Here is a 56,039-nt window from a genome sequence, read left to right on the forward strand (position 1 = left end):
CTAGGGGACTCGAACCCCTGTTACCGCCGTGAAAGGGCGGTGTCCTAGGCCACTAGACGAAGGGGACAAACCTTCTTGATGACCGGTTACCCGGTCGATTCACGGTCATTGCTGGATGACCCTGAACCTTCAAATTGGTGGAGCTAAGCGGGATCGAACCGCTGACCTCCTGCATGCCATGCAGGCGCTCTCCCAGCTGAGCTATAGCCCCGAATTTAACGCCCTGCGNTGGCGTCCCCTAGGGGACTCGAACCCCTGTTACCGCCGTGAAAGGGCGGTGTCCTAGGCCACTAGACGAAGGGGACAAACCTTCTTGATGACCGGTTACCCGGTCGACTCACGGTCATTGCTGGATGACCCTGAACCTTCAAATTTGGTGGAGCTAAGCGGGATCGAACCGCTGACCTCCTGCATGCCATGCAGGCGCTCTCCCAGCTGAGCTATAGCCCCACATCAGTGGACGGGGCGCATGTTAAGAGTGTTTCGGAACTCTGTCAAATTTATTTTTGAACAAAATCAAAAAAAATTTCCCATATAACAACCACTTACCGCCCTCACCCAGAAGAAACACTGGATTGATGACCGCCGGAACCCCGTTTTTACGGGGCCCGGCCGCCATTACTGGCGCATCAACCGATGGTGCCCAACAGCTTTTCCCATTCCTTGTTTTCTTTCTTCGACACGCCGCCCAGCAGGTCAAGCGCCTGGCGCAGGCGGAAACGGGTCAGGTCCGGCCCGAGGATTTCCATCGCATCGAGCACTGACACCGAACTGGCCTGCCCGGTGATCGCGGCAAACATCAACGGCATGGCATCACGCAGCTTCAGTTGCAGATGGTCGACCACCGCCTGGATGGTGGCGGTGATGGCATCCTTGTGCCACTGACGCAGCGACTCCAGCTTCCACAACAGCAACTGCATCAATTGGCGCACCTGCTCGGGCGACAGTTTCTTGTGCTCGAACAAGGCAGGATCAGGATTGACGCCCCCGGCGAAGAAGAAACCGGCCAGCGGTGCGACCTGGCTGAACGTCTCGACCCGACCCTGCACGTGCGGGGCGATCTGCATCAGGTACTGCGGGTTGAACGCCCATTTCTGCAAGCGGCTGGCAAATTCCTCGACCGGCAGCTCACGCAACCACTGGCCATTGAGCCAGGACAGCTTCTCGACATCGAAGATCGGTCCGCCCAGGGAAATGCGCGACAAGTCGAAGTGCTCGACCATTTCCTGCAAGGTGAACTTCTCACGCTCGTCAGGCATCGACCAGCCCATGCGGCCCAGGTAGTTGAGCATGGCCTCGGGCATGAAGCCCATGCGCTCGTAGAAGGTCACCGAGGTCGGGTTCTTGCGCTTGGACAGCTTGCTCTTGTCGGGGTTACGCAGCAGCGGCATGTAGCACAGCTGCGGCTTGTCCCAGCCGAAGTACTCGTAGAGCAGGATCAGCTTGGGCGCCGAAGGCAACCACTCTTCGCCACGCAGCACGTGGGTGATGCCCATCAGGTGGTCATCGACCACGTTGGCAAGGAAGTAGGTAGGCAGGCCATCGGCCTTCATCAGCACCTGCATGTCCATGCGGTCCCATGGAATTTCCACGTCGCCACGCAGCAGGTCAGGCACCACGCAAACGCCTTCGCTGGGGACCTTCATGCGGATCACATGCGGTTCGCCCGCAGCCAGGCGACGCTGCACCTCTTCAGGCGGCAGCAACAGCGCACGGCCGTCATAACGCGGGGTTTCACCCCGCGCCTGCTGTTCGGCACGCATCTGGTCCAGCTCTTCGGCAGTGCAGAAGCACGGGAAGGCATGGCCCATTTCCACCAGCTGATCGGCGTATTTACGGTAGATGTCGCCCCGTTCGCTCTGTCGGTACGGACCGTGCGGGCCACCGACATCCGGGCCTTCGTTCCACTCGATGCCCAGCCAGCGCAGCGCATCGAAGATCTGCTGTTCGGACTCGCGGGTCGAGCGCAACTGGTCGGTGTCTTCGATCCGCAGGATGAACTCGCCGCCGTGCTGTTTGGCAAAGCAGTAGTTGAACAAGGCGATGTAGGCGGTGCCAACATGAGGATCGCCGGTGGGCGAAGGCGCGATGCGGGTACGAACGGTGGTCATGGATAATCCCGGATAGGTCGATCAAACGACGAATCTTAGCAGGCCAGACGGCAGCTGCGTAGGACCGGCTTCAGCCGGGAAGCAGACGCTGCCAGTCCCGTGTCGCACCCTTGGCAGCCCAGGCGCCGGGCCGTCCAGCCACCCTCAAACCTTCAACAACCGCTCACGCAGCTTGGTGATCTCGTCGCGCATCTGGGCCGCGGCCTCGAACTCCAGGTCGCGGGCCAGCTCGTACATCTTCTCTTCCAGTTGACGAATGCGCTTGGTGATCTCGCTGGGCGAACGCAGTTCGTTCTCGGCCCGGGCCAGTTCCTCGGCCGCCTTGGCCGCGCCCTTGCGTTTCTTGCTGCGCGCCCCCGGCACGGTGGCCCCTTCAAGAATGTCGGCCACGTCGCGCGATACACCCTTGGGCGTAATGCCGTTTGCCAGGTTGAAGGCAATCTGTTTCTCGCGGCGCCGTTCGGTCTCGCCAATGGCCCGCTCCATCGAACCGGTCATCTGATCGGCATAAAGAATGGCCCGGCCATTGAGGTTGCGCGCCGCCCGGCCGATGGTCTGGATCAGCGAGCGCTCGGAGCGCAGAAAGCCTTCCTTGTCGGCGTCCAGAATGGCCACCAGGGCCACTTCAGGCATGTCCAGGCCCTCACGCAGCAGGTTGATGCCCACCAGCACATCGAATGCCCCCAGGCGCAGGTCGCGGATGATTTCGACCCGCTCCACTGTGTCGATGTCCGAGTGCAGGTAACGCACGCGCGCGCCATGGTCGCCCAGGTAGTCGGTGAGGTCCTCGGCCATGCGCTTGGTCAGCGTGGTGACCAGCACCCGCTCGTCGACCGCCACGCACTTCTTGATTTCCGAGAGCAGGTCGTCGACCTGGGTCAGCGCCGGGCGGATCTCCACCAGCGGGTCGACCAGCCCGGTCGGCCGCACCACCTGTTCGATCACCCGCCCGGCATGCTCGGCCTCGTAGTTGCCAGGGGTGGCCGAAACAAAGATGGTCTGCGGGCTGATGGCCTCCCACTCGTCGAAGCGCATCGGCCGGTTATCCAGCGCCGAGGGTAGGCGAAAGCCGTATTCGACCAGGGTTTCCTTGCGCGAGCGGTCGCCTTTGTACATGGCACCGACCTGCGACACGCTGACGTGGGACTCATCGATCACCAGCAACGCGTCGGCCGGCAGGTAATCGAACAGGGTCGGCGGCGGCGCACCGCTAGGCCGGCCGGACAGGTAGCGCGAGTAGTTCTCGATGCCGTTGCAGTAGCCCAGCTCCAGCATCATTTCCAGATCGAAGCGGGTGCGCTGTTCCAGGCGCTGGGCCTCAAGCAGCTTGTTGGCACCGCGCAAGTATTCCAGCCGCTCCTGCAGCTCGACCTTGATGCCCTCGATGGCCTCCAGCAGCGTTTCACGCGGGGTGACGTAGTGGCTCTTGGGGTAGAAGGTGAAGCGCGGCAGCTTGCTGATCACCTCGCCGGTCAGCGGGTCGAAGGCCGACAGGCTCTCGACCTCGTCATCGAACAACTCGATGCGGATCGCCTCAAGGTCCGACTCGGCCGGATAGACGTCGATCACATCGCCACGCACCCGGAAAGTGGCGCGGGCAAAATCCATGTCGTTGCGGGTGTATTGCAAGTCTGCCAGACGGCGCAGCAAGGCACGCTGGTCGAGTTTGTCGCCACGGTCGATGTGCAGGACCATGCGCAAATAGGTTTCAGGGCTGCCCAGGCCGTAGATGCACGACACCGTGGTGACGATGATGGCGTCCTTGCGTTCCAGCAGGGCCTTGGTGGCCGACAGGCGCATCTGCTCGATATGGTCGTTGATCGAGGCATCCTTTTCGATAAAGGTGTCCGACGACGGCACGTAGGCTTCAGGCTGGTAGTAGTCGTAGTAAGAGACGAAATATTCCACGGCGTTATTGGGGAAAAACGCCTTGAACTCCCCATACAGTTGCGCCGCCAGGGTCTTGTTCGGCGCCAGCACCAGCGTCGGGCGCTGCACCTGGGCGATGACGTTGGCGATGCTGAACGTCTTGCCCGAGCCGGTCACGCCCAACAGGGTCTGGTGGGCCAGCCCGGCCTCGATGCCTTCGACCATCTGCCGGATGGCTTCAGGCTGGTCGCCAGCGGGTTGAAAACGCGTAACGAGCTGAAACTCGGACATAGCCTGCCTCTTGAGGTAAAAAGCGCCAGGGGCTGCGACCCTGCGCAGCGCCCGCAAGACGCCTGGTCTATTCAAATGGAGCCGGGCGCGTGTCTTTTCAAGACAGCGCCAGAACCCGCTATTACAGCATTGAGGCCTGGCACCCGGCATCGTTCGGCAAGAATTTTGAAATATCCTGAAAAAACCCTGACCACCCAGTCGCCGTGCCGCACACACCTCACTATACTGACTCCCCGTTTATGCACAGCTTTGGGGCATTCGGACCGGGCGTGCATTTCCCACTCTCCCCTACTCAGAGCCGCCGCAAACAATGAGCCTGTTCTCCGCTGTCGAAATGGCCCCACGCGATCCTATCCTGGGCCTCAACGAAGCCTTCAACGCCGACACCCGCACCGACAAGGTCAACCTGGGCGTGGGCGTCTACTGTGACGAAGACGGGCGCATTCCCCTGCTGCGCGCCGTGGCCGAAGCCGAGAAGATTCGTGTCGCACAGCACGCCCCGCGCGGCTACCTGCCGATCGATGGCATCGCCGCTTATGACCTGGCCGTGCAGAAACTGCTGCTGGGCGCCGACTCGCCACTGATCGCGTCCGGCCGGGTGCTGACCACCCAGGCCGTGGGCGGCACCGGCGCGCTGAAGATCGGTGCCGACTTCCTCAAGCAGCTGCTGCCCGGTGCTGTCGTGGCCATTAGCGATCCGAGCTGGGAAAACCACCGTGCGCTGTTCGAGACCGCCGGCTTCCCGGTCCAGACCTACCGCTACTACGATGCCGCCAGCCATGATGTAGACCGCGCCGGCATGCTCGAAGACCTGCAGAACCTGCCCCAGGGCTCGATCATCGTCCTGCACGCCTGCTGCCATAACCCGACCGGCGTCGACCTGAGCCTGGACGACTGGAAAAAAGTCCTGGAAGTGGTCACCGCCAAGGGCCACGTGCCCTTCCTGGACATGGCCTACCAGGGCTTCGGCAAGGGCATCGACGAAGATGCCGCCGCCGTGCGCCTGTTCGCCGATTCGGGCCTGACCTTCTTTGCCTCCAGTTCGTTCTCCAAATCGCTGTCGCTGTATGGCGAGCGTGTCGGCGCGCTGTCGATCATCACGGCGTCCAAGGAGGAAACCGGTCGCGTGCTGTCGCAGGTCAAGCGCGTGATCCGCACCAACTACTCCAACCCGCCTACCCACGGCGCGATCATTTCCGCCGCCGTGCTCAATGACCCGGCGCTGCGTGCGATGTGGGAAGAGGAACTGGGCGAGATGCGCGTGCGCATCCACGGCATGCGCAAGGCCATGGTCGAGCGCCTGGCCAACAACCCGGCCGGCCAGGACTTCAGCTTCGTCAGCCGCCAGCAGGGCATGTTCTCGTACTCGGGCCTGACTGCTGCCCAGGCCCAGCGCCTGCGCAACGAGTTCGGCATCTATGCACTGGACACCGGCCGGATCTGCGTGGCAGCCCTGAACCAGAAGAACATCGACCCAGTGTGCCAGGCCATCATGCAGGTGCTGTAACGCTCAAATAGCTGCAATCGCCCGCCAACATGCGCCGTGTTGGCGGGCTTTCTTTCCCCAGGCCAGACACTTCGCTCACGCCGCAGCACCCTTCCTGACACTTCCGAAATATTTTTTTACATATTTATCGCAGCCAACGTTGCGGGTATTTCATTCTCGTTCGTCTTTATCTAGATACGACGGCTACGTCTGCTGCAGTCACGCCGTATGCAAATACATGGAGTGCGCCTTCGGGCCGCTCCACTCCGTGAATCGAGACCTCACTCCAATGTCGAAGAAATCCCGCTCAAAACTCTGGTTCCTGGTCCATAGCTGGCTGGCCTTGCCTATCTGGTTCTTTGTCCTGATTGTCTGCGTGACCGGCACCCTGGCGGTGGTCAGCAAGGAAATCATGTGGCTGGCCAACCCTGAGATGCGCGCCAACCCGCCTTCGAACGATGCGCAGCGCCTGAGCTTCGAACAGGTGCGCAACACCATCAGGCAAAACGAACCGGACCTGCACATTGGCTCGATTATCCAGCCCGATGGCGAGTATTTCGCGCTCAATGCCCGCGTGACCTATCCGGACGGGCGGGCCGTGGTCGTGTACGTGAACCCGTTTACGGGAATTATCCAGGGGACGACGCCCTCGTTCGACTTCCGCTTTTTCACTCGCGCCCTGCATGGCTGGTGGCTGGTGCCCTTTACCAGCGGCTATTCATGGGGCTGGTACCTGGTGTCGTTTCTCGGCATACCGATGCTGGTGTCACTGATTACGGGACTGGTGGTCTACAAGAAGTTCTGGAAAGGGTTCTTCAAGCCCACCCTGCGCTTCAATCAGGGCTCGCGTATTTTCTGGGGCGACTTCCACCGCTTGAGTGGTATCTGGTCGATCTGGTTCATCCTGGTGATTTCGATTACCGGCACCTGGTTTCTGATTCAGGCCATTCTGGGCGATAACCAGATCAGCCTGTCCAGTCGGGCGCCAGCCGCCTCGATCCTCCCGCACAACGCCGTGCCGCTGACCGCCGATGGCAACCCGGCTCCTACCATCAGCCTGGACCGGGCGGTGCAGATTGCCCAGGAGCGCATTCCGGGCCTGGAGGCCAGCTTCATCAGCCCGCCGTCCAATGCCTACAGCAATATGAATATCGGTGGCCGCAGCTGGTACCCGTTGATGTTCCAGACCGCTGAAATCAATCCTTACACTGGGGAGATCGCTTCGACTCACTTGCTGTCGGACCGCAACAAGATCGAGTTCGTCACCGAATCCATGCGCCCGCTGCACACCGGCGACTTCGGCGGCATCTGGATCAAGCTGATCTGGGCCTTTTTCGGTCTGGTGCTGAGCATGATGGTTCTCAGTGGCCTGCTGATCTGGACCAAACGCACCGCCCAGGCCACCCTCAACGCCCTCAAGCGCGAAGCCAAGGCCGCCCGGCCCAAGGCCAGCCCTGCATCACAAGCAGGCCACCGCCCCGCCATGGCCAGCGAAACCGCGGAGAATGCCCTGTGAGCAAGGCTGCGACTGTCCAAACCTCCTCGCCCTTGAGCCGCCTCTGGTATAAGTGGCGCTTTCATATCAACGTGCTGTTGCTGTTGATTCCGTTGGGCTTCATGCCCAGGTACTTTGCCGATACGGCCCTGTTTCGCGGCGAAAGCGGCCTGGGCCAGCGGGAAGTCGGCACGATACAAGTCGGCCCGTGGAACATGCGCCTGGCCGAGTTGCGTGAAGAAGCGCCGCGTCTGGATGGCAATCTCGGCTACATGAAAGTCTTCAATGCTTCGCTGTGCACCGAGTGCATTGACCGGATCAAGGCCACCTACCTGCGCATCGGCAAGCCGCGCAGCCTGCGCACCGCCGGGGTGATTTTCTTCGGCCCCGGCTACCGCATGGGCGCGTTCATGCAAATCCCGCCGGACACCGCCCCCGACGCCGACCTGTGGATCACCATGGAAGGCTGGGATGGCACCGTCCATCAGACCTCGATCCCCCTGTCGCAAGCCTCGCCTGCCACCGTCGCCTGGCTGAAGAAGCAAGGAGTGAAAAAATGATCAGCACTTACCTACGTCGATTTGCCACGCTGTGCCTGCTGGGCCTGAGCGGCACCGCTCTGGCACACAACCCGATCTGCGAATGCCAGCAGGTCGACAGCGAAACCATCCGCTGCACCGGTGGTTTTTCCGACGGCAGCGGGGCCGCCGGCGTGACCCTGGATGTCATTGGCTATGACGAAACCATTCTGGTGCCCGGCAAACTGGGCGACGATTCGACCCTGACCTTCAAGAAGCCGGCCGCCGAATTCTATGTACTGTTCGATGCCGGTCCCGGCCACGTCGTGGAAATCGACCAGGCGGACATCGCCTCCCGATGAGTACCTCGACCCGCCAGATCGTCCGCCCGGCCGGTGCCGGGCATGAAACCCTCTATGTCCTGCTGCTGTGCCTGCTGATCCTCGTGGTCGCCGCTGGCGTAGTCGGGCTGCGTGGTGAAAGTCATGAACCCGAGGCCATTGCCAGCCATCAACTCGATGCCAGGCGCGACCTCACCGCTGCCGAGCAAGGGATCTATGCCGACCTGCGCGTAACCCTGGATGAAATCCGCCTGCTGGCCCAGGAACAGGCCTCCCCGGTAACCGTGCAACAACTGGCCGAGGACGGCTTTGCGCCATTCGCCCAGGACGCCAGCTCCGTCGCCCGTGGCGCCCACGCCTGGCGGTTGCAAGGGCAGTCCTACCTGGGGCTGAGCCAGGCACCCGAGGTGTCGGGCTCGTTCTTGCTGCGCGGCCATTCCGGCGCCGAGCCGCATGATGATGAGCCGGCGGACATCTGGCTCAACCGCACCGCCTCCGCTGCGGCACCCGCCGAGCTGAGCGACCAGGCCCTGATTGCGGCCGGCTGGAAACAGGTCGTTGCCCAATTCGATGCCGGGGTGACCCGCCAGCATCAGCACTGAACCCACGCATTCATCGCACAGAAGATCGCCTGACCATGCCCATTTCATTCAAACGCCGCCCCATGCTGCGCGTGCTGCTGGCCGGTCTGTTCGCCGCCCTGCTCACCCCCGTGGCCAGCGCCGACGCGGCCAAGCGCCTGCGCATCGGCATTACCCTGCACCCTTACTACAGCTACGTGAGCAATATCGTCGGCGACAAGGCCGAGGTGGTGCCGTTGATTCCGGCAGGCTTCAACCCGCACGCCTACGAACCACGCGCCGAGGACATCAAGCGCATCGGCTCGCTGGACGTGATCGTGCTCAACGGCGTCGGTCATGACGACTTTGCCGACCGGATGATCCAGGCCAGCGAAAAACCGGATGTGCCGGTGATCGAGGCCAACGCCGACGTGCCATTGCTGGCCGCTACCGGCATTGCCGCACGCGGCGCCGGCAAGGTGGTCAACCCGCACACCTTCCTGTCGATCAGCGCCTCCATCGCCCAGGTCAATAATATTGCCCGCGAGTTGGGCAAGCTTGATCCGGACAACGCCAAGGCCTACACCGCCAACGCCCGCGCCTATGGCAAGCGCTTGCGGCAGATGCGTGCCGATGCCCTGGCCAAGCTGACCCAGGCGCCCAATGCCGAGCTGCGGGTGGCCACCGTGCACGCGGCCTACGATTACCTGCTGCGTGAATTCGGCCTGGAAGTGACCGCTGTGGTCGAGCCGGCCCACGGCATCGAGCCCAGCCCGAGCCAGTTGAAAAAGACCATCGACCAGTTGCGTGAACTGGATGTGAAAGTGATCTTTTCGGAAATGGACTTTCCTTCCAGCTATGTCGACACCATCCAGCGCGAGTCGGGTGTGAAGCTGTACCCGCTGTCGCACATTTCCTACGGCGAATACACCGCCGACAAGTATGAAAAAGACATGAAGGGCAACCTCGACACCGTGGTCCGTGCCATTCAGGAGAGCGGCGCATGACCGCTGCCGAACACATCCAGGTCACTCGCCAGGGGCCGGGCATCGAATTTGCCGAAGTCAGTCTGACGCTGGGCCGCACCACGATCCTGGACCGCATCAGCTTCGATGTTCACGCCGGCAGCGTGCATGCGCTGGTCGGCCCCAACGGTGGCGGCAAGAGCTCGCTGATCAAGACCCTGCTCGGCCAGATGCCGCACCAGGGCCAGCTCAGTCTGCTGTGGCCGGGCGCCCAGGGCGTGATCGGCTACGTGCCGCAGGCACTGGAATTCGATCGTGGCCTGCCGATGACCGTCGAGGACTTCATGGCTGCCATGTGCCAGCGCCGCCCGGCGTTCCTGGGGCTGTCGCGGCACTATGCCAGGCCCATTGGCGAGGCGCTGGAGCGGGTCGGCATGCAGGACAAGCGCAAACGACGCATGGGCGCGCTGTCGGGCGGCGAGCGCCAGCGCGTGCTGCTGGCGCAGGGCCTGATTCCGGCACCGCACCTGCTGGTGCTTGATGAGCCGATGTCGGCCCTCGACGAACCCGGCATCCAGGTGTTCGAGCGGCTGCTGGTCGACTGGCGCCAGAGCGGCATCACCGTGCTGTGGATCGAGCACGACCTGGAAGCGGTCAAGCGCCTGGCCGACCGGGTGACCGGGCTGAACCGCCGGGTGCTGTTCGATGAGCCCGCGCAGACGGCCCTGACGCCTGAACGGCTGTTGACGCTGTTTTCAGCCCATCCACGCAGTGCCGGGAGTGCCCAGTGATGTCTTACGAAAGCTTTCGGCTGTTCATTCAGGACCTGGCCAATTCAGGCTACCTGCCCGAGTCGCTGGCCTATGGGTTTGTGCTCAACGCACTGCTGGCCGGCCTGCTGATCGGCCCTGTGCTGGGCGGCCTGGGCACGCTGGTGGTGGTCAAGCGCTTTGCGTTCTTCTCCGAGGCAGTCGGCCATGCCGCCCTGACCGGCGTGGCCATCGGCATTCTGCTGGGCGAGCCCTACACGGGTCCGTATGGCAGCCTGTTCGGCTATTGCCTGCTGTTCGGCATCGTGCTCAATTACTTGCGCAATCGCACCGGCCTGACTCCGGACACCCTGATCGGCGTGTTCCTGTCGGTGTCGCTGGCGCTGGGGGCCAGCCTGCTGCTGGTGCTGGCCGGCAAGATCAACGTGCACATCCTGGAAAACGTGCTGTTTGGCTCGGTGCTGACGGTCAATAGCAACGACCTGTTGGTGCTGGCCATTGTCGGCGCGCTGGTCATGGGCCTGAGCCTGCCACTCTACAACCGCATCATGCTGGCCAGCTTCAATCCGCAACTGGCGGCCGTGCGCGGTGTGGCGGTCAAGGTGCTGGACTACCTGTTCGTGATTCTGGTGACCCTGATCACCGTAGCAGCGGTCAAGGTCATCGGCGCCATTCTGGTCGGCGCCCTGCTGGTCATCCCGGCTGCCGCCGCACGCCTGCTCAGCCAGTCGCTCAAGGGCTTTTTCTGGGCCTCGGTGCTGATCGCCACGGTCAGCACCCTGTGCGGCATCCTGATGCCCATCGTCTTCGACCTGCCAGTGCCATCGGGTGCCGCAATCATTCTGGTCTGCGGCGCGGCCTTCGCCCTGGCCGCCATTGCCCGCGGCACCCTGCCCAGCCTCAAGGGAAATATCGGATAAATGCCCACTTCAAACCTGCACCGCCTCGTTCTTGCCCTAGCCCTGGGCGGCCTGTTCAGCCACAGTGTGCTGGCCGCCCAGGCACAACCTGCTGTCCCTCAGGCCTCGGCGACCCCGGCAGCGACCAAGCCGGTACGGATTCTTGCCAGCCTGCCGATCACCTATGGCCTGGGGCAGATCCTGCTCAAGGACACCGGCGTGGTACTGGAACGCGCCGCTGCGGCCAACCTGCCAGGCTCGCGGCAGAGCGCCTATTTCACCGGACGCGGCGCCGAGGCGTTGCACAGGCTGGCCACGGATGCCGATGCGGTAATCGGCCTGCGCTCAATCTGGGGCGAAGACTCGCTGTACCCCAATGCGCGACGCAGCAATATCCGCATTGTCGAGATCGACGCGGCGCGCCCTGTAGACGGCGCCCTGCCCGGTGTCGCCCTGCAGGCCGAAACAGGCAGCGACGGCCTGAACAGCCAACCCTGGCTGGCCAGTCATAACCTGGGGCGCATGGCCGATGTGCTGAGCGCCGACCTGGTGCGCCTGGCACCCGAGGCCAGGACACGCATCGAAACCAACCTGGCGGCCTTCAAGCAGCAGTTGCTCACCCTCAGTGCCGACAGCGAAAAGCGCCTGGCCCAGGCCGACAACGTGGCGGTGGTGAGCCTGTCCGATCGCTTGAACTACCTGATCAGCGGGCTCAACCTGGAGCTGGTCGAGCGTCAGGTGCTGACCGATGAGCAATGGACATCCGCGGCCTTGCAGAAGCTGACCACCACCCTCAAGGACAACGATGTCGCCGTGGTCCTCGACCACCGCGATCCGCCCGCCCCGGTGAAGGCGGCCATCAGCGCAGCCGGCAGCCAGCTGCTGGTACTGGGCAGCGAAAACGATGATCCGCTGGCCGGCCTGCAACAGGATGTCGACGCGTTGCTCAAGGCGCTGAGCAAGCGCTGAATGACGACCCTGCAGGCACAAAAAAGGCGGGATCCGCCTTTTTTGTATCCCGGTCAGTGACTGGCGTGCAGCAGGGGCTGAACCTGCGGCATCGCCGAAGAATGGTGATTGAGGATCTTCCACTGCCCGTCCACCTGGGTATACAGGAAGGTATAGCGCGCCTGGACTTCACTGACCTTGCCGTCGGCAGCGGTCAGGGTAAAGGTATAGACGCCGCTGTCCATGGCCGCCGTAGGGCCCAGGCGGCGGATTTCCCGGTAATTGATGCGGCCGACCGGCTTGAGTGCCAAAAAGTGATCGAAGTAATCGGTGATTTGTGCCGGTGTCGCACGTACTTCGTTGGACACCGTTGGTTGCAGCACCGCATTGGTGGCATACAGACCGGTCACGCTTTTCGCGCTGCCGGTCTTGAGTGCGGCATTCCACTGATCGAACAGCCCGGCAATTTCACGCTCGCTGGCGTCGCTCGGCAGCTCGGCCACACTGCGGTACACATAAGGCGCGGTTTGCGCGGCCTGGACCAAAGGGGCACCGAGGGCCAGGGCCAGCGCAACAACTGTAATTTTCAATTTCATGACAGCACTCCTGCTCGTTGATCAGGGTGCTACTGTGCCCGGCATCAGCAAGCGGGCCATCGGCCAACCGGCGTCTTTTGCCTATGCCATTCGGCAGATAGGCAGGCACAGGCCCGACAGGTTCTAATAGCGTCCGATTGTCCGCACAAGCGCCCTTGCAGGAACCCCAGACATGTCCAGCCCGCCACACGATCCGGCCAGTGCCCTGGCCATCCGCGCACAGTATCGTCAGGCGCAAAGCCGCGCCGCACGCCTGCGCCTGCTGGTGGACACCGGCCAGCAACTGACCGGCCAGCCCCCTGATACCATGCGCCAGCAAGTCTTGCAGCGCGCGTGCGCCTTCGTTGCCATGGATCACGGCCTGCTGCTGGAATGGCCTCCCGGCAAGACCGCGTGTTGCACGGCCAGCCTTGGCAGCCATGAGCACCTGGGCAGCCTGATCGCACACGCTGACACTGCATTGCGCCAGCCCGCCTGGCTGGAAGCGCCGGACACACCGCTCAATACCGTGCTGCAATTGCCCCTGCGTGGCGCTGACGATCGTACGTTCGGCCTGTTGCTCCTGGCCAACAGCCTGCCCATCAGTGCGCCCGACAGCGAAGACATCGAGTCACTGCAATTGCTGGCCACGCTGCTGGCCGCCCACCTGGAAAACGACCGCCTGCTGCAGGCACTGGTGACCCGCGAGCGCAGTATGTCGGAGCTGGTGCACCGGCTGTTCACCGCCCAGGAGGACGAGCGCAAGCGCATGGCCTATGACCTGCATGACGGCCTGGCCCAGACCCTGGCCGGCTTGCACCAGCGCCTGCAAGGCTTTGCCGGGCGCTGTCCGCCGCTGCCCGCGCCGCAGGACAACGACCTGGAAAACATCCTCGACCTGGCCCGGCACTGCGTGGGCGAGGCCCGTGAGTTGATCGGCGGGCTGCGCCCCAGCGTGCTGGACGACTTCGGCCTGTGGCGTGCCATCGACAAGGAGGCCGACCGCCTGCGCGACGCCGGCATCGACGTGCAGTGGCAGGCGCGCTCACACGAGCGCTTGCCGGCCCCGGTGGAAATCGCCCTGTTTCGCATTGCCCAGGAAGGGATCAATAACGTCCTCAAGCATGCCGGCGCCCAGTGTGTGGAGCTTGGCCTGCAACGCCATCCCGAACAGGTTGCCCTGCACCTGAGCGATGACGGTTGCGGCTTCGATATCGACAGCCTGCAACCTCATCATCCCGCCCGCTCATTGGGCCTGGTCACCATGCAGGAGCGCGCCAGCCTGCTGGGCGGACACTTCAGCTATACCCGTCCGTCGGCGGGCGGCACGTGCCTGCAGACAGTCGTGCCGCTGGCACCGGCACAGGCGGTGCGCGCATGACGACGCCCCTGCGCCTGGTACTGGCCGATGACCATGAAGTGACCCGCACCGGTTTCATTTCCATGCTGGCCGGCCATCCCGAATTCGTCGTGGTCGGCGAGGCCTGTGACGGCCAGCAGGCGGTGGATATGTGCGAGGCCCTGCAGCCGGACATTGCCATCCTCGACATCCGCATGCCGGTGCTCAACGGCCTGGGCGCCGCCCGTCTGCTGCAGCAACGCATACCCGGCCTGAAGGTGGTGATGTTCACCATGGACGACAGCACTGACCATCTGGAAGCGGCAATCAGTGCCGGGGCCGTGGGCTATCTGCTCAAGGATGCGCGGCGCGACGAAATGATCGCCAGCCTGCAACGCGTGGCGCGTGGCGAGGAAGCCCTGAACGGAGCCGTCAGCGCCCGCCTGCTGCGGCGCATGGCCGAACGCGGCGGCCAGGCCGCACCGGCCCTGGAAACCTTGACGGCACGCGAGCGCCAGGTCCTGGCGCTGGTGGCCGGCGGGTGCAGCAACCGGGTGATCGGCGAACGCCTGGGCATCACCACCGGCACCGCCAAGGCCCATGTCGAACGGGTCATCGGCAAACTGGGCGCGTCCGATCGCACTCAAGCGGCCGTGCGTGGCGTGGCACTGGGCCTGGTGCCCGACCAGTGAGCCTGATGGTGCAAACGCCTGCCAGCCGTTGGGCCGACCTGCCCCTGCGCGGCAAGGCCCTGGTGGCCATTTCCCTGCCGCTGGTATTGCTGATGGGCTCGCTGGTCTTGATTTATATCACCGAGCGCCAGACCACCCGGGCCGAGGAAGATGTGCGCCGGGTGCTGCAAGTCCAGGGCGACATCCAGACCGTCCACACCCAGCTGGCCGAAGCGGCTGCCAGCGTGCGCGGCTACCTGTTGACCCGGCACGAGGATTTCCTGCCAGCCTACCGGCAGGCTGGCGCCCTGATCGAAGCGGCCCGCCAGCGCCTGAACGACAACGTACGCGACCCACAAATGCGCGAACACCTGTACGCCATTGCGCCGATGATCACGACCAAGCTTGAGGGCCTGGCCGCCCTGCGCCAGCTTCAGCCGACTGATCATGCCTCGATCTCGGCGATCCTGGTGGAGAACAAGGCGATACTGGATGAGCTGCGCCGGCACATCGACACCATGCGCACCCGCGAAGACACCTTGCTGGCCGAACGCACCGCCGCCGCTGCCGCCATCCGCCAGCGCCTGCTGTTCTCGACTCTGCTCGCCGCCGGCTGCGGGCTGTTCGGTGCGATCATCGCCGTGTTGCTGCTCTCGCGCGGCATCGTCGCCCGGGTGCAGCAGGTCCAAGGCAACGCCCAACGCCTGGCGCTCGGCCAGCCGCTGTGGCCGCAGCCGCCGGAAAAGGATGAAGTGGGCCAGTTGGGCAGCCGCCTGGTGGAAGCCGGCCACTTGCTGGCCGAGCGCGAACGCGCCTTGCGTGACAACGAGGAACGCTTGCGGCTGATCATCGACGGGGTCAAGGACTATGGCATCTTCGCCCTGGACATCCACGGTTGCATCACCAGCTGGAACGTCGGGGCCGAACGCATCAAGGGCTATACCGAACAGGAAATCATCGGCCGGCACTTTTCCGTGTTCTACCTGCTTGATGAATGCCCGGAGCATCCGGCCAGGGCCCTGGCCGTCGCGACTCGTGACGGTCACTACATGGAAGAAGCCTGGCGTTGCCGCAAGGATGGCAGCCGTTTCTGGGCCAGCGTCGTCATCACCGCCCAATACGATACCAGCGGTGCCTTGCGCGGTTTTTCCAAGATTACCCGCGACATCACCGACCGCCGCGCCGCCGAAATCGACCTGCGCACCGCTCGTGAACAGGCCGAGCGCGCCAGCCGGGCAAAAAGCGAATTCCTGTCGCGCATGAGTCACGAGCTGCGCACGCCCCTGAACTCCATCCTGGGCTTTGCACAACTGCTGGACATGGATGGCGCCCCCGGCCAGGCCAACCATGCCAGGCATATCCTGCGCGCCGGACAGCACCTGCTGACCCTGATCAATGAAGTGCTGGACATCGCCCGCATCGAAGCCGGCCGGCTGGCCTTGAACCCGGAGCCGGTGGCGCTGGTATCGGCCCTGCAGGAAGCACTGACACTGGTCTGGCCGATGGCCCAGGAGGCGGGTATCGAATTGAGCCCCTTGCCGGCGCACATCATTGATCAGGGCGTGCTCGCCGACCGACAACGGCTGATCCAGGTGCTGCTCAACCTGCTGTCCAATGCCATCAAGTACAACCGGCCGGCCGGCCGTGTCTGGATCGAGGTGCAGGTGCAGGCCGGACGCCTGGGTATTTCGGTCAATGACACCGGGCATGGTATTGCCACCGACAAGCTGGACCGCTTGTTCACGCCTTTCGAACGCCTTGAGGCCGACCCGCGAGTAGAAGGCACAGGGCTTGGCCTGGCCCTCAGCAAGAGCCTGTTGCACGCCATGCAGGGTAGCCTGGTGGTGCACAGCACACCCGGACAGGGCTGCCGGTTTACCTTTGAGCTGCCCGCCGCGCAGGTCCAGCGCCCGACAGCCCGCCCCCTGCACCCGCCAGTCTTGCCTGCGGCACCGGCCTTGCACAATCGCGGCACGGTGCTGTGCATCGAAGGCAATCTGTCGAGCCTGGCTCTGATCGAGACCCTGCTGCAACGTCGACCAGGCATTCGCCTGCTGTCGAGCATGCTCGGCCAACTGGGCCTGGACCTGGCCCGCCAGCATGCCCCGCAACTGATCCTGCTGGATATCGACCTGCCGGACCTGCAGGGCCTGGACGTGTTGCGCCGCCTGCGCGAGTGGCGGGCCACAGCCTCGACGCCAGTGATCATCCTGACGGCAGACGCCAGTGACGCGTGCCGCAACACCTTGCAGGCGGCGGGCGCCACCGCGATCCTCGTCAAGCCCTTGCATGTACCGGGCTTTCTCGCCTATCTGGACCAGTACTTACCGGAACCTGAATGAACGCCGACTTTCGTATCCTGATCATCGATGACCAGCGTCCCAACCTGGAGCTGATGGAGCAGTTGCTGGCCCGCGAAGGACTGCACAACGTGCTGAGCAGCAGCGAGCCGCTGCGTACCCTTGACCTGTTCAACAGCTTCGAGCCGGACCTGGTGATCCTCGACCTGCACATGCCTGAGTTCGACGGCTTTGCCGTGCTGGAGCAACTGAACCGGCGCATTCCTGCCAACGACTACCTGCCCATCCTGGTGCTGACCGCCGATGCCACCCGCGACACGCGCCTGCGCGCCCTGGCGCTGGGTGCCCGGGACTTCATCAGCAAGCCCCTGGATGCATTGGAAACCATGCTGCGTATCTGGAACCTGCTGGAAACCCGGGCGCTGTACAAAAGACTGCGGCAACTGGTGCCGAGCGAATCGATCGAATTGCTGCGCCAGCACACAGGGCCGGCGCAGCCTTGAAGCGCGGACTTATTTGATCAGCACGACCGGCACCGGTACGTCATGAATGACCCGATTGGCCACCGAACCGAGCAGCAGACCGCCGAAACTGCCCAGACCACGGGTGCCCATCACCACGGTATCGCATTCGAGCTTCTTGACGACGACGGCAATCTGCTCGGCGACATTACCAAGATCGACATGGGTCTGATGAGCGACGCCACTGGCCTTGAGCAGTGCACTGGCCTGTTCGAGTACGCCCTTGGCCGAGTTGAACAACCCGGTCTTGACGCCCTCGATCATGTCTGGCGCCAGATAGTCGCTGTACACGATCGGGCTGGACTGGACATTGAGCACATGCACTTCCAGCGGTCGGGCCATCTGCCCGGCCAGGTTGATGACATAGTCCAGCGCATGCCGGGCATGGACCGAACCATCGAAAGGAACCAGAACCTTGTGCATGACTGCTCTCCTGCAAGTGGGTATGCCATGAACATAGTCATCACAGGGGCAGTCGGCCAGTGTGATTGACCACTCTGTTGACCCACGACAAACAATCACCTCTTCTTTTACCCGGAACGATCCGCACGCCCTCATCCACCTGATTACAGGTACGCGCACAAGGGAACACGACATCCACATAAGCTTAATGGGTGGTATTAACAAGATTCAGGCAATGCGTGGCGCCATTGGGCAGGAACAGGCGCAGCCCTGCCGCTCCGGCATCGGTCACTTGTCAATCAAACTGGACTTGCCATCAGGAACGGCCTGGTTCAAGAGGCCTTGAAATACACGCGCTCAGCGCTGCCCACGGCAGGTGGCTAGCGGCCTTCGAGCAACTGCGCCGCCTGGTCGAGCAACGCCAGGGGGCTTTCAGCCTTGTGAATATCCACCGACAGCAACTGCCGAAAGCGCCGGGCACCCGGAAAACCCTGGGCCAGGCCCAGTACATGGCGGGTAATGTGATGCATATTGCCGCCGCGACCAATGTAGTCGGCGATATAAGGGCGCAAGGCGGCCAGCGCCTCGGATCGACTGATCGGTGACTGGCTTGAGCCGTACAACTGGCTATCGACCCCGGCCAGTAGATAAGGATTGTGGTAGGCCTCACGTCCCAGCATCACCCCGTCGAACACCTGCAAATGCTCACGGCAGTCGTCCAGGGTCTTGATGCCGCCATTGAGAATGATCTCAAGGTCCGGAAAGTCCGTCTTCAGGCGCGCGGCCACGTCGTAGCGCAAGGGCGGAATATCGCGGTTTTCCTTGGGCGACAGTCCTTCGAGAATCGCAATGCGGGCATGCACGGTAAAACTGCGACATCCGGCCTCACGCACCTGGCCGACGAAATCGCACAACTGCTCGTAACTGTCACGGCCGTTGATGCCGATGCGATGCTTGACCGTAACCGGTACGCTCACCGCATCCAGCATGGCCTTGACGCACTCGCTGACCAGCGCTGGATGCCCCATCAGGCAGGCACCGATCATGTTGTTCTGCACCCGGTCGCTGGGGCAGCCAACATTCAGGTTGACCTCGTCATAACCGGCCGCCTCGGCCAGCCTTGCACAAGCGGCCAGATCGGCAGGATTGCTGCCGCCCAATTGCAAAGCCAAGGGATGCTCGGTTTCGTTATGGCCCAGAAAACGCTCCTGATCGCCATGCAACACGGCACCGGTCGTGACCATCTCGGTGTACAGCAGAGCGTTTTTTGACAGCAGGCGCAGGAAGTAACGGCAATGACGATCCGTCCAATCCATCATCGGCGCCACGGAGAACCGTCGCGACAGCGCAGGCCTTGTAGGCTGGGGGTTTGGGGCAATATCTGGTGGCATTTTCATTGGTCGATTTGTAGCAATTTTTAGGCGTTTTTGAGGGTTTTTTTAGAGCGATTGCTACAATGTAGCAACCGTCATCAGCAATGTAGCAATCGGAAAATGGGAAGCATCACAGCACGCAAGCGCAAGGACAATTCGGTCAGCTACACCGCACAGCTCAGGCTTGATCGCGATGGCCAGACAGTCTATCAGGAAAGCCAGGCCTTCCACCGCGAGCCCGGCTCGACATCAAACCGACCCATCAGGTGCGCGAGACCGGCCGGCGTTTGCCGGCGTATGGTAGTCAGTTACTTTGATGCAGAATCCAAAATCCCCACACCGAATGTGAAGGCGCTGGCTGGGGCGATTACAAGGCGTACAGGAGATGTGCGGCGGTGAGGGCAGCGCCTGCGCTCAAGGCACCCAGAATGAAAGGCACCAGGCCAATCTGCTTTGCAAGCGACTCTTTCGCGCACAGTTGCGCATCCAATGCAGCAATTTCGAGGCTCAATGAGTGGTGTTTCTCTTGCAGGCTCACATCAGCTTCCTTTTTTTCAGCTATCCGCCTGTGACTCTCCACTAACAACTTACGGTTTTCAAGCTGTAGCTACCCACGATCTTCTTCCACCCTCTCGCATCCTTTCAGGCCTGGGGTCTCGTTTCGTGCTGGCTTGAACGATGCCCTGCTTGACATGTAAAACGATCGTTGTACATTCGGTACATGGATAAACGCACTGAAATAATCACAGAAGCCACTCGCCTCTTTGAGGCAGAGGGGTTTCGAGGCATCGGCATCGATCGTGTGATTGCGCCCTCTGGCGTCTCCACCCGTACGCTCTACAAGCATTTTGGCTCACGCGACGGACTGGTTCTTGCGGTTCTCGAGGCCAGGCATCGCGCGTTCATGCAGCAGCTCGAAAAGCAGCCAGGTGACATCGAGGCGCTGTTCAATACGCTGCGCGACTGGGTCGAGGGGCACGGTACGCTTGGCTGTATGTTGCTACGAGCACGCAGCGAATATGCCCAGGCAAATAGCGAAATCGTCGCGCTCGTTCATCGTCAGAAAACCGAATTTCGCAACGAAGTCGCACAACGCATACGTCTCGTCCTGGGCCGAAGCGATGAACGCCTCGCCACCCAGATCTGGTTACTGTTCGAGGGCGCAACCGCAGCCGCCAGTGTTGCTGGCGCATCGATTATCGACGAGGCCGGGAACGCTGCACGGTCACTCTTGACACTCGCCACAGGCCAGCCATGAGGCGCGGACTGAACCTCGTCGCGGCAGCTTTCACCTTGACCGCGCTGTCCTATGGACTGGCACGGTTTGCCTATGGATTGATGCTGCCCCAGATTCGAGATGAGCTGTCGCTGAGCTACACCGCTGCGGGATGGATTGGCGGTAGCGCCTTTGCGGCTTACTGTGTCGGAATCATTCTGGCCTTTTGCAGCATAGGCACATTGGGGACTCGCCTCATTGCCCTGTCAGCCGCGCTTGCAGCCACGTTCGGCATGGGCCTTGTGGCATTTTCTTCGTCAGGATGGACGTTGGGCCTGGGCATCGGGTTGGCTGGATTGAGCACGGGCTTGACCTCGCCGCCCCTCGCGACCGCAGTGGCCGCCCGGTTCAGTGACCGCGACAGTGCCAAGGCAAACGGGACCATCAACGCAGGTACCGCAGCCGGTATCGTATTTTCCGGCATCGCAGCCCTGTTGGCTGCAGGTGCCTGGCGCGAGCTCTACGGCCTGTTTGCGATAATCGGCGCGGGCGTCACGGCATGGGTCTGGTTTGCCGTACCGCCTTGCCGGAACGACCAGCAAGCCAATAGACCGTTGCTTTCAATCTTCAGTCGGCCTGGCGTACTTGCCCTGTGTACCAGCAGCGCGCTGATGGGGCTATCGAGCACCGCCATCTGGACATTTGGCGCCGACATCCTGCGCAGTGATTTCCACTTTACCGATACCCGCCTGGCCTGGGTCTGGATTGTTGTCGGTGCGTCGGGGGTCTGCGGGTCGCTGACCGGTCTGCTGACCAATCGGTTGGGTACAGCACGCGTACATGGCTGCGCACTGCTCGGGATCGCTGCGGGCACCCTGGGCCTGGCGGCAACGTCCTTTTCTCCCGCGTATGGCTTTGTGTCCATGAGTCTGTTCGGCGCCGCCTACATCGTGTCCTCCGGGACCTTTCTGATTCAAGGGATCAATCTGCTTTCAGATCGACCCGACCTGGGATTGGGCCTTCCGTTTCTCAGCCTGGCGCTGGGTCAGGCCATTGGCACCCCTCTGTTTGGCGCGACGATGAATGCGGCAGGCCCGGTCGGTGCGCTGGCCATCTTCGCTGGCGCGGCATGTCTGGCCATTCATATTCGGCCACGAGCAAGGACATAGCGTATGCCGCACGGGCTCTACAAAAACAGGAGAGACACTATTGCAGTACTACATTCTTCGTCATGAGTCTCCAGAGGGATCCTTTATCGACGGTGACGTGACGTTCTCGCCTGCGCTCCCGGATTACTACCAGGTGGGTAAAGACATCATAAGGCCCGGGACCCGAATCGGCCTGGTGCTGGACAAGCGCGTAAAAAAACTGAAGGCCGATTTTTTTCTGACGACGTGCGGCGCGTTCTTCGTATCCGCTGCCATGAAAACGGTGCTGGAGCACCTTGAAAACGATCTGCTTTTCCTGGAGGCAGATGCACGTTACTCCAGCGCACAGGCGACGGAGAACAGCTACTTCCTGATTCACGCCCGCCACAAGATGGCCTGTTTCGATTACCTGAATTCAGAATACGCAGGAAAGCCCATGGTGCTGGCCAAGCTGGCCAACGGCACGCTGGCGGCCGACTACAAGGCCAGGGGAATAAAGAAGCTTCGCCTCCAGGTACGCGAAGGCACGGCACCCGACTTTTTCTTTGTCGATCATATTGTGTGGATTGATCCGCTGATTTCCGAGACCGTCGTGAACGCGGCCATAAGCAGGAAGCTTCGGCTGAATGTTGAAAAAATCAGCCAGGAACCCCTCTGAACGTCCAGCACCCAAGCTGCGAGGCGCCAGGACGATGATCACCCTTATCGCCGCCCCTCCACGATCATCCGCACCGCCAGCCCCGCCAGCACCGTGCCCATCAACCAGCGCTGCACCACCTGCCACACCGGCCGACCGGCCAGGAACACCGCGATGGATCCGGCCATGACCGCAATCACCGCGTTGACGCTGACACTGACAAGAATCTGGGTCGAGCCCAGGATCAGCGATTGCAGCAGGACGCTGCCGTGACCTTCAGGCTGGATGAATTGCGGCAGCAACGACAGGTACATGACCGCGATCTTCGGGTTCAGCAGGTTGGTGACAAAGCCCATCAGCAGCAGCTTGCGCGGGCTGTCCTTGGGCAGGTCGCGTACCTGGAACGGTGAGCGGCCACCGGGCTTGACCGCTTGCCAGGCCAGGTACAGCAGGTACAGTGCGCCCCCCAGCCGCAGGGTGTCGTAGGCGTAAGGCACGGCCATGACCAGGGCCGTGATACCTACAGCAGCACAAAGCATGTAGAAGACAAAACCCAGCGCTACGCCACCGAGCGAGATCAGCCCGGCCATGCGTCCCTGGCAGATCGAGCGCGAGATGAGATAGACCATGTTGGGGCCAGGCGTGAGCACCATACCCAGAGAGATCAGGGCAAACGCCAGGAGGCTGGAAAGTTCGGGCATGCTCATACGTCCTTGATGATTGTGTGCGCCATCAGTCTAAGGTAAAGCGTTGCAACAAGGCGTCATGCCTTGTTTATTTTTAACGGCGCCTGTCTGGATCGTCAGACAGGCAAGCGTACACTCGACGGTTCAGGCCCAGCGCGTGCAGGTCGGCATTTTCCGGGAACAAGCCGCGGCCCTGATGCTCCAACCTAGTCTGCATGGCGTGCAAGCGCCGCCACGACCGTACCCTTGAGCGGTCGACTACGCTCGGGTAATGTCACTCCACCAAAGGACAGAGCACACTCATGACTTCCAAGCTGGAACAACTCAAAGCAATCACCACCGTCGTGGCCGATACCGGCGACTTCGATGCCATCGCCCGCCTCAAGCCGGTCGATGCCACCACCAACCCTTCCCTGCTGCTGAAAGCGGCCTCCAGCGAAAGCAACGCAGCACTGCTGGGTGAAGCGTTCAGTGGCAGCCAGGGCGACATCGGCCTGGCGTGCGACCGCTTTGCCGTGGCCATCGGCCGCAAGATCCTGGATGTCGTGCCAGGCCGCGTGTCCACCGAGGTTGATGCCCGCCTGTCTTTCGACACACCGGCCCTGATCGAGCGCGGCCAACGCCTGATCGGCCTGTATGAAGAGGCCGGTGTCGGTCGCGAGCGCATCCTGATCAAGCTGGCGTCGACCTGGGAAGGCATCCGCGCCGCCGAGACGCTCGAGAAGCAAGGCATCCAGACCAACCTGACCCTGCTGTTCTCCTTCGCCCAGGCTGTGGCCTGTGCCGAGGCTGGCGTATTTCTGATCTCACCCTTCGTGGGTCGTATCTACGACTGGTACAAGAAGTCCACCGGCCAGGAATACACCGGTGCTGAAGACCCGGGCGTACAGTCGGTCGCACGCATCTACAACTACTACAAGGCCAACGGGTTCAACACCGTGGTCATGGGCGCCAGCTTCCGCAATATCGGTCAGATCGAACAACTGGCCGGCTGCGATCGCCTGACCATCAGCCCCGAGCTGCTCAAGCAACTGGCTGAAGACCAGGGCACCCTGGAACGCAAACTGGTTCCCGGTCAGGCCGGTGAACCGCGCCAGAGCCTTGGCGAGCGTGAATTCCGCTGGCTGTCCAACGAAGACGCCATGGCCACCGAGAAACTGGCCGAAGGCATCCGCCAGTTTGCCCGCGATCAGGAAAAGCTCGAAGCTTTGCTCGCCGCGAAGGCCTGATGCAAAAAGGGCGATACCCATGGGTATCGCCCTTTCTCATCGAGACGGCAAAAGCGTTGTGCCGCTGTCAGCGCTGCCCTTCAAGCGCGTTGACCAGGTCATGAAACGCCTCGCGATTGGACTCGTTGAGCCCCATCAGGATCTTGTGCGCTTCCAGCACCTTGGCCTTGACCACTTCCTCGCCCTGGTCCTGGGATGGCAGGTCGGTAAGACACTCAGGGCACGGCACAGGGTGATCGACAATGTTGAACACCTGATCGAAGCCCATCGACTGCAGCAGCCGCGTTATGTCTTCGTGGGTGGTGACCACCGTGGGCAACAGCCCCACTTTCTGCCGCGACAGGATCGACAGCTTGGCCAGCAGGCCCAGTGTCGTGCTGTCGATGCTGCGTGTTTCGGTCAGATCGATCACGACAGCCGAAAAATTCAGCGCTGTAAAGATGCGCTCGATCGTCGCATCCAAGGCCGAGCACAAGGTCAAACGCACTTCGCCCACGAACTTGAGAACGAAAGTGCCTTCCTGCTCGGCGAACTGGATTCTACCGGTACTCATCAAAGATTCCTGCTTAACACTAACAAGGCGATATCATCCGGCATCTCCCCTAGCGTAGCCAATTCAAAAACCCCGCGCAGACCATCCAGGCTGCCGCCCGCCGTCTCGACCTGTACAGGCAGAGCGGCTTCCTTTTCCTTGAGTGTATCACCGGGCAATAGATCCAGTATGCCATCAGACAACAGCGTCAGGCTGAATGACGCAGGCAACTCGATCGTGTAGTTCTGGTAGGTCGCTTCCTGGAACAGACCCACTGGCAGCCCACGCCCTTCAAGATAGCTGGCTTTGCCATCGGTATACAGCACCGGCAGCGGCAAATGGCCGCCCACCGCATAGGTCAGCGTCCCGGCCAGCTCATCGATCACGCCGCCAACCATGGTCACATGCTTGCCCAGCTTACAGCTGATCAGCCCACGATTGAGGTGGCCCAGCACATCGGAGGGCTTGAACTCCGGCAGCGCACCGCCTCGCTTGGACTCGAACAGCAGCCGGGTGGTCATGAACTTGAGCAGCACGGTGATGAACGCCGAAGACGCGCCATGACCTGAGACATCGGCCAGGTAGAACGCCACGCGGCGGTCATCGACGCGAAAGTAATCGACGAAATCGCCCGACAGGTACAACGACGGGATGATTTCATGCGCAAAGTTGAACTGCTCGATGGACCACGGGCTGATCGGCAGCATGTTCATCTGCACCTGGCGACCGGCATCCTGGTCTTCCTGGAGCAGGTGCAGACTGGCTTCAAGCTCGCGATTGGCGGTTTCAAGCTTCTGGCGATAAAGCCGGTTTTCCTGCTCGAGCCGCGCACGGTCAAGGGCCCGGCCGACCGAATGTTCAAGGACGGCGAGGTCTTCAAGCGGCTTGATCAGGTAATCGGCAGCGCCCAGGCGCAAGGCCTCGACCACATCGCTCATGACCCCTGCGCCGGACACCACGATCACCGGTACTTGCGGGGCGATGGCGCTGACCTGACGGATCAGCTCGAGCCCGCCCATTTGCGGCATGCGCAGGTCGCAGATCACCAGATCAGGGCGTTGTTGCTCGAACGTCTGCACGCCTTGCAAGCCGTTACTGGCCTGCAGGACATTGAAGCCGCTGTCTTCCAGGTAGGCCGCAATGCTTGCGCGCACCACGTCGTCGTCGTCGATAATCAGCAGCGTTGCACTGGTTTTAGGCATGTGGGCAAACGGCGCCAGATCAGGTTGAGGTAGGCGACCCGGTAGGTTCCGGGTTCTGCTTACTGGATTCGCTTTCTAGCCACTCTGCGAAAACAGGCCGTCAGGATTCGGCCATGCTGTCGGTCTTCAGAGGTGCCCTTCAAGGCGCAGACGGTACTCCCATCCGACGGGCGTTTCAAGCGTACTGCCCTGCTCGATTTGCGACTTTACATCGCAAATCACCGGGAGTTATAAGAACGCACAAATCAGCAACCAAAACATAGGACCCACCATGAGCCGAATCGATCAAGGCTATGCCGAGAAGCGCGACTTCATTCGCATGCGCGTCGACGCCGACATCAGCATCATTCACGCAGGGCAGGTCATCTCGGCCGTGTGCCTGGACCTGTCCAGCAGCGGCATGCAGGTTCAGGCACCACGGGCCTTTCAGGTGGGTGACAAACTCAGCGTGCGCATCGACTCCGACCACCCGGCGCTCACGGGCCTGGAGGCCGATACCGAAGTGGTGTGGATTGCCGACCAGGATGATGGTGGCCAGAAACTGGGCCTGTCGATCGTGGCAATGAGCTGACACCCTCAAGACGTCCTTGACTGTGTGAACAGCGCACGCAATTGCCCGGCCATCCATAGATGCGCGTCGCTGCGTGCATATTTGCGATGGCTGTAGAGCCGCAGCGTATAGGGCGCCAGGGTGAACGGTGGCGCATGGCACACAATGTCTGTTGAAGCGCTCAACAGACGGGCCGCCTGTTCAGGCAGGGTCATGAGCAAGTCGCTGCGCGCGATGATGAACGGGCACAGCATCACAAACGGCAGCTGCAAGGCGACATCGCGCTTGAGTCCCATGCCCTGCAAGGCCAGGTCCACCACCCCGCACGCCTCGCCCCACGGCGTGACAACGGCATGCCGCTCAGCCAGATACCCCTGCAGGTCAAGCTGCGTACCAACCCTTGGATGATCACGGCGGGCGATCACGCAGTAACGGCCGCTCATCCAGTCCTCACTCTCCACCCCTGCCGGCAGGCTGTCGCGATCCTCGCCATAGCCCAGGGCAAAATCAATCCGGCCACTGGCCAGGTCCTCAATGCACACCTTGCGCTCGGAATGCACCACCTTCACACACAACCGAGGCGCCACCTGCTGCAGGCGTTCCAGCAATGGCGGCAACAGTTGCAGCGCGGTGTAGTCGGTGGCGGCGAACACAAACACGCGCTCGCTGTTTGAGGGCTCGAAAGGCTCCCATTGCTCCAGTTGATCCGACAACACCTTGAGGCTCTGCGTGACCGCCACTGCCAGCGCGTCGGCGCGCTGGGTGGGGTGCATGCGATTGCCGTGGCGCACGAACAACTCATCGCTCAGCGCTTCGCGCAGGCGGGCCAGGGCATGACTGAAAGCCGAGGCACTGATCGACAACTCATGCGCGGCGCGAGCGACGGTACGGTGGCGGTACAGGGTGTCGAAAACCAGCAGCAGATTCAGATCGAGACGGCGCAGAGCAGGATGCATGATATTCAATAAGACCTGAAGAAATTGCAGTACATGCAGTTTATGGCTTCGCCTAGCATGAACGCTTCTTCTTTGACGGATGTCGCCACATGAGCCTGCACATACGCCCCGCCCGCCCGGACGACGCAGCACAGATCCTGACCTTCATCACTGAACTGGCCGACTATGAAAAGGCCCGGCACGAAGTCATTGCCAGCGTTGCCGACATTGAGCGCACGCTGTTCGCCCCGCAGGCCAGTGCCCAGGCGCTGATCGGCTCATACAACGATCGGCCCATCGGCTTTGCGGTGTACTTTTTCAGTTACTCGACCTGGCTGGGCTGTAATGGCCTGTACCTGGAAGACCTTTACATCACACCGGAGCATAGAGGCACAGGCGCCGGCAAGCAGATGCTCAAGTACCTGGCCCGACAAGCCTGCGACAACGGCTGCGGACGTTTCGAGTGGAGCGTACTGGACTGGAACGAACCGGCCATCCGCTTCTATGAATCGATCGGCGCGCAGCCGCAGAACGAATGGGTGCGCTACCGAATGGAAGGCAACGCGCTGAAGGCGTTTGCCGAAAGCTGAACCTGACGCTGCGTCGACCGAGCTGCCATGCAGGTCGATCGACGAGCATCCTCTGATCAGAAGTCGTCTTCGACCTGGCCGTCCTTGACCTTGAACTCACGGTTCTGCAGGTAGGCATTGCGGATGAAGGTGTACTTGTCGCCAGTGACCAGGCGCTCGGCCGACAACAGGCTGGCACGGGTGTCGATCAGGTTCACGCCCAGCGCCGTGTTGCGGGTCGGTACGTGATCGATGTAGCGGTAAGGCGAAGTGTAGGTGTCCGGGTAACGGGCCAGGGCATCGCGCACGGTGCTGGGGCCGAACAACGGCAGCACCACGTACGGACCGCTGCCCACGCCCCAGCGACCCAGGGTCTGGCCGAAGTCTTCATCGTTGCGCTGCAGGCCCATGTAAGTGCCGACATCGATAAGGCCCAACAGACCGAAAGTCGTGTTGAAGATCAGCCGTGCGCTGTCGACACCGGCATCGGCCGGCTTGAGTTGCAGCACGTTGTTGGCCAGGTTGCCGACATCGCCGATGTTGTTGAAGAAGTTGTGCACGCCGTCTTCGACAAACTGCGGCGCAATGTACTGATAGCCTTGGGCGATCGGCTTGAGGGTGTAGGTGTCGACCACGTCGTTGAAACGAAAGATGGCACGGTTGACGCCTTCCCATGGGTCATCTTCTGCAGCCTGGACGGCTACAGGGACCATCGCGACACCGATGCACAAGGACAGCCGGGTCAATCGCTCGATAAAGCCGCTACGCGGTAAGGGCATGACGCAAACTCCTGTCAGAAAGTAATGCCCCGGGCATGAGGCTTCGGGCAAAGACGGGCAGTATAAGGGGTTCACCGCTAAATAAGGCAGACCTGTAATAAACACCGGCCCGTCATGACACATTCATATTTCTGTCATCACCCGTCGGTAGCGTGCATCAGTATTTCAGAGATCTTCATCATGCTCGCACCGGTTGCCACACCCCTGCCGGCGTTTTCTGCCCTGCTGTTCGGCCTCAGCGGCTGCCTGGTGGATTTTGGCGCACAGGCCGGCACAGCCAGCAAGGGCGCCGCCCTTGCCGCTGACACTCACACCCAACTGACGCCCGGCGCACTTGAAAACCTGCAAAGCCTGCGGCAACAAGGCATTCCCTGTGCCTGGCTGGATGAGCTGCCCGATCCGCTGAGCCAGACCTTGTCGGCCCCGCTGGGCAACCTGATCACCGCCACCGCACGCAGCCAGGTGCGCTGGCCGGCGCCGGATGCCTGCTGGCTGGCGCTGATGGCCCTCAAGGTCAACCAGCTTGAGGGGTGCGTACTGGTCAGCGGCGAGCCGCGCCTGTTGCGCTCCGGGCTCAATGCCGGGCTGTGGACCATCGGCCTGGCCTCTTGTGGTCCGCTGTGCGGCCTGTCGCCGGCGCAATGGCAGGCACTGGACAGCCACGAGCGTGAACGCCTGCGCGCCCAGGCCACCCTGCAGTTGTATGCGCTGGGCGCGCACTCGGTCATCGATCATCTGGGCGAACTGGAATCGTGCCTGGCCGATATCAGCCTGCGGCGCCGCAAAGGCGAAAAACCCTGACGGCGGTCAGCGGCAGAAAGGCGGGCAATGGATTAGTCTTACAGGCATCACGGACCTTTCGTCTGACGGCGCAGTCCATGAATCAGACTTATCGATCAAGGAGCACCGTATGCCTGCCCGCGAACTGCAAGAACAGCTCAATACCCTGCGTGAGCAACTGGAGCAGAATCCGCCACTGTTGCAGGAAGAGCGTGACCGCATGCACGAACTCATGCAACAAATTGAAACTAAAATAGAGCTGGAAAACCTGACTCAAGAGCAGGACTCCAGTCTGTCCGACAACGTCAACCTCGCCGTCGAGCGCTTCGAGGTCGAGCACCCCGGCGTGGCCGTCACCTTGCGCAACATCATGAATACCCTGGGCAGCATGGGCATCTGAAAACCTGGCGCCCGGATACGAAAAAGCCCGTCGAATGACGGGCTTTTTCGTGCAACCGGCTTATTGCCGCGCCAGGCGACCGTTATCCACCGATACGGCCTCGGTACTGCGATAAGGGTTGATGTCCAGCCCCCCACGGCGTACATAGCGCGCATAAACCGTCAGCGACTGCGGCTTGAGCAGGCGTTGCAGGTCGAGAAAAATGCGCTCCACGCATTGCTCATGAAAATCCGAGTGCTGGCGGAAGCTGACGATGTAGGCCAGCAGACTGGCGTGATCCAGCGCTGCGCCACGGTACTGGACCACCACGCTGCCCCAGTCGGGCTGGCTGGTCACCGGGCAATTGGACTTGAGCAAATGCGTGTGCAGGCTTTCTTCGACCACGCGCGCTGCATCGCAGCGCAGTAATTCAGGACGCGGATGGTCATAGCTGCTGACCTCGATATCCAGCTCATCGATGCACGTGCCCGGCAAACCGGCCACGCCCTGCGCCTGAACCTCATCCAGGCTGTGAATGACCACGCCCACCGGCTTGCCGGCGGCGGCCGACAAATCGGCCACCAACACTTGCTGCAGTTGCTGGCGATCGGCGAACACACTCTGGTTCAGGGAGTTGAGGTACAGCTTGAACGACTTCGACTCGATGATATTGGGCGAGTCGGCCGGCACGCTGAACTCGGCGATGGCCACCACCGGCTTGCCCGAAGGCAGCAGCCAGGACAGCTCGTAGCAGTTCCAGATATCGACACCCTGATACGGCAAGGTCTGCGCGGTCAGCCCCAGTTCAGCCCATTTTGCGGTGCGCGGAATCGGGAACAGCAGCGAGGGCGTGTAGGTGCAAATGTACTCACTGGACTTGCCCAGTGGAGAATGTTCGGCGGCGGGGTGCATGGTGATACCTGGACTTCAAGAATGAACCGCGCAAGTCTAGCGGGTTTGCGTGGCGCTTTCAGCCCACACCGATCAGCATTACAACCTTGTCAGCTTGTGCCGTTGCTCGCCACAACGCGCTATAAAGCCCTTTTGCGATCCATACGAGCCTGCGATGAAACTACTGATCGTCGAAGATCAACCCAAGACGGGTCATTATCTGCACCAGGGATTGAGCGAGGCCGGCTTCGACAGCGAATGGATCAATGACGGTCATTCGGGTCTGCAACGCGCCCTGAGCGGCGAGCACGCCTTGTTGATTCTCGACGTGATGCTGCCCGGCGTGGACGGCTGGCAGATCCTTGAGCAGGTGCGCCGCGCAGGCTTGCAGACCCCGGCGCTGTTTCTCACCGCTCGCGACGCCATCGAAGACCGCGTACATGGCCTGGAACTGGGGGCCGATGACTACCTGGTCAAGCCGTTTGCCTTTGCCGAATTGCTCGCCCGGGTGCGCACTCTGCTGCGACGCCGGACCGTGCCAGCCGACACCCGCTTGCAACTGGGCGAACTGCAACTGGACTTGCTGCAACGCAAGGTCGAGCGGGCCGGCCAGCGGCTGGACCTGACCGTCAAGGAGTTTGCCTTACTGGAGCTGCTGTTGCGCCGTCAGGGCGAGGTGTTGCCCAAGTCACTGATTGCAGCCCAGGTCTGGGACATGCACTTCGACAGCGACACCAACGTCATCGAGGTCGCCATCCGCCGCTTGCGCATGAAAGTCGACGATGACTTTGCAGTCAAACTGATCCATACCGTGCGCGGCCTGGGCTATGTGTTACAGGAGCAGGCGCCATGAGGCTGTCGCTGCGCAGTCGCCTGGCACTGTTGTTCGCCGGCTGCACGGCCGGGGTGTCACTGATCGCCGGCCTGCTGTTCAGCCAGGCCAGTGCCAGCCATTTCATCGAACTGGACCAGCAACTGTTCGACGCCCAGGTGGCCAGCCTGCGCAACGGTCTGCAGGGCGTAGACAGCCTGCAAGCCTTCAAGGCGCGCCAGCCACTGCTGGGCAAGCCCAGTCACTCGGCCGACATGACGCTGCGCCTGCGCGATGCACAAGGTCAGCCGTGGCTGGACACGGCCCCTGCCCTGCCCGCCACCCTGCTTGTGCCCGGCCTGCATGCCTTCAGCAATGCACAAGGCGCTTACCGGGTCTTCACCACCGCCCTGCACCCTGGGCACCCCGACTCGCCCCTGCTGACCCTGGTGCTGGACATCACCCATCACCAGCATTTCCTGCAACGCATGCAGCACCTGATCTGGCTGACGGTCGGCCTGTGCGCACTGGTCACCGCATTGCTCGGTGCCTGGGCGGCGCGCAGCGGCCTACGGCCCTTGCAACGCATGAGTAAAGTGGCCGCCGGCGTCTCGGCCAGTTCACTGACCACGCGCCTGCCCGAACACGAGATGCCCGCCGAACTGGCCGAACTGACCCGTGCCTTCAATGCCATGCTCACGCGCCTGGAGGAGGGCTTTCAGCGTCTGTCAGCGTTCAGCGCCGACATCGCCCATGAATTGCGCACGCCGCTGTCGAACCTGCTGACCCAGACCCAGGTCACTCTGGCCCGTCCCCGCGCACTGGAGCAGTACCGCGAAGCGCTGCTGGGCAACCTTGAAGAACTGCAAAGCCTGACACAGATGGTCAACGACATGCTGTTGCTGGCCAAGGCCGAACAGGGCTTGCTGACACCCGTCCATGATCGACTGCACCTTGAACAAGAGGTCGATGCGGTGCTGGAGTACTTCACGCCCCTGGCTGAAGACGCCGGCATCACCCTGCACCGCGAAGGTCAGGCAACCGCACGCGCAGACCGGGCACTGCTGCGCCGAGTGTTGTCCAACCTGCTGGACAATGCCGTGCGCTACACCCCGACCGGCGGCCAGGTGCGCGTCACGTTGCAGGCCGTGGCCGCTGGCGTGGAGCTGAGCGTAGAAAACCCGGGCCAGACCCTTGACCCGGCGGTGCTGTCACGCCTGTTCGACCGCTTCTATCGGGTCGACCCGGCGCGGCCCGACAGCCAGGCCCACGCAGGGCTTGGGCTGGCGATCAGCCGCTCGATCATCCAGGCCCACGGCGGCACGATTCACGGCGAGTCGGCCGCCGGGCTGACCCGCTTCGTGATTCGACTCTGACAGCCTACTCGTAGCGCAAGGCGTGCGCCGGCTCGATCTTGGCGGCGCGCCAGGCCGGGTAGATGGTCGCCAGGAAGCTCAGGACAAAACCGGCCCCACAGATCAGCAGCACGTCGCCGCCTTGCAGTTCGGAAGGCAGGTTGCTGATGAAATACACGTCGGCACTGAACACATGCTGGCCACTGACCCGTTCGAACCAGCCGACCAGCGCACTGACATTCAGCGCGGCGATCACCCCGAGCACCCCGCCGATCAGGGTGCCGACCACACCGATCAGCGAGCCCTGGACAATGAAGATGCCCATGATCTGCCGGGGCGTGGCGCCGATGGTGCGCAGGATCGCGATGTCAGCCCCCTTGTCATTGACCACCATGATCAAGGTGGCAATGATGTTGAACGCCGCCACCGCCACGATCATCAGCAGCAACAGGCCGATCATGGTCTTTTCCATTTTCATGGCACTGAACAGGCTGCCCTGGGTGTGGGTCCAGTCATCGGCACGGTAGCCCTGCCCCAGCGCCTTGGCGATGTCGGTCGAGATTTTCGGGGCCTGGTAAAGATCTTTCAGCGCCAGGCGCACGCCTTGCACCTGGCCGGGCTGCCAGCGCTGCATCTGCCCGGCGTCGGCGATGTGCATCAGCGCCATGGAGCCGTCCAGCTCGGCACCGACCTTGAACAGCCCGACCACGGTCAGGCGCTGCAAGCGCGGCGTGATGCCACCGGGGGCGTTGCTGATTTCCGGCACGATCAGGGTCAGGGCGTCGCCGACATTGACCCGAAAGCGCCGTGCGGTGATTTCGCCCAGCACCACACCGAACTCACCGGGCTTGAGGCCATCGAGGCTGCCACGGGTGATGTGCTGCGTCACGATCGACACTGCATGCTCACGGGCAGGATCGATACCGCTGACCTGGATCGGCTGCATCAGGCCACGGTAGGACAGCATGCCTTCCATTTCGGTCAGCGGCGCGGCGGCCACCACTTCCGGGTTGCGCAAGGCGGCGTCGGCCGTGGCTTGCCAGTCATCCAGCGGCTTGACGCCGAGGATCGCCGCATGTGGCACCATGCCGAGGATGCGCGAGCTCATTTCACGCTGGAAGCCGTTCATCACCGACAGCACCACGATCATGGCCAGCACCCCCAGGGCCAGGCCGATCATCGAGGTCATGGAGATGAACGAGATAAAGTTCTTGCGGCGCTTGGCCCGGGTGTAGCGGGCGCCGATGAAGATGGATAAGGGTCGGAACATTCGCAGGGCACCTTGGCAAAAAGATCGGCCCGGCACCCGCTCAACGGGCGTCAGGCCGGATGAATCAGACGGCGACCAGGTGGCCGTCTTCCAGGCGCAGGATACGATCCATCTGCCTGGCCAGATTCAGGTCATGGGTGACCACTAGAAACGCCGTGCGCGAGGCCGTGCTCAGCTCGCGCATCAGGTCCTGAATACCCTGTGCGGTGTGGTGGTCAAGGTTGCCGGTGGGCTCGTCGAGCATTACCAGCCCCGGCTCGTTGACCAGCGCCCGGGCGATGGCGACACGCTGACGCTCGCCACCGGACAACTCGGCCGGCTTGTGCGCCAGGCGATGGCCCAGGCCGACCCGCTCCAGCAGCGCCGTGGCCCGCTTGCGCGCCTCGGGGATGGCCGTCTTGCCGATCAGCAGCGGCATGCAGACGTTTTCCAGTGCAGTGAACTCGGGCAACAGGTGGTGGAACTGGTACACGAACCCCAGCGCCCGGTTGCGTAACAGGCCACGGGCCTTCTCGTTCAGCGCCGACAACTGCTCGCCAGCCAGCCATACGCTGCCCTCGGACGGCGTATCCAGGCCACCCAGCAGGTTGAGCAAAGTACTTTTGCCAGAGCCGGAACTGCCAACGATCGCCACCCGCTCGCCGGGAAACAACTCCAGTTGCAGGTTGGACAGCACCACCACCGACTCAGGGCCCTCCTCGTAGGATTTACCCAGGTTGCGGCAACTCAATACGGCTTTTTCAGACATGCCCGACTCACTCATAACGTAACGCCTCTGCCGGCTGGGTACGCGCTGCGCGCCAGGCCGGATACAAGGTGGCGAAGAAACTCAGGACCAATGCGGCACCGCAGACCTGGAACACGTCCTGGGCCATCAACTGCGAAGGCAGGTAATCGATGAAGTAGACATCCGCATTGAGAAACTTGTGGCCGATCAGGCCTTCGAGGGCGGCGATGGCGCTACTGACATTGAGCGCAGCCAGGATGCCGACGCCCGCGCCGATCAGGGTGCCGACCACGCCGATCACCGTACCCTGGACCATGAAGATCGCCATGATCTGCCCGGGCGTGGAGCCCAGGGTGCGCAGGATGGCGATATCGCCCTTCTTGTCGTTGACCACCATCACCAGCGTGGAGATGATGTTGAATGCCGCCACCGCCACGATCAGCAACAGCAGCAGGCCGATCATGGACTTCTCCATGCGGATGGCCTGGTACAGGTTGCCGTGGGTGCGCATCCAGTCGCGCGACCAATAGTGGTCGCTGCCCAGTTGCTGGGCAATCTCCCAGGACACCTTCGGTGCCTGGAACAGATCATCGAACTTCAGGCGCAGGCCCTGGACCTGATCGGGCTGCCAGCGGCGCAGGCGGCCCAGGTCCTCGATATTGGTCAGGCCCAGGTAGCCGTCGATTTCGCCGGCGCCGACATGAAAGATGCCTACCACGGTAAAGCGCTTCATGCGCGGGAACATGCCGGCCGGGGTCACCGCCACTTCCGGGGCCACGAAGGTCAGCTTGTCACCTACGGCAACGCCCAGCCTGGCGGCGGCCTTGTCGCCGATCATGATGCCGAACTCACCCGGCGCCAGCGCGCTCAGGGCACCCTGGCGAATGAATTGATCGATGATCGAAACCTTGGGTTCCTGAGCCGGGTCAATACCATTGAGCAAGACCTTTTGCACCGTGCCGGCGTGGCTGAGCAGGCCTTGCATCTGGGTGAACGGCGCCACGGCGACCACCCCGGCGTGAGCGCCGACCTTGCTCGCCAGGGCGGGCCAGTCGCGGATCGGCTCATCGGACTCCAGGGTGGCGTGGGGCACCATGCCCAGCACCCGGGTCCGCATCTCGTGGTCGAAGCCGTTCATGACCGACAGCACTACGATCATCACCACCACGCCAAGCGCCAGGCCAATGATTGAGGTCAGGGAAATGAAGGAGACAAAATGATTACGTCGCTTGGCACGGGTATAACGCGTGCCGATGAATGCAAAAAGAGGTCTGAACATGTAGGGAATTGTTCGCAGGAATGGGACATCCGTGTGGCGGGCCGAAACGCTCGGCCTTACACTCGAAGCTCTCTGACCATAGCCGTTAGCACGGGTTCGCCATGTCGACACTAGATGAAGAAAGACGCCGCGAATACTACCGTATCGAGGACAGCGTCGCACTGGAAATTAACCCTCTGACCGAGGCCGCCAGCTGCGCCATGCCCCGCATCACGGCCTTGTTCGAACTGCTCAGCGAGCTGCATGTCAGCGAGTTCGAATCCCAGCATCTGCTGCGCCAGCTCGACGAGCGCGACCGGGTGCTCAACAGTTTTCTCAAGGCTCTCAGCAAGCGTATCGACCTGCTCGGCCAGGTCGTGGCGCACACGGCGCTGGGCGAGCTGGGCACGCCGCAGCCGGTATTGCTGTCCGAGGCCGGCGTGCAGTTTCATGCAGCCCAGCCCTATGCCGTGGACGCGCTACTGTCGATCAAAATGGTATTAATGCCACAAGCGGCCGGCATGATGCTGGTGGCCCGGGTGGTGAGCTGTGAAACCCGGGAAGACGGCGATTACGAAATCGATACAGAATTTGTCGAACTGCCCGATGCCCAGCGACAATTGCTGGCCCGACACGTCTTGCAGCGTCAGGCCCAGCAGCGCCGCCAGGCCCTGGAGCAGGCGGAACCGCCGCAATCCTGAGCCGCTCTGTTCAAACCCAAGGAGTATTTGTGACCCTGATCTACGGCCATCGCGGCGCCAAAGGCGAAGCACCGGAAAACACCCTCACCAGCTTCCAGCAATGCCTGCAGCAAGGCGTGCGGCGCTGCGAGCTGGACCTGCACCTGTCGCGCGACGGCGAGCTGATGGTCATCCACGACCCGACCCTCAAGCGCACCACCCAGCGCGGCGGCAAGGTCAACGAGCATCTGGCAAGTGACCTGGAAACCTATGACGCCCGCCACGGGGGGCCGGGCTGGGCACAACCCTGCCCCATTCCGCGCCTGGAGACGCTGTTCGAGCAGTGCGATTTCGAGCATTGGCAACTGGAAGTCAAGAGTGCCTCACGCACCCGTGCGGCCAACACGGTGCTGGCGATTCGGGAACTGGTGCAGCGCCACGGCTTGCTGGACAAAGTGACCATCACGTCAAGCTCCCGCGAAGTGCTGCGTGCCGCACTGGAACTGACGCCGGACATTGCCCGCGGACTGGTGGCCGAGTATGCCTGGCTGGACCCGCTGAAGGTCGCGCAAGGCTATGGCTGCGAGATCCTGGCGCTGAACTGGACGCTGTGCACGCCCGAGCGCCTGCAAAAAGCGCAGCGCCAGGGGTTGCACGTGTCGGTGTGGACAGTCAACGAGCCCGCGCTGATGCGCAGGCTCGCCGACTTCGGCGTGGACAGCCTGATTACAGACTTTCCCGGTTTGGCCAGCGCCACCCTCGGGAATCGCTGAATCCGGTTTCTCCGGCCGGCTCAGGCCACCGGCCGGAGCCGCTCAAAAAAGCCGGTTGAGCCCGTCGTACGCCGCCACCCGATAGGCTTCGGCCATGGTCGGATAGTTGAAGGTGGTGTTGACGAAGTACTTGAGGGTATTGGCTTCACCGGGCTGGTTCATGATCGCCTGGCCGATGTGCACGATCTCCGAAGCCTGGTCGCCAAAGCAATGCACGCCCAGCACTTCCAGGGTCTCGCGGTGGAACAGGATTTTCAGCATGCCGACGCGCTCGCCGGAAATCTGTGCCCGCGCCATGCCCTTGAAGAACGCCTTGCCGACTTCGTAAGGCACTCGGGCCTCGGTCAGCTCGCTTTCGTTCTTGCCGATCGAACTGATCTCCGGAATCGTGTAGATCCCGGTCGGCACGTCATTGACATAGCGCCAGCTGCCGTTCTCGACCACACTGCCGGCCGCCGAACGACCCTGGTCATAGGCGGCACTGGCTAGGCTCGGCCAGCCGATCACATCACCGGCACCGTAGATATTGCCCAGCTTGGTGCGATAGTTTTCATCGACCTCGATCTGGCCACGGCCATTGGCTTTAAGGCCGATGTTCTCAAGCCCCAGCTTGTCGGTGTTGCCGGTACGGCCGTTGCACCACAGCAAGGCATCGGCCTTGATCTTCTTGCCCGATTTGAGGTGCAGGATCACACCGTTTTCCAGGCCTTCGACCCGCTCGTACTCTTCGTTGTGACGCACCATCACGTTGTTGTTGCTGAAGTGATAGCTCAGCGCCTGGGAGATTTCCTTGTCCAGGAAGCTCAGCAACTGGTCGCGGTTGTCGACCAGCTCGACCAGCACGCCCAGGCCACTGAAGATCGAGGCGTATTCGCAGCCGATGACGCCTGCGCCGTAGATGATCAATTTGCGCGGGGTATGGCTCAGGCTGAGGATGGTGTCGCTGTCGTAGATACGCTTGTGGGAGAAGTCGATATCGGAGGGGCGATAAGGCCGGGAACCGGTAGCGATGATGATCTGGTTGGCCACCAGCTTTTCGACCACGCCATTGGCGCAGACCACATTGATGCTGTTCTCGTCGGCAAAGCTGCCGGTACCGAAGAACACATCGACGCGGTTACGGGCGTAATAGCTGGTGCGCGAGGCCACCTGCTTGGAGATGACGATCTCGGCGTTTTTCAGCACATCGGGGAACGAGAACCAGCGTGGTTCGCCGATGGCGCGAAACATGGGGTTGGTGTTGAACTGGATGATCTGCTTGACCGAGTGACGCAATGCCTTGGAGGGGATGGTGCCCAGGTGGGTGCAGTTGCCGCCGACCTGGCGACGGCTGTCGACCATGGCCACCTTGCGACCCGCCTTGGCAGCGTTCATCGCCGCCCCTTCCCCGGCAGGACCGGACCCCAATACCACGACATCGTAGTTGTAGACAGCCATGCGTACTCCTTTAGAACAGGCCGGGCTGCCACTCTGGCTTCCCGGGCTAAATCACGCGGCGCAGTCTAGCGCTGCGTCGAAGCGGGGAACATTACCCCTTGGTCGAGTCGATGGCCAATTTTTCTCCTGAAAACGGACGCTGGATTGCTTTTACCAACCTGAACAAAGCTTGAACCAGACGTCCTTGGTCACCGCAACCGCTCTACAACGGTTGTCTCCTGCATTCTTAAAACATATTGTTACAAATGACTTCCGCATCCGGGCGCAGACCCGGAGTGCTGCGCCTGCAGCCGACAGACTGACCCCCTCCTCCAATAATCAGCCCGAAGAGTCAGCTCCGATGACCTCAACAACCAGCAAAGGCAAGGCGATCTTTCGCGTTGTCAGCGGCAACTTTCTCGAGATGTTCGACTTCATGGTCTATGGCTTCTACGCCACGGCCATTGCCAAGACCTTCTTTCCGGCGCAGAGCGCATTCGCTTCATTGATGCTGTCGCTGGCCACCTTCGGTGCCGGCTTTCTGATGCGTCCGCTGGGCGCGATCTTTTTGGGCGCCTACATCGACCGTCACGGCCGTCGCCAGGGCCTGTTGATTACCCTGGCGCTGATGGCCATGGGCACCTTGCTGATCGCCTGCGTGCCCGGCTACGCCAGCATTGGCCTGGCCGCCCCCTTGCTGGTGCTGCTGGGACGCTTGCTGCAAGGCTTTTCGGCCGGCGTAGAACTGGGCGGCGTCTCGGTGTACCTGGCCGAAATCGCCACGCCAGGGCGCAAGGGTTTTTTCGTCAGTTGGCAATCGGCCAGCCAGCAGGCAGCCGTGGTTTTCGCCGGCCTGTTGGGCGTGGGCCTCAACCACTGGCTGAGCCCGGAGCAGATGGGCGACTGGGGCTGGCGCCTGCCGTTCTTCATTGGCTGCATGATCGTGCCGGCGCTGTTTGTCATTCGCCGTTCACTGGAAGAGTCGCCTGAGTTCGAAGCACGCAAGCATCGCCCGACCTTAAGTGAAGTGCTGCGCTCGATCCGGCAGAACTTCGGCCTGGTCATCGCCGGTATGGCGCTGGTGGTCATGACCACCGTGTCGTTCTACCTGATCACGGCCTACACCCCGACCTTCGGCAAGAACGAGCTGAACCTCACGGACCTTGAAAGCCTGCTGGTTACCGTCTGCGTGGGGCTGTCCAACTTCGTCTGGCTGCCGGTGATGGGCGCGCTGTCCGACCGCATCGGCCGCAAGCCGCTGTTGATCGGCGCCACGGTCCTGGCCATTGCCAGCGCCTACCCGGCCTTGTCGTGGCTGGTTGCCCACCCCAGTTTCGGCCACCTGCTGACGGTCGAACTGTGGCTGTCGTTCCTGTACGGCTCCTACAACGGCGCCATGGTCGTGGCCCTGACCGAAATCATGCCGGTCGAGGTGCGCACCACCGGCTTCTCGCTGGCCTACAGCCTGGCCACAGCCACCTTTGGCGGCTTTACACCAGCGGCCTGCACTTACCTGATCCACGCCCTGGACAACAAGGCCGCCCCCGGCATCTGGCTGACCGGTGCCGCCGTCATGGGCCTCATGGCGACGCTGTTCCTGTTCAGGAGCGGCGCAGCGGCAAGCCACAAGCTTCAAGCGGCACGTTAAAAGCAGGGCGCGCCAGCGCTTGAAATCTGCGCATAAAAAAACGGGTCGAATAATCGACCCGTTTTTTTGGCCTTGCCCAATCAGCCCGGGCAACACCCTCTTGCAGCTTGCAGCTAAAAACCTGCCGCTGCCGTCCCGCTTACAACGGGAAAGCCGGCGGGTTGACGCCCGCCATGTCTTCCATCACGCGCACGACCTGGCAGCTGTAACCGAATTCGTTGTCGTACCAGACGTACAGGACAACACGGTTATCGTTGGCGATGGTCGCTTCGGCGTCGACGACACCGGCGTGGCGGGAGCCTACGAAGTCGGTCGATACCACTTCCTGGGAGCTGACGTAGTCGATCTGCTTGTGCAGGTCCGAATACAGCGCGATGTCGCGCAGGTATTCGTTGATCTCTTCGCGGGTGGTGGCCTTTTCCAGGTTCAGGTTGAGGATGGCCATCGACACGTTCGGCGTCGGCACACGGATCGCGTTGCCGGTCAGCTTGCCGGCCAGTTCAGGCAGGGCCTTGGCGGCGGCGGTGGCAGCACCGGTCTCGGTGATGACCATGTTCAGCGCGGCACTGCGGCCACGACGCGAACCCTTGTGGAAGTTGTCGATCAGGTTCTGGTCGTTGGTGTACGAGTGAACGGTTTCGACGTGACCGTTGATGATGCCGTACTTGTCGTTGACGGCCTTGAGCACCGGCACGATGGCGTTGGTGGTACAAGAGGCAGCAGACACGATCTTGTCATCAGCGGTGATCTGACCGTGGTTGATGCCGTGAACGATGTTCTTCAGCTTGCCCTTGCCAGGTGCGGTCAGAACGACACGGTCGACACCCGGGCAGGCCAGGTGCTGGCTCAGGCCGTCGGCGTCGCGCCATACACCGGTGTTGTCCACCAGCAGGGCGTTCTTGATGCCGTACTGGGTGTAGTCGACCTCGGACGGGTTCTTGGCGTAGATGACTTGGATCAGGTTACCGTTGGCGGTCAGGGTGCTGTTGGCTTCATCGATGGTGATGGTGCCATCGAACGGGCCGTGTACCGAGTCGCGGCGCAGCAGGCTGGCGCGCTTGACCAGGTCGTTCTCGGCGCCCTTGCGGACCACGATGGCGCGCAGGCGCAGGCCGTCGCCACCACCGGTCTTCTCGACCAAGATACGCGCCAGCAGACGACCGATACGGCCGAAACCGTACAGGATCACGTCGGTGCCCTTGCGCTCGGAAGTCTTCTGCTGACCGACGACGCTGGCCAGTTCTGCACGCACGAACTCTTCGGCACTGCGGCCGTTGCCTTCGGTCTTGAACTTGACGGCCAGACGGCCCAGGTCCACGGAAGCGGCGCCCAGCTTGAGCTCGCTCATGGCCTTGAGCAGGGGGAAAGTCTCGTGCACCGACAGCTCGCTGGCATCGGCCTGGCGATGGCGCGCAAAGCGGTGGGCCTTGAGAATGGCGATGACTGAACGGTTGATCAGGCTGCGGCCGTAGATCGAGGAGACCACATTGTTATTGCGGTACAACTGGCCGATAAGCGGGATCATCGCTTCGGCGAGGGCTTCACGGTCGATCCATTCACCAAGACACTGGTCGGGCTTCTGAGTCACGGGAACCTTCCACATGTAGGGGCAGAAAAAAGGGGCTACATTATGACCGCGCCAGTGTTTCTGAGCAATGCACGGCGATCAGATGTTTTGGCACTACATAAATTTCGCCCTCAAAATCGGCCAATGGCGCTGGAAAACTGACAGCCACCACCCTGGCCCGTTACAATCGCCGCCCCTGTCGCACTGCCTGGAGTCGGACCTTCCGTGCCTGTCCTGCGTCTACCGCATCTGCCCGCCGCTGCCGGCAAACAACACTGGGGCAATCTCCCCGGTGCCGCGCTGAGCCTGGCCATCGCCGAGGCCGCCAATGCCGCCCGGCGTTTCACCCTGTTGCTGACCGCCGACAGCCAGGCCGCCGAACGCCTGGAGCAAGAGCTGAAGTTCTTTGCACCGGACCTGCCGGTGTTGCATTTCCCCGACTGGGAAACGCTGCCTTATGACCTGTTTTCGCCGCACCAGGACATCATTTCCCAGCGCATTGCCAGCCTCTACCGCCTGCCCGAGCTGAGCCATGGCGTGCTGGTGGTGCCGATTACCACCGCCCTGCACCGCCTGGCCCCGACGTCGTTCCTGCTCGGCAGCAGCCTGGTGCTCGACATCGGCCAGAAGCTCGACGTCGAAGCCATGCGCACACGCCTGGAGGCCAGCGGCTATCGCTACGTCGACACCGTCTACGAGCACGGCGAGTTCACCGTGCGCGGTGCGTTGATCGACCTGTTCCCGATGGGCAGCAAGGTGCCGTACCGCATCGACCTGTTCGATGACGAAATCGAAACCCTGCGCACCTTCGACCCCGACACCCAGCGCTCGATCGACAAGGTCGAGTCGGTGCGCCTGCTGCCGGCCAAGGAATTTCCGCTGCATAAAGACGAAGTCGTGCGCTTCAAGGCGCGCTTTCGCGAGCGCTTCGACGTCGACTTCCGCCGCAGCCCGATCTTCCAGGACCTCAACAGCGGCATTACCCCGGCCGGGATCGAGTACTACATTCCACTGTTCTTCGAACAGACCTCGACCCTGTTCGACTATCTGCCGCAAGACACCCAGGTGTTTTCGCTGCCGGGCATCGAGCAGGCCGCAGAGAACTTCTGGAACGACGTGCGCAATCGCTATGAAGAACGCCGTGTCGACCCGGCCCGGCCCTTGCTGCCGCCGGCCGAGCTGTTCCTGCCGGTCGAAGACTGCTTTGCGCGCCTCAAGGCCTGCCCGCGGGTCGTGGTCAGCCAGCAGGACGTCGAGACCGGTGTGGGCCGTGAGCGTTTCCCGGCCCGGCCCTTGCCGGAACTGGCCATCGAAGCCAAGGCCAACCAGCCTCTGGCAGCGCTGTCGAACTTTCTTGACCAGTTTGCCGGGCGGGTGCTGTTCACCGCTGAGTCGGCCGGCCGTCGCGAAGTATTGCTGGAGTTGCTTGAACGCCTGAAGCTGCGGCCCAAGACCGTCGACGGCTGGCAGGAATTCGTCACCGGCACGGACCGCCTGGCCATTACCATTGCGCCGCTCGACGAAGGCCTGGTGCTGGACGAACCGTCGCTGGCCCTGGTCGCCGAAAGCCCGCTGTTTGGCCAGCGGGTCATGCAGCGCCGGCGCCGCGAAAAGCGCGCCGACCACGGCAACAACGATGCCGTGATCAAGAACCTCACCGAGCTGCGCGAAGGCGCGCCGGTGGTGCACATTGATCACGGCGTGGGCCGCTACCAGGGCCTGGCAACGCTTGAAATCGACAACCAGGTCGCCGAGTTCCTGACCCTGGTCTATGCCGATGAAGCCAAGCTCTATGTGCCGGTGGCCAACCTGCACCTGATTGCCCGCTACACCGGCAGCGACGACGAACTGGCCCCGCTGCACCGGCTGGGCTCGGAAGTCTGGCAAAAGGCCAAGCGCAAGGCCGCCGAACAGGTGCGGGACGTCGCGGCCGAACTGCTCGACATCTATGCCCGTCGCGCAGCCCGCGAGGGCTACGCCTTCGAAGACCCCAAGGCCGACTACGCCACCTTCAGCGCCGGCTTTCCATTCGAGGAAACCCCCGACCAGCAGTCGAGCATCGACGCGGTACGCGCCGACATGCTTGCTGCCAGGCCCATGGACCGCCTGGTGTGCGGCGATGTCGGCTTCGGCAAGACCGAGGTGGCGATGCGCGCAGCGTTCATTGCCGTGCATGGCGGTCGGCAGGTGGCAGTGCTGGTGCCGACCACCCTGCTCGCCCAGCAGCACTACAACAGTTTTCGCGATCGTTTCGCCGACTGGCCGGTCAAGGTCGAGGTCATGAGCCGCTTCAAGTCGGCCAAGGAAGTCAATGCGGCGGTGGCCGAGCTGGCCGAGGGCAAGCTCGACATCGTCATCGGCACCCACAAGCTGTTGCAGGACGACGTCAAGTTCAAGAACCTGGGCCTGGTGATCATCGACGAAGAGCATCGCTTCGGGGTGCGCCAGAAAGAACAGCTCAAGACCCTGCGCAGCGAAGTCGACATCCTGACCCTGACCGCCACGCCGATCCCGCGCACGCTGAACATGGCGGTGTCGGGTATGCGCGACCTGTCGATCATCGCCACCCCGCCGGCCCGGCGCCTGTCGGTGCGCACCTTCGTCATGGAGCACAACAAGCCGACGGTCAAGGAGGCGCTGCTGCGCGAACTTCTGCGCGGTGGCCAGGTGTATTACCTGCACAACGACGTCAAGACCATCGAGAAATGCGCCGCCGATCTCGCCGAACTGGTGCCCGAGGCGCGCATCGGCATCGGCCACGGGCAGATGCGCGAGCGTGAGCTCGAACAGGTGATGAGCGACTTCTACCACAAGCGCTTCAACGTGCTGGTGGCCTCGACCATCATCGAGACCGGCATCGACGTGCCAAGCGCCAACACCATTCTCATCGAGCGCGCCGACAAGTTCGGCCTGGCCCAGCTGCACCAGCTGCGTGGCCGGGTCGGGCGCAGTCACCACCAGGCCTACGCCTATCTGCTGACCCCGCCGCGCAAGCAGATCACCCCGGACGCCGAGAAGCGCCTGGAGGCCATCGCCAACACCCAGGACCTGGGCGCAGGCTTTGTACTGGCCACCAACGACCTGGAAATCCGCGGCGCCGGCGAACTGCTCGGCGACGGCCAGAGCGGGCAGATCCAGGCGGTGGGCTTTACCCTGTACATGGAAATGCTCGAGCGGGCGGTCAAGGCCATTCGCAAGGGCGAACAGCCCAACCTCGACCAGCCGCTGGGCGGAGGGCCGGAGATCAACCTGCGGGTGCCGGCGCTGATTCCCGAAGCCTACCTGCCGGACGTGCATGCGCGGCTGATCCTCTACAAGCGCATCGCCAATGCCGCCGATGAAGAGGCGCTCAAGGACTTGCAGGTCGAGATGATCGACCGCTTCGGCCTGTTGCCCGAGCCCACCAAGCACCTGGTGCGCATCACGCACCTGAAGCTGGTGGCCGAACAACTGGGCATCACCAAGATCGACGCCGGCCCCCAGGGCGGACGCCTGGAGTTTTCTGCCACCACGCCGGTCGAGCCGCTGACCCTGATCAAGCTGATCCAGGGCCAGCCCAATCGCTACAAGTTCGAAGGGGCTACCCTGTTCAAGTTCATGGTGCCCATGGAACGCCCTGAAGAGCGTTTCAACACGATCGAGGCGCTGCTTGAGCGCCTGACCCCGAAAACTGCTTGAAGGATGGATTGATGCGTCTGTTTCGTTCACTGCCCCTGCTGCTGACCGTGGCCCTGACGCTGTTTGCGCCTGGCGCTTCTGCCGACGGGCTGTACCAGGTTGAAACCATCCTGTTCCGCCAGCTCGGCGAGGCCCCCGCCACGCCGCAACGGGCTCCGGAACACTGGGACGCCGGCGCGAACCGGGTCACGAGCGAGAACCAACGCAGCCCGGCGCTCAGTGCCATGGTCGACAAGCTCCAGGCCAGCGGCCAGTATCAGGTCTTGCTGCACCGCGCCTGGCAGCAATCGATCGGCAGTGAGCCCAGCGTGATGGCGGTCACCGACGGCCAGGGGCAGTTCGGGCATTATCCGGTCGAAGGCACGCTGAGCCTGGCCATCGGGCGCTTTACCGATTACGAGGCCGACTTCTGGGTCAACCAGATGGACGCCCATGGCGTACTGGTCAGCAGCGAGCGCTTGAAGCAGAGCGCCCGCATCAAGAACGGCGAACTGACGTTCCTGGACTACGGCAGCCTGGCCCTGCTGGTCAAGGTTTCGCCGCTCTGACCACGTTCTTCGTCCATGGGGCGAGCGCTGCGGCGCTCGTCTTTTTTTGAGCAGCGCAAGGGCTTCTTACACCGGTGTCATCCATTCTTGAAAAAATCCTGGCTCGCCCCTGGAAATACCTGTTCAAACCCCAGACGCTCGAGCGCGGGCGCGACTACGCCCGGCAAAAGCGGATCGTCCTGGAGCACAGCAGTGCCCAGGTCATCCGCACGCAATGCCGTGGCAGCGGGCTGGACCGCTACACCCAGACCCTGGTGCTCAAGGACCCCGCCCACTTCACCGAATACCTGGTGTGCACCTGCACCTGCCCGGTGCGCAAGGACTGCAAGCATTGCGTGGCGGCCCTGTACTTTCTGGAAGACCCGCGCAACCGTGAAACCCTGGGGCTGACCGCCGCGCCACAAGCGCGTGCCACCCTGCCGGAGCGGCTGATCGACGACTTGATGCCACAGCCACGGCTGATTCTGGCCAGCATCGAATTCAGCGCCTTCGAACCGCGCAACGGGCGCATGCAGCGCCAGGTCCAGCACCGGGCGGCCCTGGCGTTCGCCTATGGCAAGCACTATGCGGTCGGCACCACGCATGTGAGCATCCTGACCAGCACCCTGGGCAGCGACCTGGTCAACCAGAAAAGCGACATCATCGAGCACACCGCCACCGAGACCCTGCGCATTCGCCGCCAGGGCGAACAAGAGCGGCTGTACCGCCAGCAACTGGCCAATCTGGGCTTCAAGATTGCCACCCGGCAAAGCAAGGCCCTGCCCGACAGCGCCGGCGAGATGTACGAGCTGCCCAACGACAAGGCCTGGCTGCATTTCGTCCTTGACGAGTTGCCCACGCTGCGTGAGCAAGGCTGGGAAATTCACCAGCAGGACACGTTCGGCTTCAATGTCACGCCGGTCGATGACTGGTATGCGGAGATTGACGAACAGACCGACCGCAACTGGTTCGACCTGGAACTGGGCATCATCGTCAACGGCGAGCGCCTGAGCCTGCTGCCGATCCTGATCAACCTGCTGCGCAGCCACCCCGAACTGACCAGCCCGGCCGCCGTGGCCAGGCGTGGCGATGAAGAACAGTTGCTGGTGCAACTGAGCCCGCCAGGCATTGCAGACGGCGCACCGGTGCAGATCGCCCTGCCTTATGGCCGGCTCAAGCCGGTGCTGGCGACCCTGGGCGACTTCTACTGGCGCGAGAACACCAGCAATGCGGTGCGCCTGAACACCGCCGATGCCGCCCGCCTCACCGAACTCGACGACCTGCCGCTGTCCTGGCGCGGCGGCGACCGGCTGCGTCAGTTTGCCGAGCGCCTGGCCAATATCAAGGACGCGCCCGTGGCCCTGCCTGAGGGCTTGAATGCGCGGCTGCGGCCTTACCAGCTGGAGGGCCTGAGCTGGATGCAGTCGTTGCGTGAACTGGAAGTGGGCGGCGTACTGGCCGATGACATGGGTCTGGGCAAGACCTTGCAGACCCTGGCGCACCTGCTGCTGGAGAAACAGTCCGGGCGCCTCGACCGGCCGGCCCTGGCGGTCATGCCCACCAGCCTGATCGGCAACTGGCTGGACGAAGCGGCGCACTTCACCCCGCAGCTCAAGGTCCTGGCCCTGTACGGCGCGCAGCGCCATCAGGACGTCGCCGACCTGCACGACTACGACCTGATCCTGACCACCTACGCCTTGCTGCCCCGGGACCTTGAGCACCTGGCCAAACTGCCACTGCATGTATTGATTCTCGATGAAGCGCAGTACATCAAGAACCCCAAGAGCAAGGCCGCCCAGGCGGCCCGCGAGCTGAACGCGCGCCAGCGCCTGTGCCTGTCGGGCACGCCGCTGGAAAACCACCTGGGCGAGCTGTGGTCGCTGTTTCACTTCCTGATGCCCGGCTGGCTGGGCAGCAGCAAGGAGTTCAACAGCAACTACCGCACCGCCATTGAAAAACACGGTAACCGCGACCGCTTGCTGCACCTCAATGCGCGCATCAAGCCGTTCCTGCTGCGCCGCACCAAGGAACAGGTGGCCACCGAGCTGCCGTCCAAGACCGAGATTGTGCACTGGGTGGAGCTCAACGACAGCCAGCGCGATGTGTACGAGACCGTGCGCCTGGCGATGGACAAGAAGGTCCGCGACGAGATCGGCCGCAAAGGCATGGCGCGCAGCCAGATCGTGATCCTTGAAGCGCTGCTCAAGCTGCGTCAGGTGTGCTGCGACCTGCGCCTGGTCAATGACAACCCGATCAACCCGCGCCACGGCAGCTCGGCCAAGCTGGGCAGCCTGATGGAAATGTTCGAAGAGCTGCTGGCCGAAGGGCGACGCATTCTGCTGTTCTCGCAGTTCACCTCGATGCTCAGCCTGATCGAGCAGGAATTGAAGCAGCGCGGCATTGCCTATGCCCTGCTGACCGGCGCCACCCGCGACCGGCGCACACCGATCCGCGAATTTCAGGAGGGTCGCCTGCCGGTATTTTTGATCAGCCTCAAGGCCGGTGGCACCGGCCTGAACCTGACCGCCGCCGACACGGTGATCCACTACGATCCGTGGTGGAACCCGGCCGCCGAAAACCAGGCCACTGACCGCGCCTACCGGATCGGCCAGGACAAGCCGGTGTTCGTCTACAAGATGATTTCCCGGGGCACGGTGGAAGAAAAGATCCAGCGCCTGCAACAGGAAAAGACCGCCCTGGCCGCCGGCGTGCTGGACGGTCGCACCAGCGGCGACTGGAAACTGGGCGAGGAAGACCTGCAAGCCCTGTTCGCCCCGCTGCCACCGGTGCCGAAAAAGCCCCGGGCATAAGGACGCCTTCCGTAGGAGCGCGCTTGCCGGTATGCCGGACCACCGCGACCGGCTGCGTCAGCAGTCGTAAATTTGTGGCGTTTCCGAGATTTCTGCGAGCGCTTCACACTCGGTCGCGGGCAAGCGCGCTCCTACCGGACCGTGTTCAGCCCACCAGGGCAATCAACTGCTGGCGTTGGGCATCGGTCAGGCTCGGGCCGGTGCCGGCACCGGCGTTTTCCGCCATGTAGCGCGGGTTGCCGGTGCCCGGAATCACACAGGTCACCGCCGGGTGAGCCAGCAGGAACTTCAGCGCCAGTTGTGGCCAACTGTTGACCTCCACTTGCGCCGCCCACTTGGGCAATGGCTTGTCCTTGAGGCGCGAGAGCAGCCCACCGCCGCCAAACGGCCGGTTGCAGATCACCGCCACGCCGCGCTCGCGGCACAAGGGCAGCAGGCGTTTCTCGGCCTCACGGTCATCCAGCGCGTAGTTGATCTGCAGAAAATCCAGCGCCTCGGCCTTGAGCACCGCTTCGACCTGATCATAAGCCTGGGCGGTGTAGTGGCTGATGCCGATATAGCGAATCCGGCCTTGCGTCTTCCACTCACGCAACACCGGCAGGTGCGTCTGCCAATCGACCAGGTTATGAATCTGCATCAGGTCAATGCGATCGGTCTGCAACAGCCGGAATGATTCTTCCATCTGCGCAATGCCCTCTTCACGACCGCGGGTCCAGACCTTGGTCGCCAGAAAAGCCGGTGAGCGCGGCTCGTGGATTGACAGCAACTCGCCGGTAACGGCTTCGGCACGGCCATACATCGGCGAGCTGTCAATCACGCTACCGCCAGCGGCAAATAATGCGTCAAGCACGGCACGCAGGGGCTGATAGGCCTCGCTGCCTTTGTCCACGTCAAAGCCGCGATAAGTGCCCAGGCCGATGACCGGTAAAAGCTCGTTGCTCGATGGAATGACACGGGTCTGCATGGCGGGGCCTCCTACGGTGCGTGACGCGAGTGCGGACGATGTGAGTGCCGGGCTGCCGGCTGCCGAATCGAAGCCCAGGGCGGCAACGCTTGCGGCCACCAGCGTCAGCACATGGCGACGCGTCAGGCGTGATGGACACATTGAATGCTCCTTGCACAGGCGCTGGGCTTTACGAACGCGCAAAGTCCGGTCACCGTCTGTGCGACAAAACACCAAGCCTAGACCCTGAGCCCTGTTAATGAAGCGTTGATCGCAAAAACGTTCAGCGCCGCGCAGGCGGCGTCGCTCCCAATTGGCGCCACATGGCGCGGGTAATGCGCTGCCGGCTCTGATGGCCCGCCCAGGGGTCCTGATGCAGCGATTGCAGGCGCGCCTGCACATTGCCGATATGCCATTGCGCCGCCGATACCAGGCCTGCCAGCTCCTCCCGGGCGATGGGCACCGACACCGGCAGGCCGGGCCGTGCCCGCACCGACCAGGCCGCCACCGTGCTGGCGCCGCGGGTGTTGCGCAGGTAATCGATGAAGACCTTACCGACCCGGTTTTTCGGACCGGCGGTGGCGCTGAAGCGCTCAGGCAGTTGCCCGGCCATGAAACCGGCAATGGCCTTGGCAAAGCCCTTGACCTCGTCCCAACCGGCATGCCGCGCCAAGGGCACGACCACATGCATTCCCTTGCCGCCACTGGTTTTGAGAAACGCATCCAGCCCCAGCTCGTCGAGCACCGCCAGCAGCATCTGCGTGGCTTCGATCATGCTGCGCCACGGCAAAGCCGGGTCAGGGTCCAGGTCCAGGATCAGCCGGTCCGGTGCCTCGATACGCTCACTGGTTGCACCCCAGGTATGAAACTCGATAGCGCCCATCTGCACCGCGCCGATCAGTGCCGCCAGGCTGTCGATCTGCAACAGCGGCGCATGGCCGGGATCCAGCGCCGGGTCAAGCCGGGTGATGTGCGGCAATGCCATCTGCTGGGCATGTTTTTGAAAGAACTGCTCGCCCTGCACGCCTTCCGGGCAACGCAACAACGCTACTGGGCGACGGGCCAGTTCAGGCAGCAGCCAGTCGGCGATCGACGCGTAGAACTGCGCCAGCTGATGTTTTTGCGTTTCAGTGTCAGGGTCGATGACCCGCTCGGGATGAGTGATCGACACGCCGGCAATCAGCGACTTGTGCGGGGCTGTACGCACCGGCGTCACCGGTGCATCGAGCGCGTCGTCAGGATCATGCGCGCCCTGCTGGTCGAGTCGTTGCGGATGCTCGCGCACCACTTGCGTGGCGGGTTTATCGGTGCGCAAGCCGACAAACGACGCCTGGCGCAGCAACCCTTCGCGGGTCCACTCGGCAAATTGCACCTCGCCCACCAGACGCGGCTCGACCCATTGCACGCCACGGCTCAAGGCACCACTCAGGGGCGTCGCCAGCGGCGAGCGCTCACGCCGCAGGCGCTTGAGCTGTTCGTTCAAGGACCTGAGCATGGCCGCAGTGAAACCGGTGCCGACCCGTCCGGCATACACCAGCGCGCGCTCTTCATACACCCCCAGCAACAGCGCACCAAAACCAGAGCGGCTGCCTTGTGGCGCGGTGTAGCCCACGATCACGAATTCCTGGCGCAGGCGACACTTGAGCTTGATCCAGTCGGCATTGCGACGCCCGGTGTAGCGGCTGCCACTGTGCTTGCCGATCACGCCTTCAAGTCCCAGCGCATTGGCGCTCTCGATGATCTCCGCGGCACTGGAACGAAATGCAGCGGAAAAGCGCAATAACGATCCTTCGTGCCCGGTCAGGGCCTTGGCCAAGGCGTCGCGCCTTGCTTCAAGAGGCGCGTGGCGCAGATCCTGGCCATCGAGCCAGGGCGCATCGAACAGGTAATAGACAATCGACTGGTCGCGACCGTCTTCGAAGGCACGTTGCAGCGCCTGAAAGTCCGGCAGGCCCTGGTCGTCGAGCACCACGACCTCACCGTCCAGCCAGCTGTCTTGAAGCTTGAGCGCCGCCAGCGCCTTGGCGAGTGCCGGCATGCGCCGGGTCCAGTCATGGCCGTTGCGGCTGAGCAGACGCACCTTGCCGCCCTGGACACAGGCCATGATCCGGTAGCCATCGAACTTGATCTCATACAGCCATTCGCCGCTTGGCGGGCTGTCGACCAGCGTGGCCAGTTGCGGCGTGAGGCTGTCGGGAAAGGCCGGCGGTGTTTCGGTTACGAGCTTGCCTGCCTGCTTACTCGACGGTTTGCGTTTGGCTTTGCTCGCAGGCTTGGCTGAATTGACAGCCTTGACGCCCACCGATCCGCCGCCCAGCACGCTGTCAGGCTGCTCGCGGGTAATGTCGAATGTCTCGGCCGGGCGGGCCATGGCGTCACGGGCCTTGATCAGCAGCCATTGTTCCTTGCTGCCGCTGCCCTTGAGCCGGGTGCGCACCAGCGCCCAGTCGCCGCTCAGCTTCTCGCCCACCAGGGTGAACTCCAGCTTGCCGGCGGCATAAGCCTGGTGCGGGTCACCATGCGGTTGCCAGATGCCGCGGTCCCACACAATCACATCGCCGGCGCCATACTGGCCAGCCGGAATGCTGCCTTCGAAACGGGCATAGCCCAGCGGATGATCCTCCACATGCACCGCCAGGCGCTTTTGCGTTGGATCAAGGCTCGGCCCTTTGGGCACTGCCCAGCTCTTGAGCGTGCCATCCAGTTCCAGGCGAAAATCGTAGTGCAGGTTACGTGCATCATGTTTCTGGATGACAAATGTCAGCGCCGCGTCTTTGCCCTTGCGGTCGTCCGGGGCACTGGACTCTGGCGGTTCTGAGGTAATGTCGAAATGACGCTTGCGGGTGTATTCACTGACAGGCTTGGCCATGGCGGTGGACCTCCTTCAACCTCTTATGAAGCCTTGCGTGATGCCTTGCCTTTGTCGCTACCGGCCTTCTTCGCAGCCGGTTTGCTGGCAGCCTTGCTGCTGGCGACCTTGGCCCTGGCAGTTGACTTGCCCGCTGCGCGCGGGGTGCTGCCGCCCTTGCCGGCCAGGCTGCGGCGCAACAGGTCGGTCAGGTCAATGACATCGGCCCCACGCCGCTCGATCTCTTGCTGTTCATCACCCACGGCTTGCAGCTTGCCGTCGCGGGCCTTGGTCTCGACCAGCGTCATGATCTTGTCCTGAAAGGTGTCGCGGTAATCGTCCGGTTGCCAGTCGACGCTCATGTCCTTGACCAGCCGTTTGGCCATGTCACGTTCACGTTTGGTCAAGGGTGCGTCGGTCACCGCTTCATCCAGTTCCAGGGTGTCGGCCAGGTCGCGCACTTCGCTGGGCCAGCGCAACAGCACCAGCACCAGTGCGGCGTCCACCGGCACCACGGCGGCCAGATGCTCGCGGGTGTGCAGCACCAGGTTGGCCAAAGCTACCTTGCGCGTGTCATGCAGGGTTTCGCGCAGCAGCGCGTAGACTTTTTCACCGCGCTTGTCGGGGGTCAGGTAATACGGCGTGTCGATGTTCTGCAGAGGAATCTGCCGGCTATCGATAAAGCCGAAGATCTCGATGGTCTGGGTGGCCTTGGGGTGGGCGGCGTGGATTTCTTCTTCACTGAGCACGATGTAGCGGCCCTTCTCGTACTCCACGCCCTTGACGATATTCTCGGCGCTGACTTCCTTGCCGCTGGCCTTGTTGACCCGCTTGTAGCCCACCGGATCCATGCTGCGCTTGTCCAGCCAGTCGAAATCGACCCGCTGCGAGGCGGTGGCCGATACCAGCCCCACCGGGATGTGCACCAGTCCGAAGCTGATCGCGCCCTTCCAGATTGCCCTTGCCATTGCCTGACTCCCTGCCGGTGATGTTCAGGGATGACTCAGGTCATGGCGCAAAAGTTTCGCTGCCCTGACAGGCGTGGCGGGCTGTAGGCCCGAGCCCGTCAGCAGAGTGTTGGTAGAGCAACAGTGGCCACTGTACGCACAGGCACACTGATGACGATCTATATTCACTTAAGATCTAAAAATATGGATTTACGTTCTTTTACGGAATATTCGCAAGCCTTTATAAAGGCTGTCACTCACGCACCGCTGCCCACTGTCCGCCATGCGACAGGCCTTTCGCGGCACCGGTGTTGCGCCGCCTACAGCCAAAGGATCTGTCATGAATGTGTTCTGGTTTCTTCCCACCCACGGCGACGGCCATCTGTTGGGCACCACCAAAGGTGCTCGCCCTGTCACCCTCAACTACCTCAAGCAAGTCGCGCAGGCCGCCGATGACCTGGGCTATTACGGGGTATTGATTCCCACCGGGCGCTCGTGCGAAGACTCGTGGGTCGTCGCCTCGGCCCTGACGCCGCTGACCCAGCGCCTGCGTTACCTGGTCGCGATCCGCCCGGGCATCATTTCGCCCACTGTTTCGGCACGCATGGCTGCGACCCTGGACCGGTTGTCCGGCGGGCGGCTGTTGATCAACGTGGTCACCGGCGGCGACCCTGACGAAAACCGTGGCGACGGCATTCACCTCAGCCACAGTGAGCGCTATGAAGTCACCGACGAGTTCCTGCAGATCTGGCGCCGGGTCATGCAAGGCGAAGCGGTGGATTTCAAGGGCAAGCACTTGCACGTCGAGAACGCCAAGGCGCTCTACCCGCCCCTGCAACAGCCCTACCCGCCGTTGTACTTTGGCGGCTCCTCGGAGGCGGCGCATGATCTGGCGGCCGATCAGGTGGATGTGTACCTGACCTGGGGCGAGCCTCCGGCGGCGGTGGCGGCAAAAATCGCCGATGTCCGTGAGCGTGCCGCACGCAAGGGCCGTACCGTGAAGTTCGGGATTCGCCTGCATGTGATCGTGCGTGAAACCAGCGAACAGGCCTGGCAGGCGGCCGACACGTTGATTGCCGCCATCAGCGACGAAACCATCGCCGCGGCGCAGAAATCCTTCGCCCGCTTCGACTCCGAGGGCCAGCGGCGCATGGCAGCCCTGCATGATGGGCGCCGCGACAACCTGGAAATTGCTCCCAACCTGTGGGCTGGCGTCGGCCTGGTGCGCGGCGGAGCCGGTACTGCACTGGTCGGCAACCCGCAGGAAGTGGCCGACCGGATCAAGGAATATGCCGACCTCGGCATCGAGAGCTTTATTTTCTCCGGCTATCCGCACCTGGAAGAAGCCTACCGCTTTGCCGAGCTGGTGTTCCCGCTGCTGCCCGAGCCCTACGCCAGCCTGGCGGGGCGCGGCATCACCAACCTGACCGGGCCGTTTGGCGAAATGATCGCCAACGACCTGCCCCCCCGGCAGGACCGCTGATGGCCTTGCCCCTGACCGCCCTGGCCAGCGCGCCGACCGTCGCCCAGGTGTTTGAAGACCCCAGGTCCCGCGCCCTGCTGGGCCACATCCGCCAGGTCGCGCCCAGTGAAGCGAGCGTGCTGATCATCGGCGACACCGGCACCGGCAAGGAGCTGGTCGCCCGGCAGATCCATGACTTGAGCGCGCGCCGGGCCGCGCCTTTCGTGGCTGTCAACTGCGGGGCCTTTTCCGAATCCTTGTTCGAGGCCGAGCTGTTCGGCCATGAGAAAGGCGCCTTTACCGGGGCACATTGCGCCAAGGCCGGCTGGTTCGAGGCGGCCAATGGCGGTAC

General features: G+C 62.5%; 51 protein-coding genes and 3 tRNA genes (1 of these 54 only partly in view). 31 read left to right on the forward strand and 23 right to left on the reverse strand.

Annotated features, from left to right (window positions below):
• Positions 1-135 precede the first annotated feature (135 nt).
• The 5 genes from ASF84_RS17525 to uvrB all read right to left on the reverse strand — a co-directional run bounded on the left by ASF84_RS17525 (position 136) and on the right by uvrB (position 4,271).
• Positions 136-211 (reverse strand) — tRNA-Ala (locus ASF84_RS17525).
• Between the two features lie 18 nt (positions 212-229).
• Positions 230-305 (reverse strand) — tRNA-Glu (locus ASF84_RS17530).
• 69 nt (positions 306-374) lie between these two features.
• Positions 375-450, reverse strand: a tRNA-Ala gene (locus tag ASF84_RS17535).
• A 179-nt stretch (positions 451-629) separates the two neighbouring features.
• Entirely contained in the window at positions 630-2,111 is a 1,482-nt protein-coding gene (gene gltX, locus ASF84_RS17540; protein ID WP_056840070.1) for a glutamate--tRNA ligase, read from the reverse strand.
• Positions 2,112-2,255: 144 nt separating this feature from the next.
• Complete coding sequence (gene uvrB / locus ASF84_RS17545) at positions 2,256-4,271, reverse strand: excinuclease ABC subunit UvrB (RefSeq protein ID WP_056840071.1); 2,016 nt, start codon at positions 4,269-4,271, stop codon at positions 2,256-2,258.
• Positions 4,272-4,581: 310 nt separating this feature from the next.
• Between uvrB and ASF84_RS17550 the strand changes: the two genes are divergently transcribed.
• From ASF84_RS17550 to ASF84_RS17590, 9 genes are all read left to right on the forward strand, one after another.
• The gene (locus tag ASF84_RS17550; RefSeq protein WP_056840072.1) at positions 4,582-5,778 is read left to right on the forward strand and encodes an amino acid aminotransferase; all 1,197 of its coding nucleotides are present in this window, start codon (positions 4,582-4,584) and stop codon (positions 5,776-5,778) included.
• 268 nt (positions 5,779-6,046) lie between these two features.
• On the forward strand, positions 6,047-7,273 hold the full coding sequence (locus ASF84_RS17555; RefSeq protein ID WP_056840073.1) for a PepSY-associated TM helix domain-containing protein: 1,227 nt from the start codon (positions 6,047-6,049) through the stop codon (positions 7,271-7,273).
• A complete protein-coding gene (locus tag ASF84_RS17560; RefSeq protein ID WP_056840074.1) occupies positions 7,270-7,812 on the forward strand; it encodes a hypothetical protein in 543 nt (180 codons plus the stop codon). Before ASF84_RS17555 ends, ASF84_RS17560 begins: the two co-directional genes overlap by 4 nt.
• On the forward strand, positions 7,809-8,132 hold the full coding sequence (locus ASF84_RS17565) for a hypothetical protein (RefSeq protein WP_056840075.1): 324 nt from the start codon (positions 7,809-7,811) through the stop codon (positions 8,130-8,132). The genes ASF84_RS17560 and ASF84_RS17565 overlap by 4 nt, the downstream gene beginning before the upstream one ends.
• Positions 8,129-8,713: a DUF6162 family protein gene (locus ASF84_RS17570; RefSeq protein ID WP_056840076.1), complete on the forward strand. Its 585-nt coding sequence runs from the start codon at positions 8,129-8,131 to the stop codon at positions 8,711-8,713. The genes ASF84_RS17565 and ASF84_RS17570 overlap by 4 nt, the downstream gene beginning before the upstream one ends.
• Positions 8,714-8,748: 35 nt before the next feature.
• A complete protein-coding gene (locus ASF84_RS17575) occupies positions 8,749-9,678 on the forward strand; it encodes a metal ABC transporter substrate-binding protein (RefSeq protein WP_056840077.1) in 930 nt (309 codons plus the stop codon).
• Complete coding sequence (locus tag ASF84_RS17580) at positions 9,675-10,427, forward strand: metal ABC transporter ATP-binding protein (protein ID WP_056840078.1); 753 nt, start codon at positions 9,675-9,677, stop codon at positions 10,425-10,427. The genes ASF84_RS17575 and ASF84_RS17580 overlap by 4 nt, the downstream gene beginning before the upstream one ends.
• The gene (locus ASF84_RS17585; RefSeq protein ID WP_056840079.1) at positions 10,427-11,326 is read left to right on the forward strand and encodes a metal ABC transporter permease; all 900 of its coding nucleotides are present in this window, start codon (positions 10,427-10,429) and stop codon (positions 11,324-11,326) included. Before ASF84_RS17580 ends, ASF84_RS17585 begins: the two co-directional genes overlap by 1 nt.
• Positions 11,327-12,274, forward strand: coding sequence for a metal ABC transporter solute-binding protein, Zn/Mn family (locus ASF84_RS17590; protein ID WP_056840080.1), 948 nt, complete (start codon positions 11,327-11,329; stop codon positions 12,272-12,274). It begins immediately after the preceding gene.
• 53 nt (positions 12,275-12,327) lie between these two features.
• Here ASF84_RS17590 and ASF84_RS17595 read toward each other — a convergent pair whose 3' ends face one another.
• A complete protein-coding gene (locus ASF84_RS17595; protein WP_056840081.1) occupies positions 12,328-12,849 on the reverse strand; it encodes an SgcJ/EcaC family oxidoreductase in 522 nt (173 codons plus the stop codon).
• A 172-nt stretch (positions 12,850-13,021) separates the two neighbouring features.
• Between ASF84_RS17595 and ASF84_RS17600 the strand changes: the two genes are divergently transcribed.
• From ASF84_RS17600 to ASF84_RS17615, 4 genes are read left to right on the forward strand one after another with little or no spacing between them, the layout of a single operon-like run.
• Positions 13,022-14,209: a sensor histidine kinase gene (locus tag ASF84_RS17600; RefSeq protein ID WP_056840082.1), complete on the forward strand. Its 1,188-nt coding sequence runs from the start codon at positions 13,022-13,024 to the stop codon at positions 14,207-14,209.
• On the forward strand, positions 14,206-14,859 hold the full coding sequence (locus tag ASF84_RS17605; protein ID WP_056840083.1) for a response regulator: 654 nt from the start codon (positions 14,206-14,208) through the stop codon (positions 14,857-14,859). The genes ASF84_RS17600 and ASF84_RS17605 overlap by 4 nt, the downstream gene beginning before the upstream one ends.
• A 5-nt stretch (positions 14,860-14,864) precedes the next feature.
• A complete protein-coding gene (locus tag ASF84_RS17610; RefSeq protein ID WP_056840192.1) occupies positions 14,865-17,180 on the forward strand; it encodes an ATP-binding protein in 2,316 nt (771 codons plus the stop codon).
• The gene (locus tag ASF84_RS17615) at positions 17,177-17,641 is read left to right on the forward strand and encodes a response regulator (protein ID WP_056840084.1); all 465 of its coding nucleotides are present in this window, start codon (positions 17,177-17,179) and stop codon (positions 17,639-17,641) included. The genes ASF84_RS17610 and ASF84_RS17615 overlap by 4 nt, the downstream gene beginning before the upstream one ends.
• Before the next feature lie 9 nt (positions 17,642-17,650).
• Here the strand turns inward: ASF84_RS17615 and ASF84_RS17620 are convergent, their stop codons facing one another.
• From ASF84_RS17620 to ASF84_RS29160, 3 genes are all read right to left on the reverse strand, one after another.
• Positions 17,651-18,082: a universal stress protein gene (locus ASF84_RS17620; protein WP_056840085.1), complete on the reverse strand. Its 432-nt coding sequence runs from the start codon at positions 18,080-18,082 to the stop codon at positions 17,651-17,653.
• A gap of 359 nt (positions 18,083-18,441) precedes the next feature.
• Positions 18,442-19,452 carry a tRNA dihydrouridine(20/20a) synthase DusA gene (gene dusA / locus ASF84_RS17625; protein ID WP_056840086.1) on the reverse strand — a complete coding sequence of 337 codons (1,011 nt, stop codon included), beginning with the start codon at positions 19,450-19,452 and terminating at the stop codon, positions 18,442-18,444.
• 349 nt (positions 19,453-19,801) lie between these two features.
• Positions 19,802-19,972: a hypothetical protein gene (locus tag ASF84_RS29160; RefSeq protein ID WP_156684267.1), complete on the reverse strand. Its 171-nt coding sequence runs from the start codon at positions 19,970-19,972 to the stop codon at positions 19,802-19,804.
• Positions 19,973-20,155: 183 nt separating this feature from the next.
• Between ASF84_RS29160 and ASF84_RS17630 the strand changes: the two genes are divergently transcribed.
• The 3 genes from ASF84_RS17630 to ASF84_RS17640 are packed head-to-tail and all read left to right on the forward strand — an operon-like array spanning position 20,156 to position 22,456.
• A complete protein-coding gene (locus ASF84_RS17630; RefSeq protein ID WP_056840193.1) occupies positions 20,156-20,692 on the forward strand; it encodes a TetR/AcrR family transcriptional regulator in 537 nt (178 codons plus the stop codon).
• Positions 20,689-21,819: an MFS transporter gene (locus tag ASF84_RS17635; protein WP_056840087.1), complete on the forward strand. Its 1,131-nt coding sequence runs from the start codon at positions 20,689-20,691 to the stop codon at positions 21,817-21,819. Before ASF84_RS17630 ends, ASF84_RS17635 begins: the two co-directional genes overlap by 4 nt.
• Before the next feature lie 40 nt (positions 21,820-21,859).
• A complete protein-coding gene (locus ASF84_RS17640) occupies positions 21,860-22,456 on the forward strand; it encodes an imm11 family protein (RefSeq protein ID WP_056840088.1) in 597 nt (198 codons plus the stop codon).
• Between the two features lie 44 nt (positions 22,457-22,500).
• On the opposite strand, the gene ASF84_RS17645 is transcribed toward ASF84_RS17640, so the two are convergent.
• The gene (locus ASF84_RS17645) at positions 22,501-23,136 is read right to left on the reverse strand and encodes a LysE family translocator (RefSeq protein ID WP_056840089.1); all 636 of its coding nucleotides are present in this window, start codon (positions 23,134-23,136) and stop codon (positions 22,501-22,503) included.
• A 287-nt stretch (positions 23,137-23,423) separates the two neighbouring features.
• On the opposite strand from ASF84_RS17645, the gene tal reads away from it, so the two are divergent.
• On the forward strand, positions 23,424-24,350 hold the full coding sequence (gene tal / locus ASF84_RS17650) for a transaldolase (protein WP_056840090.1): 927 nt from the start codon (positions 23,424-23,426) through the stop codon (positions 24,348-24,350).
• Between the two features lie 67 nt (positions 24,351-24,417).
• Here the strand turns inward: tal and rssC are convergent, their stop codons facing one another.
• Positions 24,418-24,903, reverse strand: coding sequence for an anti-sigma factor antagonist RssC (gene rssC, locus ASF84_RS17655; protein ID WP_056840091.1), 486 nt, complete (start codon positions 24,901-24,903; stop codon positions 24,418-24,420).
• Entirely contained in the window at positions 24,903-26,084 is a 1,182-nt protein-coding gene (gene rssB / locus ASF84_RS17660; RefSeq protein ID WP_056840092.1) for a two-component system response regulator RssB, read from the reverse strand. The genes rssC and rssB overlap by 1 nt, the downstream gene beginning before the upstream one ends.
• 271 nt (positions 26,085-26,355) lie before the next feature.
• Between rssB and ASF84_RS17665 the strand changes: the two genes are divergently transcribed.
• Positions 26,356-26,655, forward strand: a complete 300-nt coding sequence (locus ASF84_RS17665) for a PilZ domain-containing protein (protein WP_056840093.1) — start codon at positions 26,356-26,358, stop codon at positions 26,653-26,655.
• Between the two features lie 5 nt (positions 26,656-26,660).
• On the opposite strand, the gene ASF84_RS17670 is transcribed toward ASF84_RS17665, so the two are convergent.
• Entirely contained in the window at positions 26,661-27,590 is a 930-nt protein-coding gene (locus tag ASF84_RS17670) for a LysR family transcriptional regulator (protein ID WP_056840094.1), read from the reverse strand.
• Positions 27,591-27,679: 89 nt separating this feature from the next.
• Between ASF84_RS17670 and ASF84_RS17675 the strand changes: the two genes are divergently transcribed.
• The gene (locus tag ASF84_RS17675; RefSeq protein WP_056840095.1) at positions 27,680-28,159 is read left to right on the forward strand and encodes a GNAT family N-acetyltransferase; all 480 of its coding nucleotides are present in this window, start codon (positions 27,680-27,682) and stop codon (positions 28,157-28,159) included.
• Between the two features lie 56 nt (positions 28,160-28,215).
• Here ASF84_RS17675 and ASF84_RS17680 read toward each other — a convergent pair whose 3' ends face one another.
• Positions 28,216-28,917, reverse strand: a complete 702-nt coding sequence (locus tag ASF84_RS17680) for an MlaA family lipoprotein (RefSeq protein ID WP_056840096.1) — start codon at positions 28,915-28,917, stop codon at positions 28,216-28,218.
• 180 nt (positions 28,918-29,097) lie between these two features.
• Between ASF84_RS17680 and ASF84_RS17685 the strand changes: the two genes are divergently transcribed.
• Both ASF84_RS17685 and ASF84_RS17690 read left to right on the forward strand, forming a co-directional pair.
• On the forward strand, positions 29,098-29,718 hold the full coding sequence (locus tag ASF84_RS17685; RefSeq protein WP_056840097.1) for a hypothetical protein: 621 nt from the start codon (positions 29,098-29,100) through the stop codon (positions 29,716-29,718).
• Positions 29,719-29,827: 109 nt separating this feature from the next.
• Positions 29,828-30,097 (forward strand): DUF4404 family protein, encoded by a 270-nt coding sequence (locus ASF84_RS17690; protein ID WP_056840098.1) that lies wholly within the window; start codon positions 29,828-29,830, stop codon positions 30,095-30,097.
• A gap of 60 nt (positions 30,098-30,157) precedes the next feature.
• Here the strand turns inward: ASF84_RS17690 and queF are convergent, their stop codons facing one another.
• Positions 30,158-30,988, reverse strand: a complete 831-nt coding sequence (queF, locus tag ASF84_RS17695) for an NADPH-dependent 7-cyano-7-deazaguanine reductase QueF (protein ID WP_056840099.1) — start codon at positions 30,986-30,988, stop codon at positions 30,158-30,160.
• A gap of 154 nt (positions 30,989-31,142) precedes the next feature.
• Between queF and ASF84_RS17700 the strand changes: the two genes are divergently transcribed.
• The gene (locus ASF84_RS17700) at positions 31,143-31,820 is read left to right on the forward strand and encodes a heavy metal response regulator transcription factor (protein ID WP_056840100.1); all 678 of its coding nucleotides are present in this window, start codon (positions 31,143-31,145) and stop codon (positions 31,818-31,820) included.
• Positions 31,817-33,154, forward strand: a complete 1,338-nt coding sequence (locus tag ASF84_RS17705; RefSeq protein WP_056840101.1) for a heavy metal sensor histidine kinase — start codon at positions 31,817-31,819, stop codon at positions 33,152-33,154. The genes ASF84_RS17700 and ASF84_RS17705 overlap by 4 nt, the downstream gene beginning before the upstream one ends.
• Positions 33,155-33,158: 4 nt before the next feature.
• Here the strand turns inward: ASF84_RS17705 and ASF84_RS17710 are convergent, their stop codons facing one another.
• From ASF84_RS17710 to ASF84_RS17720, 3 genes are all read right to left on the reverse strand, one after another.
• Positions 33,159-34,403 carry a lipoprotein-releasing ABC transporter permease subunit gene (locus ASF84_RS17710; RefSeq protein ID WP_056840102.1) on the reverse strand — a complete coding sequence of 415 codons (1,245 nt, stop codon included), beginning with the start codon at positions 34,401-34,403 and terminating at the stop codon, positions 33,159-33,161.
• Positions 34,404-34,467: 64 nt separating this feature from the next.
• A complete protein-coding gene (gene lolD, locus ASF84_RS17715) occupies positions 34,468-35,151 on the reverse strand; it encodes a lipoprotein-releasing ABC transporter ATP-binding protein LolD (protein WP_177339471.1) in 684 nt (227 codons plus the stop codon).
• Positions 35,152-35,158: 7 nt separating this feature from the next.
• Entirely contained in the window at positions 35,159-36,409 is a 1,251-nt protein-coding gene (locus tag ASF84_RS17720; protein WP_056840104.1) for a lipoprotein-releasing ABC transporter permease subunit, read from the reverse strand.
• A 101-nt stretch (positions 36,410-36,510) separates the two neighbouring features.
• On the opposite strand from ASF84_RS17720, the gene ASF84_RS17725 reads away from it, so the two are divergent.
• A complete protein-coding gene (locus ASF84_RS17725; protein WP_056840105.1) occupies positions 36,511-37,089 on the forward strand; it encodes a PilZ domain-containing protein in 579 nt (192 codons plus the stop codon).
• Between the two features lie 29 nt (positions 37,090-37,118).
• Positions 37,119-37,841, forward strand: a complete 723-nt coding sequence (locus ASF84_RS17730) for a glycerophosphodiester phosphodiesterase (RefSeq protein ID WP_056840106.1) — start codon at positions 37,119-37,121, stop codon at positions 37,839-37,841.
• A gap of 42 nt (positions 37,842-37,883) precedes the next feature.
• Here ASF84_RS17730 and sthA read toward each other — a convergent pair whose 3' ends face one another.
• Complete coding sequence (gene sthA, locus ASF84_RS17735; RefSeq protein ID WP_056840107.1) at positions 37,884-39,278, reverse strand: Si-specific NAD(P)(+) transhydrogenase; 1,395 nt, start codon at positions 39,276-39,278, stop codon at positions 37,884-37,886.
• A 340-nt stretch (positions 39,279-39,618) separates the two neighbouring features.
• On the opposite strand from sthA, the gene ASF84_RS17740 reads away from it, so the two are divergent.
• Positions 39,619-40,905 (forward strand): MFS transporter, encoded by a 1,287-nt coding sequence (locus tag ASF84_RS17740; RefSeq protein WP_056840108.1) that lies wholly within the window; start codon positions 39,619-39,621, stop codon positions 40,903-40,905.
• A gap of 139 nt (positions 40,906-41,044) precedes the next feature.
• Here ASF84_RS17740 and ASF84_RS17745 read toward each other — a convergent pair whose 3' ends face one another.
• Positions 41,045-42,508 carry a glyceraldehyde-3-phosphate dehydrogenase gene (locus ASF84_RS17745; RefSeq protein ID WP_056840109.1) on the reverse strand — a complete coding sequence of 488 codons (1,464 nt, stop codon included), beginning with the start codon at positions 42,506-42,508 and terminating at the stop codon, positions 41,045-41,047.
• Positions 42,509-42,697: 189 nt separating this feature from the next.
• Between ASF84_RS17745 and mfd the strand changes: the two genes are divergently transcribed.
• The 3 genes from mfd to ASF84_RS17760 all read left to right on the forward strand — a co-directional run bounded on the left by mfd (position 42,698) and on the right by ASF84_RS17760 (position 49,487).
• On the forward strand, positions 42,698-46,150 hold the full coding sequence (gene mfd / locus ASF84_RS17750; RefSeq protein WP_056840110.1) for a transcription-repair coupling factor: 3,453 nt from the start codon (positions 42,698-42,700) through the stop codon (positions 46,148-46,150).
• A gap of 11 nt (positions 46,151-46,161) precedes the next feature.
• Positions 46,162-46,698, forward strand: a complete 537-nt coding sequence (locus ASF84_RS17755) for a CsiV family protein (RefSeq protein ID WP_056840111.1) — start codon at positions 46,162-46,164, stop codon at positions 46,696-46,698.
• Between the two features lie 74 nt (positions 46,699-46,772).
• Positions 46,773-49,487: a DEAD/DEAH box helicase gene (locus ASF84_RS17760; RefSeq protein WP_056840112.1), complete on the forward strand. Its 2,715-nt coding sequence runs from the start codon at positions 46,773-46,775 to the stop codon at positions 49,485-49,487.
• Positions 49,488-49,632: 145 nt separating this feature from the next.
• Here ASF84_RS17760 and ASF84_RS17765 read toward each other — a convergent pair whose 3' ends face one another.
• The 3 genes from ASF84_RS17765 to ku all read right to left on the reverse strand — a co-directional run bounded on the left by ASF84_RS17765 (position 49,633) and on the right by ku (position 54,246).
• The gene (locus ASF84_RS17765; RefSeq protein ID WP_056840194.1) at positions 49,633-50,451 is read right to left on the reverse strand and encodes an aldo/keto reductase; all 819 of its coding nucleotides are present in this window, start codon (positions 50,449-50,451) and stop codon (positions 49,633-49,635) included.
• Positions 50,452-50,713: 262 nt separating this feature from the next.
• Positions 50,714-53,299 carry a DNA ligase D gene (ligD, locus tag ASF84_RS17770; RefSeq protein ID WP_056840113.1) on the reverse strand — a complete coding sequence of 862 codons (2,586 nt, stop codon included), beginning with the start codon at positions 53,297-53,299 and terminating at the stop codon, positions 50,714-50,716.
• Positions 53,300-53,322: 23 nt separating this feature from the next.
• A complete protein-coding gene (gene ku / locus ASF84_RS17775; protein WP_056840114.1) occupies positions 53,323-54,246 on the reverse strand; it encodes a non-homologous end joining protein Ku in 924 nt (307 codons plus the stop codon).
• Between the two features lie 319 nt (positions 54,247-54,565).
• On the opposite strand from ku, the gene ssuD reads away from it, so the two are divergent.
• Positions 54,566-55,708: an FMNH2-dependent alkanesulfonate monooxygenase gene (ssuD, locus tag ASF84_RS17780; RefSeq protein ID WP_056840115.1), complete on the forward strand. Its 1,143-nt coding sequence runs from the start codon at positions 54,566-54,568 to the stop codon at positions 55,706-55,708.
• Positions 55,708-56,039, forward strand: partial view of a sigma-54 interaction domain-containing protein gene (locus ASF84_RS17785; RefSeq protein WP_056840116.1) — the start only. The gene runs 766 nt beyond the window's last position; 332 of the gene's 1,098 nt are visible here — the first part of the coding sequence; the start codon lies at positions 55,708-55,710; its stop codon lies off the right edge, out of view. The genes ssuD and ASF84_RS17785 overlap by 1 nt, the downstream gene beginning before the upstream one ends.

The organism is Pseudomonas sp. Leaf127 (assembly GCF_001423155.1).
In the GTDB taxonomy this organism is placed as follows: domain Bacteria; phylum Pseudomonadota; class Gammaproteobacteria; order Pseudomonadales; family Pseudomonadaceae; genus Aquipseudomonas; species Aquipseudomonas ovata.

What these genes read in the sequence shown, in the direction of transcription:
- gltX (WP_056840070.1), bottom strand. Translation starts at nt 2,111, where the DNA reads ATGACCACCGTTCGTACCCGCATCGCGCCTTCGCCCACCGGCGATCCT.
- uvrB (WP_056840071.1), bottom strand. Translation starts at nt 4,271, where the DNA reads ATGTCCGAGTTTCAGCTCGTTACGCGTTTTCAACCCGCTGGCGACCAG.
- ASF84_RS17550 (WP_056840072.1), top strand. Translation starts at nt 4,582, where the DNA reads ATGAGCCTGTTCTCCGCTGTCGAAATGGCCCCACGCGATCCTATCCTG.
- ASF84_RS17555 (WP_056840073.1), top strand. Translation starts at nt 6,047, where the DNA reads ATGTCGAAGAAATCCCGCTCAAAACTCTGGTTCCTGGTCCATAGCTGG.
- ASF84_RS17565 (WP_056840075.1), top strand. Translation starts at nt 7,809, where the DNA reads ATGATCAGCACTTACCTACGTCGATTTGCCACGCTGTGCCTGCTGGGC.
- ASF84_RS17570 (WP_056840076.1), top strand. Translation starts at nt 8,129, where the DNA reads ATGAGTACCTCGACCCGCCAGATCGTCCGCCCGGCCGGTGCCGGGCAT.
- ASF84_RS17575 (WP_056840077.1), top strand. Translation starts at nt 8,749, where the DNA reads ATGCCCATTTCATTCAAACGCCGCCCCATGCTGCGCGTGCTGCTGGCC.
- ASF84_RS17580 (WP_056840078.1), top strand. Translation starts at nt 9,675, where the DNA reads ATGACCGCTGCCGAACACATCCAGGTCACTCGCCAGGGGCCGGGCATC.
- ASF84_RS17585 (WP_056840079.1), top strand. Translation starts at nt 10,427, where the DNA reads ATGTCTTACGAAAGCTTTCGGCTGTTCATTCAGGACCTGGCCAATTCA.
- ASF84_RS17590 (WP_056840080.1), top strand. Translation starts at nt 11,327, where the DNA reads ATGCCCACTTCAAACCTGCACCGCCTCGTTCTTGCCCTAGCCCTGGGC.
- ASF84_RS17595 (WP_056840081.1), bottom strand. Translation starts at nt 12,849, where the DNA reads ATGAAATTGAAAATTACAGTTGTTGCGCTGGCCCTGGCCCTCGGTGCC.
- ASF84_RS17600 (WP_056840082.1), top strand. Translation starts at nt 13,022, where the DNA reads ATGTCCAGCCCGCCACACGATCCGGCCAGTGCCCTGGCCATCCGCGCA.
- ASF84_RS17605 (WP_056840083.1), top strand. Translation starts at nt 14,206, where the DNA reads ATGACGACGCCCCTGCGCCTGGTACTGGCCGATGACCATGAAGTGACC.
- ASF84_RS17610 (WP_056840192.1), top strand. Translation starts at nt 14,865, where the DNA reads ATGGTGCAAACGCCTGCCAGCCGTTGGGCCGACCTGCCCCTGCGCGGC.
- ASF84_RS17615 (WP_056840084.1), top strand. Translation starts at nt 17,177, where the DNA reads ATGAACGCCGACTTTCGTATCCTGATCATCGATGACCAGCGTCCCAAC.
- ASF84_RS17620 (WP_056840085.1), bottom strand. Translation starts at nt 18,082, where the DNA reads ATGCACAAGGTTCTGGTTCCTTTCGATGGTTCGGTCCATGCCCGGCAT.
- dusA (WP_056840086.1), bottom strand. Translation starts at nt 19,452, where the DNA reads ATGCCACCAGATATTGCCCCAAACCCCCAGCCTACAAGGCCTGCGCTG.
- ASF84_RS17630 (WP_056840193.1), top strand. Translation starts at nt 20,156, where the DNA reads ATGGATAAACGCACTGAAATAATCACAGAAGCCACTCGCCTCTTTGAG.
- ASF84_RS17635 (WP_056840087.1), top strand. Translation starts at nt 20,689, where the DNA reads ATGAGGCGCGGACTGAACCTCGTCGCGGCAGCTTTCACCTTGACCGCG.
- ASF84_RS17645 (WP_056840089.1), bottom strand. Translation starts at nt 23,136, where the DNA reads ATGCCCGAACTTTCCAGCCTCCTGGCGTTTGCCCTGATCTCTCTGGGT.
- tal (WP_056840090.1), top strand. Translation starts at nt 23,424, where the DNA reads ATGACTTCCAAGCTGGAACAACTCAAAGCAATCACCACCGTCGTGGCC.
- rssC (WP_056840091.1), bottom strand. Translation starts at nt 24,903, where the DNA reads ATGAGTACCGGTAGAATCCAGTTCGCCGAGCAGGAAGGCACTTTCGTT.
- rssB (WP_056840092.1), bottom strand. Translation starts at nt 26,084, where the DNA reads ATGCCTAAAACCAGTGCAACGCTGCTGATTATCGACGACGACGACGTG.
- ASF84_RS17665 (WP_056840093.1), top strand. Translation starts at nt 26,356, where the DNA reads ATGAGCCGAATCGATCAAGGCTATGCCGAGAAGCGCGACTTCATTCGC.
- ASF84_RS17670 (WP_056840094.1), bottom strand. Translation starts at nt 27,590, where the DNA reads ATGCATCCTGCTCTGCGCCGTCTCGATCTGAATCTGCTGCTGGTTTTC.
- ASF84_RS17675 (WP_056840095.1), top strand. Translation starts at nt 27,680, where the DNA reads ATGAGCCTGCACATACGCCCCGCCCGCCCGGACGACGCAGCACAGATC.
- ASF84_RS17680 (WP_056840096.1), bottom strand. Translation starts at nt 28,917, where the DNA reads ATGCCCTTACCGCGTAGCGGCTTTATCGAGCGATTGACCCGGCTGTCC.
- ASF84_RS17685 (WP_056840097.1), top strand. Translation starts at nt 29,098, where the DNA reads ATGCTCGCACCGGTTGCCACACCCCTGCCGGCGTTTTCTGCCCTGCTG.
- ASF84_RS17690 (WP_056840098.1), top strand. Translation starts at nt 29,828, where the DNA reads ATGCCTGCCCGCGAACTGCAAGAACAGCTCAATACCCTGCGTGAGCAA.
- queF (WP_056840099.1), bottom strand. Translation starts at nt 30,988, where the DNA reads ATGCACCCCGCCGCCGAACATTCTCCACTGGGCAAGTCCAGTGAGTAC.
- ASF84_RS17700 (WP_056840100.1), top strand. Translation starts at nt 31,143, where the DNA reads ATGAAACTACTGATCGTCGAAGATCAACCCAAGACGGGTCATTATCTG.
- ASF84_RS17705 (WP_056840101.1), top strand. Translation starts at nt 31,817, where the DNA reads ATGAGGCTGTCGCTGCGCAGTCGCCTGGCACTGTTGTTCGCCGGCTGC.
- ASF84_RS17710 (WP_056840102.1), bottom strand. Translation starts at nt 34,403, where the DNA reads ATGTTCCGACCCTTATCCATCTTCATCGGCGCCCGCTACACCCGGGCC.
- lolD (WP_177339471.1), bottom strand. Translation starts at nt 35,151, where the DNA reads ATGTCTGAAAAAGCCGTATTGAGTTGCCGCAACCTGGGTAAATCCTAC.
- ASF84_RS17720 (WP_056840104.1), bottom strand. Translation starts at nt 36,409, where the DNA reads ATGTTCAGACCTCTTTTTGCATTCATCGGCACGCGTTATACCCGTGCC.
- ASF84_RS17725 (WP_056840105.1), top strand. Translation starts at nt 36,511, where the DNA reads ATGTCGACACTAGATGAAGAAAGACGCCGCGAATACTACCGTATCGAG.
- sthA (WP_056840107.1), bottom strand. Translation starts at nt 39,278, where the DNA reads ATGGCTGTCTACAACTACGATGTCGTGGTATTGGGGTCCGGTCCTGCC.
- ASF84_RS17740 (WP_056840108.1), top strand. Translation starts at nt 39,619, where the DNA reads ATGACCTCAACAACCAGCAAAGGCAAGGCGATCTTTCGCGTTGTCAGC.
- ASF84_RS17745 (WP_056840109.1), bottom strand. Translation starts at nt 42,508, where the DNA reads ATGTGGAAGGTTCCCGTGACTCAGAAGCCCGACCAGTGTCTTGGTGAA.
- ASF84_RS17755 (WP_056840111.1), top strand. Translation starts at nt 46,162, where the DNA reads ATGCGTCTGTTTCGTTCACTGCCCCTGCTGCTGACCGTGGCCCTGACG.
- ASF84_RS17765 (WP_056840194.1), bottom strand. Translation starts at nt 50,451, where the DNA reads ATGCAGACCCGTGTCATTCCATCGAGCAACGAGCTTTTACCGGTCATC.
- ligD (WP_056840113.1), bottom strand. Translation starts at nt 53,299, where the DNA reads ATGGCCAAGCCTGTCAGTGAATACACCCGCAAGCGTCATTTCGACATT.
- ku (WP_056840114.1), bottom strand. Translation starts at nt 54,246, where the DNA reads ATGGCAAGGGCAATCTGGAAGGGCGCGATCAGCTTCGGACTGGTGCAC.
- ssuD (WP_056840115.1), top strand. Translation starts at nt 54,566, where the DNA reads ATGAATGTGTTCTGGTTTCTTCCCACCCACGGCGACGGCCATCTGTTG.